A 55,904-nucleotide genomic window follows, 5' to 3' on the forward strand; every position below is an offset into this window, starting at 1 on the left:
ATAATTATTATATATGGCTCATCATACATGTCTCTTAACTTTAAAATGCTAACTGCTTCCTTTTATACCTTTCTGTCCATTATGGGAATAATGATAATTGAATCACTTAAAATCCCTGTATTACTGAATTTTTCTTATTAATATAAAATACGGTACGTGAAATTTATTCGTCTCTACAGCTAAATAAAAAAACTAATCTTATTTTTTACTTAGGGGTAGCACCATATCGCTATCAAACTAGCTGAATAAAATATCTCCTAAAATGAATTCTTTTATTGAAAAGCTTTGGTTCTATATCATAGATAAAAGGGCAACCAGTGCTAAAATAGCTGGAAGTCCTTGTTTCACAATAATTGATTTATTAGATGTGAAACCTCCGAAAATAGCTGCTACCACACAAATTACGAAAAATAATTGAACCATATAACCAATTGGGTTGAGCCCAATTATAAGTCCCCAAATGAGACCAGCGGCTAAAAATCCATTATATAAACCTTGGTTTGCAAACATAATGGTTACGTTTCGATCTCCTTCTAAATGCTTCGGTAATTTGAAAGCGTGTTTTGCTACTTTTGAATCAATAAAAAACATTTCGAGGATCATGATAAATAAATGTTCTAATGCTACGATCCCGACTAAAATAGCTGCGATTATTTCCATACCATTCTGCCCCCTCTACTCCCTAATATCAGTTTTATACTATTTCCATTGTGCAATTTTATCAACAGGGAGACGGTATGAAGCATATCCTTCGTCGGCTGCTTTACCGAAAGATAGAAGCATAACTGGTACATAGCGCTCTTTTTCCAATCCAAAGATTGCAGCGATATTTTCCTTGTCATAACCCCCTATTGGATTTGTATCATATCCATGTGCACGTGCTGTCAGCATTAACTGCATGGAGACAAGCCCTGCGTCAATCAAAATAGTTTCGCGATTTTCTTGGATCTGTATTAATTTGTCCTCCTCATTCGTGATTTCTGGTAATAGAGATAATTGTTCCATGAAGGAATCCTCTATTTCTAATTTGTAATTTAAATTTTATATATGGTACGTGAAATTTCACAATCTCATTGTTGAATAAGGGACACATTCATGGCGAGTAGCCCCTACCATCCACTCTGCATGGTTCCGTTATCCATTACGCCTTTAATAATTTACGTTTTTTATTATTCATTTTCTCTTTCGCTGCTTCAATGTTATTTACTTCCCTTTTATGGTCCTGATCTATCCGAATCATCCCATCTAACACTCCTGGAATTAATCCTGTCTCATCGATGTATTGTAAGTAATCAACTTGTGCTCGTTCTGTTTGTTCTACTAAGTATCCATAAATATCAAAGTCTGCTCTCGGTATCGACTTCTTACCATTCGGTTGGTGAGACATCCCCACATAAGATTGAATAACTGATGCTGGCACAAGGAATACTATCTGATCCCTACTGAACTCTATAAGGAAAAAACAAAAAGATGAAATAATAAGTATATCTAATTAAAATTTCATCTGTACTTTTCTATTCAAATAACGATTTCGTTATAATTTATGAACATATTCTAGGCCTAAAAATCCTACCGAACATTTTTAGGATAAATTTACCGGGTGAATTAGCAGAAATTTCGTGTTATTCTAAACGTGTTGAATAACCCAATACATTCAACAATGCTCTTGATTGCATACTTAGTATGCAATCACCTATACAGATACCTTAGCTAATACATCTCCCTAATCTTTATTGATTTTAAGCGCGTCTGATAATCAAGCCGCTTAATTCAAAAAAGTGAAACCCGCTAGGGTTTATTTCGTATTCAAATCTTTCAATCAACTACACTTGCCCTTTAGGAAAAAGAAACAATCTCGTCTAAAATTGACTTTGCATAATCTTAGCTTGATAGCGCTACCTTATAATCCTTTAACTAGCATAACTGAAATTAATAGGGGAATTAAATTTGTTTGATACCCTTCTTCCTTACAAAGTGGTTGTATTAATTTATAATTCAAACTTATATCATTTTTTTCATAATCACATAACAGGTCGCGTTTATTTTTTATTTCACGTGAAAAATAGTACATTTTTTGCTTCCCAATTTCTTCAAAATATGATGATTCTATCAATCCATCCTCAACATAAAATTGTAATACTTCCGCGCTTTCTATTAAATCATGAATATTTGCCGATTTTACGGCCATACCTAAAGATTTATACAAAATAGTATTACTATAAAATAATAGATTTACTCCTATTTCTCCAGCTGTACTTAATCCCATATCCACCTTTTCATTTTGTATAATCATTTTATTTCTCCTTCGCTCGGTTCTGGTGCAAAAACTTCAGGACGATTGCAATAAATCTACAAATCTTGGACATACTGATACTACTAATCTAAAGAAGGTGCGTGATTGGTATGGAAAAGGAAAATGTATTCAAATGGAAGCATTATCAGCCTGATCTTATTTTGTTAACGGTAAGATGGTACCTACGGTACAACCTCAGTTTTCGTGATTTAGTGGAAATGATGGAGGAACGGTGCTTATCCATTTCCCATACAACGATTATGCGTTGGGTTCATCAGTACGGTCCTGAATTGGACAAACGAATCCGACGTCACCTTAAACAAACAAGTGACTCCTGGAGAGTCGATGAAACATATATCAAAGTAAAAGGTCAATGGATGTACCTGTATCGTGCTGTTGATTCGAAAGGAAATACAATCGATTTTTACCTGAGCAAAACAAGAGACCAGAAGGCTGCAAAATGCTTTTTCAAGAAGGCCTTGCAGTCTTTTCATGTTTCAAAACCTCGTGTTATAACAGTCGATAAAAATCCAGCTTATCCTATAGCGATTGAACAGTTGAAAAAAGAAAAAAGCATACCTGGTGGTATGCGACTTAAACAACAAAAGTACTTGAATAACATAGTAGAACAAGATCATCGCTTTATAAAGGGGCGAATTCGTTCTATGCTAGGGTTCAAATGTTTTGACACAGCTACATCCATTCTTTCTGGAGTAGAAGCCATGCATATGATTAAAAAAGAACAGGTTGATTTACGGGACCAGTCTGTCCAAAATCAGAAAGAATTCATCCATCAATTGTTTGAACTTGCAGCATAAGATACGATTCCGTTAGGAATCTATGCGCTTTATTATCTTTTCTTCTATTTTTGCACCAGAACCGTGAAAGCTTCTACATCTTTAGCATTTAATCCTATAGATGAAGCCGTTTCAGCTTTTGAATAATTACTACCCAGGAAGACTAACAAGAAGCAAATACTTATAGCTACAAGCCTTCGAAAATGATTCTTCATTCTATTACTCCTACTTTCCAAACTAATTCCCCCTTTATTACTAGATATATTGATTATCATTCTATAGGCTAAACGCAGACCCCGATAACCCAACCACATTCTACCATTACACGATATATTTTTCTAATTTTATTTCTATTCTGTCATTTATCCCCTTTTCCGCTTTAGAATAACATTTCATGCATGGTAGAGCTTAGTTATAGGAGAATGCTGTTGCAAACAATATGCGAATTGCGCAAAAAAAGAAGCATAAACCTGCATTTTCCGCAAAGTTATGCTTCCTGTTATATATGCAATTGGTTCTATATGTAGGGTCCTGGTGCAAACCTCGAATAGTATCAAAATATACACAAAAATATAAGCTTAATTTCGAATATTAATCGGATATTTGTTATTAAAATACGCGTTTTCTCTCTAGATTTCGAATGATTTATTTTCATAATCATCAAATATTCAGTTTGGAATTGTTATAAAATTATTTTTGCACCAGAACCCTTTCCACCTCCCCACCATAAATTTACTTAATCAACATTTCTTTAACCATATATGTATTAAGATTTATATTTTTTGACTGTACAAGAAATCGTTACAATATATAAATCTATAGCATAGATTGTAACCCAAATACCTTTACCTTCAGCCGCTAACTTTTCATTTAATTGTGATAAATGCTCTGAAACTTTTCTTTTACCCCATTTTCTAGGAAACCATTGAAAAACCTTAGGGACATTATGTTTCTTGTTATACCATACATTCAATCTCCAAAAAATGAAAAAAAATGAAAAAAAATGAAACAATCATTACGATACAAAAAATATCAAAATATGAAATTCCTAAAATCATATAATATATTCCCCATTTTCACTAAAGCTCAGATAATTTATCTCTTAATTCTAATGCATCCTCTGTTCCAAAACCCTTAAATAATGAATGAACAATATGGTCATGGTTAAAAAATACATTATATTCATTAGCCAGTTATTGTTTTAATTAGATTCCTGTTTTAAAGGTCTAAATGCAAATGCACCTGAAATGATTTGTAAAACCACTGGAATGAATAAAATAAATAAACCTAAAAACAATGAAATTATACTTAATACAATCATGCAAATACCATAAGTTTTATTATTTATTTTATTAACACAACAAGCTAATACTAATAGGCCTATTTGAATAATTAAGGCGATGCTAGAAGTAATGATAATATATTCTTCAATACCTCCAGAACTAGTATTAGAACTTGTGTAGGAAATACAACCAATTACAATAAATAAAGAAAGTAAGAGTCCTAAGATTCCTCCGATTAAGCCGATTACAAATTCTACAGTGCGTTTCAAATTACAATACCACCCTTCAAAAATATTATTTAAATTTCCCTTTATATATTTACCATGATTTTGGAATAGCTAAATATTTTAATTAGATTCTTGTTTTAAAGATCGAAACGCAAATCCACCAGAAATAATTTGAAGAATTACTGGAATAAATAAAAGGAATAATGACATAACCAATGTTACTAATGGGAGCAATATCATACAAAGTCCGTAAGCTATATTGTTAACCTTATTTACTGAACATGCCAAAACTAACAGCCCTATTTGGATAATTAATAAAATAGAGTAATAAGTCAAAACTTTATAATCAATATAACCATCCATAGCAGTAATAGCTATCATCAATATAATAAGAGAAGCTATTACTCCCAAAATACCACCAATTAAACCCAGTATAAATTCAGGTGTTCTTTTCATTTCTAATATCTCCCTAACTATTAATATATTATATATTTAATGTCCATTTATCTATATTATCAAATATAATTTAGGAAAACTATACACAAATGTATTGGGTTTAATATTATATGTAGTTTTGTTCCACAATAAAAGCAACAACTATGCTTCAATCTCATTCGTAAAGTATCAGGAGTAATCCTCCATCGATCACTCACTTCTCTCGGTGTCATAATCTCATATAACATAAATAGCAATTTAAACCGCTTTATTAAATCGTTGATGTCTCTAAACAGCTTGATAACCGAATTAAAGAAGTCGTAGCGACATTTTGACTCATCCTTACAAATAAAAAAGTACGCCATCTTATCTCAATGGCGCACTTTTTTATACAAATCATTTAGAAGAATATTTTTATTCTATGCCATGTATGTAGAAATCCTAAGTGAATCAGGGTAAGGGTGGTTTTTCATTAAAAAATTTTTTTAGACTATAGAAAAAAGGGTTCTGGTGCAAAAACTTCAAAATAATTTACAAGTGTTTGTGCACCAGAACCCTTTTGCTCATGAATAGAATACAAATTTGTATTCTATTCATGAGTTCTGTATGTTCATATATATTTACTTTAATTTCAATATACGTTCTATTTCCTCCACACTTAACTTACTTGCTTTTGCAATAGTTTCAAGCGGTACACCAATTTCATGCATCCCTCGAATCATTTGCATCTTACCTTGCTCAATACCTTTTTCCATACCCTCTTGTTCTGCATGCGCTAGCTTAGCTTGTTCATCTAGAAGTAACTTCTCTCGAGCTTCATATGCTATTCGGAAAGAAGAATCATGGCTCATATTTTCCCATTTATTTATTGCCTTTTGTAAAATTGGATCTTGATTCATTGCAATCTCCTCCAATGTTTGAGTTAAATGTTCATCTTCATGTGCTGGTAATAATAACATCCAACGAACAAATGTATTTTCCCACGGGTTTACTTTTTCTTCACGCCATTGTTTTACCAATTTCGGTATCTCTACAAAATGGATTTCAATGTCGTCACTTAATAGTTGCTGCATTTTTGTATTCCATAATTGTCCGATGGTATGAAATGCATCATCCTGAGAAAACAAAATAAAGTCTAATAAGTTAATGGTAATTGTTTTCCTAAGTGAACGATATGGCATCCCTTCTTGCATTTGAGATGTATAAAGTTTACTCCAATAATATAAAGATCGCTTCACCATATCATGTGTATTTCGAAGCTGAATTTCGATATTTACTTGCGTCCCATTACCTAACGTTGCTAATAGATCTAAAATTGATAACTTATCATCTTCATAAGATTTATGGAGATGTGGATCATCTAGTTGTAGTGATGTAATAGGTGCATCTAAAGATTCCTCTAGAATTGCATTTAAGAAACCCGTTAATATTTCCTCATTCCCTTTCGTCCCAAATAACTGTTTAAAAGCAAAATCAATGCGTAAATTTACTAATTTAGTGGACATGGATTTCCTCTCCCTGTCTATATCATCTCTTATTCTTATTGTACATAAAAAAAGGGAGAACATGCAAACAGGCTCTTATGCTATCTCACATAAGAGCCTGCCTAAATCCATAAAAAATTGGTGGTTCTGGGCAAATTTTCGCGTTTGGTTCTAATAACCACTTGTGGTCTTCCTCCATGATACGATCATTCCATGGATTATTCTCAAGATGTCGAATCATCCAACAAAAATACATTGCATATCCAGGCGCCGTTGCTTGTGGGTGGTCTAGCTCACCCGGAATTGTAATAAAGCTATTATGTACAACGCGATAAGCATCCTCACCAACCAGTGCACATCCAAATCCTTGTGGCTTGTTAAAGCGATAATAATATACCTCTGGCTGATCATGATGATGTGGTGGATAACTGGACCATCGTCCTGGATAAGAAATAACTTCTCCTACTACCATATTAGAATATGCTGCATTGTTATAGTCAAAAATTGTACGAATAACACGCTGTGCTGTTCCCTCCCATACCCCTTCTCCGGCTACAACACTTTGACACTCATTTGGAGTATACAGCTTGGACGCGAATTCTTGGTGATTATCGGTTTTTTGAACAAGCACTTCACTATCTGACTGAGCAGTAATTGTAACTTTCACATTTTTAGCCACATGCAAACACCAAGGATTTTCTTCAAAAACAGACTCTCTTTGAATAACTTCTACATTTCCTTCCCATTCTAAACGTATTGTCCCTTCTAGTAAAAGGGTTCTGGTGCAAAAAATACTCGATAGAAACATAGAGTGTCACTTTCCTTTAAATTGCTAGCTTATGAAGCTAGTCCAAACAATTTATGAATAAATTCTTTTTGATTTTGGACAGACTTTTCCCTTTGGAGAGTCTGTCCTTTTTTGATCATGTGCATGGCCTCTATCCCCGCAATAATTCGTTTAGCAGTTCGCAAGGACTTTAACCCAAGCATCGGGCGAATGCTTTTTTTAATGAAGCGGTGATCCTGCTCTACTATATTGTTGAGATATTTCACTTGTCTTAGTTGGATGCCTTCAGGGATCTGCTTTTCTTCTTTTAACTCTTGGATAGCGATGGGATAAGCTGGGTTCTTGTCTACAGTTATTACACGAGGCTTAGAAACGTGCGAAAAAGCCAAGGCTTTCTTAAAAAAGCGCTTGGCTGCTTGTTTATCCCTTGATTCACTTAGATAAAAATCAATGGTATTCCCTTCTGAATCAACGGCACGATACAGATACAGCCATTGACCTTTGACTTTCACATAGGTTTCATCGACTCTCCAGGAATCATTGGTTGACTGAAGATTACGCCGTACTCGTTCATCCAATTCAGGTCCATATTGATGTACCCAACGCATGATGGTTGTATGAGCAATAGATAGTCCGCATTCTTCCATCATTTCCACCAAATCACGAAAACTGAGGCTGTACCGTAGGTACCATCTCACGGTAAATAAAATAATATCAGGCTGATAATGTTTCCATTTGAATTCTACTGTTTTTTTCATACCGATACACGTCCTTTTTAGTTTAGTAGTATCAGTATGTCCAAGTTTACTAGATTTCTTGCACCAGAACCTCTCAGCATTACTTGTATTTATGAGCTTAAAAGAAGATCCCCCCAGATTACTGAAGGAGATCTTCTTTTGTATTCAAATAAATACAGTTATTATATCTGACTTAGATTTAGTTAATATTAAAGAGTTCTATTTAAAGTAGCATGCATTATAATAATATCTTTCGGATTTCTTCTATACTTAAATCTGTGAATTTCGCAATGTCTTCTATTGGCATGCCATTCTTATGTATACCACGAATTAATTGGGCTTTACTTTTTTCTAGCCCCTTTTCCAGACCTGCTTCAAAACCTTCTTTGAGTTAGGAAAATAGTAAAAATTTTTTCGAAATAGTGAGGGAAATGGAGGATGATGTTGAATATTTTTTATTTTAGCGATTATTCAAACTATTAGAATAGTTCCCTAGAAACATATCACAATTTAACCTATAATAGTAACATTCAGCTTTAAAATTGAGGAGGGATAAAAGGAAATTTAGTCTTTGTGTTTCAAAATAATGGTTAAACAAAGGCTGTAACTTCAAGAAATGACAAGCAAAGAATTTAGAAATTGAGGGGGGAAAACGAATTGAAGAGAAAGAAACAACATCACATGCGATTATTTAGTATTGTAGCAGCCTTGATTATGGTATTTTCATTATTAACACCCGGACTTGCGAATGCTGAATTAATTGAGAGATCATCCCGTTATGTAAATGATTCTGAAACTGCTGCGAAAGAAAAGATGAGTAATCGTTTACTAGCTAAGTTTGAAAAAGATGACAGAGTAACCTTTTTAATTAAATTTAAAGAAAAAGCAGATACAACAAAAGCCATAAACCAAACAAAAGATATTGCGAAGAAAGAAAAACTATCTGCGAATAAAGAAAAGTTTATGCAACGCTCTGCAGTTGTTTCTGAATTAAAAGCTACTGCACACGAAGAACAACAAAGCGTTGTAAAATATCTTGAACAAGAAGTACATAGAGGGAATGTCGAATCTTTTAAGTCCTATTTTATCGTCAATGGTATGGCTGTTACAGCAACGAAAGAGGTAGCAAAAAAGATAGCAGCCTTTTCTGAAGTTGAAAAAGTATTACCAAACGAAACAAGACAATTATTTGTTTCAACAACTAAAGAGAATAGTCTTAATTCAAATCTAGCAACTGTAGATTGGAATGTTGAAAGAGTTGGAGCTCCAGCTTTATGGGAAAAGGGGATCAACGGTACAGGTGTAGTTGTAGCAAGTATTGATTCCGGCGTTCAATGGGATCATCCCGCATTAAAGGAAAAGTATCGAGGCTATAATGCAGCAACTGGAGAAGTTAATCACGACTTTAATTGGTTTGATGCCACTGCTGGACGATCTGTGCCATATGATGATTTAGCACATGGAACACATGTGACTGGAACAATGGTCGGTAGTGAGCCTGATGGATCAAATAAAATAGGAATAGCACCCGGTGCAAAATGGATTGCTGTTAAGGCATTCTCAGAGACTAGTGGAAGTGATGCGAATTTATTGGCGGCTGCAGAGTGGATTTTAGCACCAACAGATTCAAAGGGGAATACTCGAGTTGACATGGCGCCAGATGTGGTTAACAACTCATGGGGTGGCGGACCGGGGCTTGATGAATGGTATCGAGATGTAGTAAAAGAATGGAGAAATGCTGGGATATTTCCCACATTTTCAGCTGGAAACACGAGCATGACTAATAATGGCGGACCGGGATCAGTCGCCAATCCAGCAAACTATCCTGAAGCATTTGCGGTGGGAGCAACCGATAGTAATGATATAGTTGGAGATTTTTCATTACGCGGCCCTTCACCATATGGTGAAATAAAGCCAGATATTTCAGCGCCTGGAGCAAATATTCGTTCATCAATACCTCGCAGCGATTACGAAGGTGGATGGGATGGCACATCGATGGCGGCCCCCGCTGTATCAGCAATTGTAGCATTATTATATGAGGTTGATGCAAGTTTATCAGTTGATAAAATAGAAGAAATATTAATAAAAACAGCAACGCCTTTAACAGATAAGGAATATCCAGAATCACCGAATGATGGGTACGGGTATGGATTAGTCAATGCATACAATGCTGTATCATCTATTAGAGAAGGTCTGGGGATTTTGGAAGGAAAGGTGGTTCAAACAAATGAGGGTTCAGATTTGCCGATAAGAGGTAAAGTAAGTGTCCTTGAAAGCGGACAGTACGTTAACACAAACCCTGAAAACGGCGCTTATAAACTCGCACATGCTATCGGTAATTATACAGTTCAAGCTGAAGCCTATGGATATCAATCTAAACAGCAATCAGTAACATTCGAAAAAGATAAAGTACTACAAGCAGATTTCACATTGAAAGAAATCCCTAAAGGAACTGTAAGTGGTGTCATTACGGATGAAAAATCAGGGGAAACTGTCGAAGGTGTGACATTACTCCTTATTGAAGATGCCAATATTACACCTGTGTCGACGGATAAGGACGGTAGATATACTCTCACAGCTTACAAAGGTACTTATACATTGAGGGCAATGAGAAGTGGCTATCACAGTCAAGATGTTAAAATTACAATTAATGGAGATAGCCACGTAGATATCGATCTTAAGCCTTTTTTCACGTATCCGGGTGGCGAAATTGGTTATGACAATGGAATTGTTGATGCTGCCAGTATGTATTTTGGCGGTGGAGCTGGATGGGCAGTAAAAATGTCATTGCCAAAGGATAAGAAATCAGCCATTGTCACAGATGGTGTGTTTCGCTTCAAGAACAAAAAATACTCAGACACGGTTGGAACGGAATTTAGTGTGGAAGTATGGGATGCTTCTGGAAGCAATGGATTACCGGGTAAGAAACTTGCTGGACCGATAACTGCTGAAGCCGTATTAGATGATTGGACGGTAGTAGATTTAAGAGATTACAATATCAAGGTTGATGGAGATTTTTATATGGTATATATCCAAACACTGAATTATCCAATTGCACTTGGTTTAGCAACTGATAATGGTAACCCATATATGGAGAGAAGCTATCAATATCTTGACGGTGAATTTTATCCAGCATTTGTTGAAGACGGTAACTATATGATTCGTGCCCGTGTAAGTTATGAAGTAGACACTCCTGTTATTACTTCTCCAAAACATGATGAAGTATTCAAAGACAAAAATATCATGGTAGAAGGGACTGCCTCACCGACAACAACGATTAAGTTGATGAATAATAATAAAGAGGTAGGTACTGCAAAAGTTGGTGATGACGGAAAATTTACAATCCCAACGAAAATGAAAAAAGGTGAAAATAAATTAGTAGCAGTCTCAATGTTAAATGGTAAATTGACCGGAGAATCGGATCCAGTTACCGTTTCACTAATAAAAGAGAAGCGCGTCATTAAAGATTTAAAACCAGCAATTGACCAAAATGTGTTCCCAGGTGAGAAGGTAGAAATATCTTTCCAAAGTAATGTAATAGGCGGCGAAGCAAACTTTGAAGTGAAACTCCCTGCTCAAAAGAATGCGCAATCTTCTTCTAAAAATAAAATAGAAGAGGTAGAACCAGGAGTTTATAAAGGCGTTTGGACCGTTCCAAATGTAAAGATTAAAAATGCTATTATTGAAGTGGAACTAACAGATGCCGATGGAAATAGAATCAGACAGAAAGCGCAAGGTAAACTAACTATTAATCAACCTGAAGTTGGCGTACCGCCAACATTTTAACGAAAATATACGCTAAGCAAGATTCGACATGAGAAAACACTTTTGTATACTTAAAGTACCACGAACCTTATGGTTTCAGTGATACTCCGCATCCAACCTCACCACCCCTAAAGGGGGGTGCTATCGCACCGTAATGGGTTTTCCAGTTCGGAAAATCTGTAATTGTTTTTCGAAGTGAACGATATGGCATCCCTTCTTGCATTTGGGATGTATAAAGTTTACTCCAATAATATAAAAAATTGGTGGTTCTGAGCAAAAACGATTGCAAGTAACATCGTTTTTGCTCCAGAACCTTTCTTTTCATCTACTCCTTTTCTGGCCAAATTTTCGCGTTTGGTTCTAATAACCACTTGTGGTCTTCCTCCATGATACGATCATTCCATGGATGATTCTCAAGATGTCGAATCATCCAACAAAAATACATTGCATATCCAGGCGCAGTTGCTTGCGGGTGGTCTAGCTCACCTGGAATCGTAATAAAGCTATTATGTACGACGCGATAAGCATCCTCACCAACCATTGCACACCCAAATCCCTGTGGCTTGTTAAAGCGATAATAATATACCTCTGGTTGGTCATGATAATGCGGTGGGTAACTGGACCACCGCCCTGGATAAGAAATAACTTCTCCTACTACCATATTAGAATATGCTGCATTGTTATAGTCAAAAATCGTACGAATAACACGCTGTGCTGTTCCCTCCCATACTCCATCTCCAGCTACAACACTTTGACACTCATTTGGAGTATATAACTTGGATGCAAATTCTTGATCATTATCTGTTTTTTGAACAAGCACTTCACTATCTGAAAGAGCAGTAATTGTAACCTTCACATTTTTAGCCACATGTAAACACCAAGGGTTTTCTTCAAACACAGACTGTCTTTGAATAACTTGTTCCATTCCTTCCCACTCTAAACGTATTGCTCCTTCTAGTAACAGTACTGCCGTTTCATTCTTATTATCAAATAGCAGCTCTTCTTTTCCATTAGACATCTTATATATGCCTATATCCATTAACATATCACTGCATTGACCGTTCATTTCTGTTAATACATTAAACCCTTCTTTTAATTCGCCTAATTTTCCTAACATGACGTTCTCCCCCTTGTTAAATGGATACTCTATAATTCTCTACCTTTTTCAGCTAACTAAATTTCGAATTTCTTCTAATATTAATGAAGAAAGCTTTTCTGGTTATACTCTGTTTTCACTTCCGAATATTCGCATATGATTTTTAACGTTTTCGTATGCGGCCTCAATAACATCCTGATGGTACGTAAAGTAATCTGAATAAGGAGTATTCCGAGCGGCAGTGTTAACCACAGTAATTACATTCTGAAATGTGGCTGTTGCTACATTAATTTTTCGCACACCATGGTGAATACATTGTTTGAAATCCTCTGGGCTAATGCCAGAACCACCATGTAATACGAGTGGAATACGAACTACCTCATTAATTTCTTGTAGGCGGTCTAATCGTAAATCAGGGTCTCCATTGTACATACCATGCGCATTTCCAATCGCAACAGCTAACGCATCAACGTCTGTTTCTTCTGCAAATCTTTTTGCTTCTGTGGTGCTTGTCAGCAACATCTCAATATCTTCTGAGCCGTCCTCACTACCACCTACTCTGCCAATCTCAGCTTCTACCGTCGCTCCGTACTGTTTCGCAAGCGCTACAATTTCTATTGTCTTTTGGATATTCTCCTCTAACGGATAGTGAGAGCCATCAAACATAACCGAACTAAAACCAATTTCTAATGTCTCTTTAATCTTTTCAAACGTCATACCATGATCAAAGTGAACTGCTACTGGGACAGTCGCTTTTTTCGCCGCAGCAACCATCAAAGGACCAATCAGATGAATCGGCGAATGATTCAAACGAACTTCCGCAATTTGTAGAATAAGTGGAGAACGCAGCTCTTCTGCTGCTTTGATAGCTCCCATTACCATTTCCATATTAGCGACACTGAAAGCTCCGACCCCATAATTCTCTTGATTTGCCTTTATTAAAATATCCTTCATTTGCACTAATGGCATTACACATTCACCTGTTTCAATATTATTTATTAAATAGAAAACAAACGTTTCGTCTTTTTACTCCTTATGTAATCTCACCATGCGGAAATTAAAGACCTGCTTTCTCTTGTATAAATTTCCGGGCTTTTAATGCATATTCAAAAGGATTCGCTAAAGCTGGATCTTGCTCTGCTTCTACCACAAACCACCCCTTATAATCAGAGTTTGCAAGGGTAGTAAACACTTCATCAAATACTATTACGCCATCTCCGGGAACTGTAAATGCACCATTCTTCACTGCTTGTAAGAAGCTTAATTCGTTTTCCTTTACAGCATCTACTACTTCCTGACGAATATCTTTTAAATGTACATGTTTAATACGAGGTAAATATTTTTTCAAAATATAAAGTGGCTCTTCTCCTGAAAAAACAAGATGACCTGTATCAAAAAGCAGGGATACAAGCTTTGGATCCGTCATATCCATTAACTTTTCAATTTCTGCCGTTGTTTGAACACCCGTACCCATATGATGATGGTATACAATATGTAGCCCCTTTTCCTGAGCTAATTTACCGAGGTGATGTAGCCCATCCGCAAGCTTATCCCACTCTTCTTCTGTAAAAATAGGCTTGTTTTTAAATAGCGGTACATCCATTAAACCTTGAATACTATGTCCTTGTTCTGAAACAACGATGACTTTTGCACCCATATCATGCAAGAAATCTCTATGCTTAATAAATGCTTGTACAGTCTCTTCAAGCGGCTTCGTTGTCAAAAACATACTAAACCATGCGCTAGCAATCTCCAGGTTTCGTAATTCCAAAGATTTTTTCAATATAACTGTATTTCTTGGATATTTATTACCTACTTCACTTCCATTAAATCCAGCTAGTGCCATCTCACTAATACATTGTTCAAACGTATTTTCTGCTCCTAACTCCGGCATATCATCATTTGTCCATGCAATTGGTGCAATTCCAAGCTTAATCTTATTTTCTTTAAACATCCCCTTGTCTCTCCTCTTCGCAAAATGTTATAGAATTTTGCCAACTTCTCTTATCTGTTCGTTAAAAAGAGAGCTGTCTATAAATATGCATGTAGATAAAAAGCTCTCTTTGTGTCCTAATTTAATAAGATCTTGCCTTTTGCAAGTTACTTACTTTACTCTCATACGCGGCTTGTACACTTTGACTATTAGATACTTCTGCAACACCAACATGCCACCATGAATCGTATCCATTTGTCATTGTTTTTGGTAATACTTTAATATCAATCAATGTAGAAACTGTTTGTTTTTTCGCATCTATAAGCGCTTCCTGTAATTGTTCTATCGATGTAACACGATACGTTTTCACGCCATATCCAGCCGCGCTAGCTGCAAAATCTATTTTCATAATAGCCCCGTTTAATTTACGAGTTTCCTGGTTTCGGTAGCGAAACTCTGTTCCAAAGCTTCCCATTCCATTACCCATTTGTAAGTTATTAATGCAGCCAAATCCGGAGTTATCAAACAATAAAACATTAATTTTTTTGTTTTCTTGAAGACTTGTTACGAGCTCAGAATGAAGCATTTGGTAACTGCCATCCCCTACCATTGTATATACTTCTTTCGATGGTTCAGCTAGCTTTGCACCAAGTGCGCCTGCAACCTCATAGCCCATACAAGAGTATCCATACTCCATGTGATATGTATTTGGTTTTCTCGATTCCCACATTCTTTGTAAATCACCTGGAAGACTTCCTGCCGCACCAACGATGATTGCATCTTCATCAAGTAATGTATTCATTTGTCCAATGACTGCAGTCTGTGTTAATTGTGTACCAAGTGCGTCTACATACTCATTTAAACTCTCATTGAAATGACCTTCGACTTCTGGCGTGAAATCCTGACCTGAAAATCGAATATTATGTAGACGTGCTAATTCTGTTTTCCAAGCCTCTTTTGCATCATTAATTTCTGATGTATAACTAGATCGATAATCAATTGTTTGTAGTTCATCTATTAGAGAAAGAAGCGCTTCTTTTGCATCTGCTATAACCTTCAATGCATCAAGCTTGTTCGCATGAAATTCTGAAATGTTGATGTTTAAAAACTCAACTTCTTCATTTTGAAATAATTGTTTAGATGCCGTTGTAAAATCAGTAAATCTTGTCCCGATTCCAATAACAAGATCCGCTTCCTTTGCAATTGTATTGGCTGCTAAATTTCCAGTTACTCCGATGCCGCCAAGATTATATGGATGGCTGCTTTCAATCGCACTTTTCCCAGCTTGCGTTTCTCCAAATGGAATGCGGAATGCTTCAGCAAACTGTTTCAGTTCCTCTGCCGCTTCTGCATATCTTACACCACCACCGCAAATCATAACTGGCTTTTTCTTTCTCTTGATCATTTCAACCGCATCCGCTAAGCTGGCTTTTGTAGCTAGACGACGTTCAATACGATGAACACGCTTTTGGAAGAAGTAACTTGGAAAATCCCACGCTTCCCCTTGGACATCTTGTGGTAAACAAATTGTTACAGCTCCTGTATCTGCTGGATTCGTTAAAACACGCATGGCTTGAATCATAGCTGTCATCAATTGTTCAGGACGGTTCACCCGGTCCCAATACTTACTTACCGCACGAAAAGCATCATTCGTAGAAATAGATAAGTCATGTGTTTGTTCAATTTGTTGAAGAACAGGATCAGGTTGCCTCGTTGCAAATACATCACCTGGAAGTAGTAAAACGGGAATATTATTTGCAGAAGCAGTTGCAGCAGAGGTAATCATATTTGCTGATCCAGGACCAACAGAAGAAGTACATGCCATAATTTGTTTTCTATGTTTTTGTTTTGCAAAGGCCATCGCAGCATTTGCCATCCCTTGTTCATTTCTCCCTTGATATACTTCTAATTCCCCTGCGTCTTCTTCTAAAGCTTGACCCAGGCCTACTACATTTCCATGACCAAAAATCGTAAAGATTCCCTTAATAAACTTTTGTTGCTTTCCATCAAACTCTACGTATTGCTGATTCAAAAATTTCACCAAAGCTTGCGCCGTCGTCATTCTAACAGTTTGCATATTGTTTGCTCCTTTCTATCTCTATCAGTCATTCTGCATATGAAAAAGGAGTATCAGGAATTTGATAGACTCCTAATACTTCCTTCTTATGTTTTACTACTTCCGTTACTTTCGCTTACAAGCAACTAGAGAGATTCTGCTTCTCTCTTCATGATTACTTTTCCCAGCGAGATGTAAGCATTTTCTTTCTAGTATAAAACTCAACGCCGTCCGTACCGTTCGCATGAAGATCACCATAGAAAGAGTCTTTCCAGCCAGAGAACGGGAAGAATGCCATTGGTGCTGGTACCCCAACATTGACACCTAACATACCTGATTCAATTGTTTCACGGAATTGACGTACACTTGCTCCGCTATCTGTATAAATACAAGCTCCATTTGCAAAGCGAGACTCATTCGCAATTTCAATTGCTTCATCTAATGATTTCACACGAACAATGGATAAAACAGGAGCAAAAATCTCATCTTGCCAGATTTTCATTTCTTTTGTAACATGGTCAAAAATTGTTGGGCCAACGAAGTAACCAGCTCCTTTTACAGCTGTATCTTCGCGTCCATCACGAACTAATGTAGCGCCCTGTTCTACACCTGAATCGATGTAACCAATTGTGCGCTCTTTATGGTTATCACGAATAACTGGTCCTAAAAATACATCTTCATCAAGACCATTGCCGATTACGATTTTATTTCCTTCTTCTACTAGTCTTTCAACTAATTGATCTGCAATTTCTTCTTCTACTGTTACAACAGAAGCGGCCATACAACGCTCACCAGCTGAACCAAATGCAGCACTAATAATTTGCTTTGTTGCTAGTTCAAGATTTGCATCATTTAATACAATGGAATGGTTTTTCGCACCCGCTAGTGCCTGAACGCGTTTTAAGTTTTCTGTTCCTTTTTTGTAAACGTATTCTGCGACAGGTTGAGAACCTACAAATGAAATTGCCTTCACTAATTTATGTTCCAGAAGACCGTTTACTACATCGTGAGCGCCATTTACGATATTTAATACACCTTTTGGTAAACCAGCTTCTTCTGCTAAATCGGCTAATTTTGCCGCTAGAAGTGGTGTACGCTCTGAAGGTTTTAACACAAATGTATTACCGCAAGCAATCGCAAGTGGGAACATCCAGCATGGAACCATCATTGGGAAATTAAAAGGTGTAATCCCGCCTATAACACCAATTGGGTAACGATACATACCAGACTCAATACCTGTCGCAATATCAGGAAGCTGTTTTCCCATCATTAATGTAGGTGCACCCGCTGCAAATTCCACGCACTCAATACCACGAAGAACTTCACCGTAAGCTTCGCTATAGCTTTTTCCGTTTTCAATCGTAATAAGTTTCGCTAACTCTTCCCAGTTATCTACTAATAATTGTTGATATTTAAATAAAATACGAGCACGTTTTGGCACAGCGGTTTTAGACCAAGATTTAAACGCTTCATTTGCTGCTTGTACGGCTTGTTCAACATCTAATTTTGTTGAAAGTGGTACTTGAGCGATTACTTCTCCTGTTGCAGGATTATATACAGCTTCCATCTTCGTTGAAGAAGATTCTACCCATTCGCCGCCAATGTAGTTTTTTACAATTTGTGCTGTTTGTACTGTCATATTCATTCTCTCCCTTTTATGTAATGTAGAAGCGTCCATAAGATACGCACTTACTTGATTACTCATTTATGATGTTTCTATACAATTTCCTCAGCCGTTTCCATGAATGCAGAAATCTCTGCCCTTGTTGGCATTGCATCCGAACAGCTATGTTTAGAAATAACGATTGAAGCAGAAGCGCCACCTAATCGCATCGCTTGAGGAATCTCAAGCCCTTGCATTAGGCCATAAATAAACGCAGAAGCATACGAGTCACCAGCGCCAAACGTCTTTAATACCTTTGTTTTAAAGATACCGCCTCGGTGTGATTGACCGTCTCTCGTATAAGCGATTGAACCATCCCCTCCGTGCTTAATTACGACGATTTTCGCATGATGAGAAAACCATCTTTCAGCCGTAACTTGGTCATTAGTTTGTTCATAGTTTAATAGTTTTTCCATCATATCGAACTCTTCACGCGTTCCAATAATGACATCAGATTTTTCAGCCGCTAGATTGTAATACACAGCCGTTTCAGCTTCTGACTGCCATGTATACGGACGGTAATCAACATCAAAAAATACGACTACATCATGCTTACGCGCATATTCTAGCGCTAAAAATACCGCCTCGCGAGAAGGACTTTTCGCTAAAGCTGTTCCTGAAATTAAGAGAGCTTTTGATTGTTTAATATAGTCCTCAGAAACTTCTGTTGGATCAAGATTTAAATCTGCGACATTGTCGCGGTACATTAAAATACTGCAATCTTCAGGGCTTTTAATTTCTGTGAAAGCTAAACCTGTCACTGCACCAGTGCAATCAATACATATCTGATCCGTATTAATATTGTTATCCTTTAAGTATCCTGTAATAAAGCGGCCCATTTGATCATCGGACACTTTACCGATAAATCCTGTTTGTAAGCCAAGACGCGCCGCACCAATCGCAATATTCGCAGGAGATCCCCCCACATACTTAGTAAATGTTCTTGTTTCTTCCATAGGACGTTGTGTTTCATTGGCATTTAAATCAACGCATAAACGTCCAACTGCAATTAGATCTAATGGACAATCTTCTTTAAAAATAAGTGGATTCATTGTTACTACCTCCCGTGCTTTATGTAAAGGTAAATGATATGGTTCAGAAATTTTTATAACCATACGATTCACTGCTCTTTAAATTTCTAGAAGTAAGCGCTCTCTTTATTGATTTAATGCAGGCTGTTTATGTTCAATTTGAACAGGTTTTCCTGTTAGTAAAGATTCCTTCGCAGCTTTCGCAATTCGTTCTGCTTGTAAACCATCATTACCACTGCAAATAACAGCTTGTCCTTCTATAATTGACTTTGTAAATTGTGTTACTTCTTCAATGTAAGCCTGTGTATAGCGCTCTAAGAAGAAATAAAGTGGCTTATCTTTTACAACACCTTCTGTTTTTGACACTTGTACTGTTGTCGGACAGCAATTATCCGCAGCGACCGCTCCTTTTTCACCAAACACTTCAAGACGCTGGTCATATCCATAAACAGCTTGGCGGCTATTATCAATTACCCCTAAAGCTCCATTCGCAAATTTCAATGTGACAATTGCTGTATCAACATCATTTACTTCCTGAATGGATGGATCAATTAATGTTGTACCATATGCAAATACTTCAACAACTTCACTATTCATCACATACCTAGCCATATCAAAATCATGAATCATCATATCCATAAATAATCCACCTGAAGAACGAACATATTCTATACTTGGCGGTTGTGGATCTCTAGACGTAATTTTTAAAATATGTGGGTGTCCCACTTCTCCTTGTTGAATAAGATCATAGACTTTTCTGAAGTTAGGATCGAAACGGCGGTTAAAACCTACTTGAAGAGATACTCCTTGTTCTTTTACTACTTCTAATGCATCTAATGTTTCTTCTACCGAGAAACTAACAGGCTTTTCGCAGAAAATATGTTTTTTCGCAAGAGCCGCTTCTTTAATAATTTGCGCATGTGTATTTGTTGGTGAACATATAAAGACAGCATCAATTTCTGGATCTGCTAATAAATCCTGATAGTTAGTTGTCAGAGTGGAAATCCCTTTATCCTCAGCCCACTTTTCTAAATGACTAATCACTACATCTGAAACCGCTTTAATTTTTACTTGTGGCATAAGCTGCAAATTATCAACATGCAGTTTCCCAATTCGTCCAGCACCAATAATCCCAATCGTTAAAACATTCATATGATTTCTCCCTCTTTATTAAAATTTAAGAAACGAAATGAAAGTCTATAAGGTTTAGCGTAATAAATTTAGTTAAGCGCTTTCCCTATTTTTCTTCATTATACACACTTGATTCTAAATTGAAAACATTTTTATTTTTTTGAATACTTTTCTTTTCATCCGAATTTCAAATATCGTAAGTAAACGTACTACATCCATCTACAAAGTAATAATAAGAAACAAATAATCTAAACAGCTACAAATATATTCTTTTAAAATACTGATATAACAAAGAAAACTAATCCTTCTAAAGATTAAACTCCCATCTATAAGTTATTTCTTTCTATTCATGCTCACGATCATTTTAGTGTCCAATAAGCAAATAGATTGCACCCTATGAAAGAAAGTTGTAAATTGTCAAAAAATTTCATTGACGACCTCATAATGTAAGCGTATACTTTTTTTATCAAAAGTAATTAAGCGCTTAACCAAAAATAATTTATCGGTGGTGGGAGAATGAACGCAATTGGTTCAAACAAAACATTTATGGACAAGATTGGTATCCCTTCTAATTTAACTTGGGGATACATAGGGATTATTGTTTTTATGATTGGGGATGGTTTAGAACAAGGATGGTTATCCCCTTATCTCGTTGAGAATGGCTTAACACTAGAACACGCTGCTTTTCTGTTTACTATTTACGGAATTACTGTATCTGCTTCTTCTTGGTTTTCGGGGGTATTTGTACAAATGTGGGGACCAAGAAAAGTAATGACGTTTGGTTTAGTATCATTCATTTTAGGATCAATTGGGTTCATCGGTATAGGAATTCAACATATGAATTATCCCGTTATATTACTTTGCTACGCTCTACGAGGATTTGGTTATCCCTTATTTGCTTATTCTTTCCTAGTTTGGGTATCTTACAGTACTCCTCAGCAAATGCTTTCAAGAGCAGTTGGTTGGTTCTGGTTCGTATTCCAGCTTGGACTTAGTGTTATCGGGGCCTTCTATTCTAGCTATATGGTTCCTAAAATCGGGGAAATCGCTACTTTATGGAGCGCCTTAATTTTTGTTGTCGTCGGGGGATTATTCTCAATTGTTGTAAATAAGGACAAATTTAAAGCACAAACCGTAAGCTCTAACAAATCAAGTGAATTACTAAAAGGCATTACCATCGCATTTGAAAATCCAAAAGTTGGTATAGGTGGTATTGTTAAAATTATAAACTCGGCCGCTCAGTTTGGATTTGTTGTTTTCCTGCCTACTTATATGATGAAATATAATTTTACGATGACTGAATGGCTACAAATTTGGGGCACTCTATTCTTTGTAAATATGGTGTTTAATATTATTTTTGGTATTGTTGGTGACAAATTTGGTTGGGTAAATACGATTAAATGGTTCGGAGGAGTCGGTTGCGGAATTGTAACTCTTGCACTCTATTATGTACCACAAATGGTAGGACATAATTATTGGGCAATATTATTTGTTGCATGTTGCTATGGAGCAACACTTGCCGGTTATGTACCTCTTACAGCTTTAGTACCATCTTTAGCTCCTGAAAATAAAGGAGCCGCTATGTCTGTATTAAATTTAGGTTCAGGATTATCAGCATTCGTTGGGCCATTAGTAGTAACTGCATTCATCGGGCCATTAGGTGTAGGCGGCGTGATGTGGATCTTTGCTGGCTTGTACTTCTTTGGCGCATTTTTAACTCATTTCCTTACTATTCCAAAGGAAAATGAGATGAAACAAGATTTAAATGCGAAAAGCGGCGAGCAATTCTCAGTATAAGTTCTTAATAAAAAAGAAGGGCATCATAACTGCACATAGTTACGATGCCCTTCTTTTTGTTACATTCAAGTATGCTACTAAAAAAACTATCATGTAATATCCTTTACTGAGGATCGCTCTACTAATTGAGGAATAATTGTAATTTTTTGCTTAGCATGCGCCTTCATTTCCATCGTTTTTAAGAGTTGTTCAAACGTACAGGCTGCCATTTGTGTAATTGGCTGTTCAATCGTCGTTAACCCTGGATCTGCAATCTCAGCATAGATGGTATTATCAAATCCGATAATTGATAAATCTTCAGGAATCGAAAGTCCTTGTTTTCTTGCTTCGTTCATAAGGCATATCGCAATTAAATCTGTACAAGCAAAAACCGCTGTAGGTCTGTTAGGCAAATTAAGTAGTTCTTTACTTGCACGTTTGCTATCTTCCACTGTCGAATAGCAGCTAATAATAGCATCCTCTTCTAACGAAACCTCTGAATCTGTAAGAGCCTGTTTGAAACCAGTCAGTCTCCCTAAACTACTTTTTCTATCCTTCTCCATCATAATCGTTAAAGATGTATGGCCTTTCTGCGTTAAATACTGTCCAGCTAGATAGCCTCCCCTCATATCATCAGTTGTTACAACATGAGTTGTGATGGAAGGATGATCTACAGTGAATAAAACAAGCGGCAAATCTCGATTCACGATTTTTTTAACAAGTTTATAATCATTTAGCTCCGTTGCAATAATAATGCCATCTACTTGCTTTTTAAATAATAAATCAATGTATTCGTGTTCACGTTTTGTTTGATGGTCTGTACTACATAAAATAAGCGTATACCCTGATTCTCGTGCACTATTTTCAAAAGCTCTTGCCACTTCTGCAAAAAATAGGTTTGAGATATCTGGGACAAGTACCCCAATCGTATATGTTTTCTTACCTGTTAACGCTGCTGCTACACTACTTGGCTGGTAATCTAATTCATCCATTACCTGATTTACTTTGTTGATTGTTTTTTCACTAATACGTCCTGTTTGATTAATTACTTTGGATACAGTTGCTATTGATACACCTGCTTTTTCCGCAACATCATAAATTGTTGGTTTCACTTTGATTGTCCCTTCTTAATCATCTTTTTCTATATTTTATCATAAATATATTTTGCTTCTTGGTACACAACAGGAAATCTTTTAATATTTGTAAGTAATTGTATCCTCATACGTGGTACCCCTCATTAACATAACAACTTATTCCAAGTGGATATTTCAACTTATAAACATACCCCTATCTGAAAGGCTTTTTACGAGCAGCATTCTTCGGTAAAATAGAAGAAAAGGCCTTATTCCGGTTCTCTTTCTATTCAAATTTTATCAATTTAAAATCCTTTAGCCTATTCTTTCTCACCTTAGGCTCAAGCTATAATGTTAGTTTATTAAGCGTGGGGCCTTTTTCCCTTATCCTATATTTTTTATCTCCGAACCTGTCCATTTCCACGAATCACATATTATAGGTACATTTATAAATTATCTTTACAAGTAAAAAATAATAAGAAGATCCATACGAGTAAAAACTTTAGAGTCCTCTTTTTCTTCATTACTTTTTATTTAATTATCATTCTTTAAAATTAGAAAGATACAAAATTGTTATATTTATGAATGGATAAGAAAGGAAAGAAAATATCCACCATTTTAATTGATCTCTGCACATACAAGGCGTAACAGAAAATCATTAAAATTTATTATCTATACGGGTTGACTGCACTAAAATTCAAAAAACATAAGGTACAATACCTTACCGAAACTTAAATATGACGAAATTAAAAACTCCTATTATTTTCAGTTATTGTTATAATTACCTATAAAAGTATTAAAAGAATATAAGAGGATGAAACATTTAGTATTATAGCAAAACAAATCCTTTTATATTCAAAACCGTAGTTCTTCTTATACTGAACGACGCTATCTAATGATTCTGTTCCTAACTTCTAATTATTTATTAGCATAAAGAAAGGATTGAGGATGTAAAAATGTTTAGTGGATTATCTATTGATACTATTGGTAAATTTTCAGCAATTATTATTGCATTTATTGGCGCTTTAATTTATGGGGGTAATCAATTTATAAATATAGTAACAACTAAACCACTCGATAGGCAGCTTAAAGATACATTTAATCAAGCCCGATTAAAACTGTGGTTTTATGCTATTGGCATAATTTTTGGGGTTATAGTTTATTTACTCTACGCCATTATCTTTTACCAAAGTTTATATGACTATCATAATCATAGTTTCTTTTTGTGGAATGCTGGTATTTGGTTTATTCTTTTTGTATATTTTAGTGTCATCGTAATATGGAAAAAGAAATTAGAAAGCATAAAGAAAACAAAATTACATTTTAGACTTTTAATTTTCAATGTACTTACTAGTAGCATTTTTTTCTTTTCCGTTTCATGTGAATACCTTGAGAACAAGGAATATTTAAATTTCTTGTGGAATGGTATACCTTTAGCCTTTCTACTAAGTTGTTTGTATTTTCTAATGTTACACAAATTAACAATTGTAACAACCCCACAAATTCAATATGATATTCAACTAATTCAAGAGGATGACTTTAAGAAAATAAAGAACTTAGAATACGAATATTCAATGGATGAAAAGAGATTAGTTTTCGTTGCAAAAGAAAAATCAGGAAAACAGATTCGATACGTTTGTGATTTTTCTTCAAAGATCTATATGAAATGTACAGAACAAATATAACTCCTTATTACATATTAAGATTATTGGTTCTGGTGTAAAAAGATAATGAAGAGTAAAAAAATTACTTTTTATGTGGAAAGATTAAAAAATATTAATCAGCTGTATCTACTTTTGGATTCATAGTAGAAATCCATGTACTATTTTTTCTTTTATTTTACCTTTGCACCAGGACCAATTAAAGCAGGACGCTAGAAATAGCCTTCTTTTTATATTACATCTAATGTTATATAATGTAATATATTAGGATTTGGGGGGATTTTTATGAAAGAACAGATTCATAAAGCATGGAATGAAGGATTCGATTTACACGAAGCGATAATAGCAAGTAAGGGTTCTGTTTTTGAAGAAAAAATAACATTTACTAAAATGCTGAACGCTGTGGAAGTTGGTAACGGTATAAGTTGTGCCGGATTTATATCAGCACTGTGCTTGGAATATGGGGTACGTTTTCCAAGTGAAATAAGAACTATCTCAGAATGCAGGGACAATTGGAAGGCTGTAGCGCAATCTTATATTGCTGGTATCATGGGTGAGAATAAAGTAGAAAAACTGGACGCTAAATAAGGCGTCTTTTTTTACGTCCTAAAACGGTGCGTATTTACAAGTACCTAACCGAAAAAACAAATTCAATGAGAAAATAGATTCTGGTGCGAAGGTTGCAAAGAATCTATAAATCTTGGACATACTGTTAGTACTATCCTATAAGAGGTGTGTAATCTGTATGGAAAGGGAAAATTTATTTAAGTGGACACATTGTCAACCAGACATCAGTCTCTATATTGAGTGGTGTTGAAGCCATACATGTGCTCCAATAAGAACTAATGATTTGCAGGACCAGTCTGTCCAAAATTAGAATATTTTTATTAACCAGCTCTTTGGATTAACTGCTTAACAGATGATTCCGTTAGGAATCTCTGATTCTTTTTATTATCATTTTTTGCACCAGAACCATTTTTACAGATTAGCAACTATTTGTATAAAATAAGCAAATAGCTTAGTTCTTATCAAACAAGAACTAAGCTATGAGTACGTAGCTACCATTAGTTATTAAATTTTACTAATGTAGCACATCGATCTTTTAAGTAATAAACAGAAAGATTTACTTTCGAATTTTTCATTCTTATATGCATATAATTATAACTTTTTCTATTTCCCCTCATTGACTGGCAGCAAATCGTTTGAAAACAAATTAATCATGCCATCTTAAGAAATTACTATAATAATACACCTTTGATGTTCCTTATAATTATATAAATATCTCACTGCAGAGTTATAGCGTGCTCCCCTTGATTTATCCTCTATCTTTTCATCTGATTGTCCATCTAAAATCACCTCAATAGCTGAACATTGTCCTTGTGGATTTAATAAAACTGCTCCATCAATTGAAGTAACACCATAAACAATATTCTTAAACATGGAAATTTGACAATCTACTTCATGACCAGTCAGTCGTTGAGCTTCTTCTTCCGCTTTATCTGTTATCACCAACATCGTTCCATGTTCCTGTTTACTAGCTTGCTCAATAATAGACCAAAGCGTTTTAATATCACCTTCTTCATAAAAAATATTTTCAAACTCTTTTTGAAATTCATTATAGCTTATTAGCTGTTTAGGTATAGAGGGAATACTGTCTTTGACAGTCATAATATGATTACAATTAGGATATTCCAAATCCGGTTCTGGTGCAAAAATAAAATTAAAGAGAATAAATCATATATATTCCTAACGGAATCGTATCTTATGCTGCAAGTCCAAACAATTGATGAATGAATTTTTTCTGGTTTTGGACAGACTGGTCCCGTAAATCAATCTGTTCTTTTTTAATCATATGCATAGCTTCTACTCCAGAAAGAATGGATGTAGCTGTGTCAAAATATTTGAGCCCTAGCATAGAGCGGGTTCGCTTCTTTATAAAGCGATGATCTTGTTCTACTATGTTATTCAAGTACTTTTGTTGTCTAAGTTGCATACCATCAGGTATGCTTTTTTCTTTTTTCAACTGTTCAATTGCTATCGGATAAGCCGGGTTCTTATCGACTGTTATAACACGTGGCTTTGAAACATGAAAAGATCGCAAAGCTTTCTTGAAAAAGCGCTTTGCAGCCTTCTGGTCTCTTGTTTTGTTTAGGAAAAAATCAATTGTGTTTCCTTTCGAATCAACAGCACGATACAGATACATCCATTGACCTTTTACTTTGATATATGTTTCATCGACTCTCCAAGAGTCATTTGTTTGTTTGAGGTAACGGCGGATTCGTTTGTCCAATTCAGGACCATACTGATGAACCCAACGCATAATCGTTGTATGAGAAATGGATAAACCCCGTTCTTCTAGCATTTCCACCAAATCACGAAAACCGAGGTTGTACCGTAGGTACCATCTTACCGTTAACAAAATAATATCAGGCTGATAATGCTTCCATTTGAATACATTTTCCTTTTCCATACCAATCACGCACCCTTTTTAAAGTAATAGTAACAGTATGTCCAAGATTTATAGATTCATTGCAATTGTCCTTAAGTTTTTGCACCAGAACCTCAATAATGCATATAGTAGATTGTTTTTTACTATTACTAATATGTAACCCCCTATTAGAAAATAAAGATCGTCTTATTATAAAAAAAGAAATGCCCTCATAAATTTTGAAATGAAGGCAAAACTAATTTTTATATACCACAGCTTATATATTGCCAAATACTATCTTAAAAATAAACACTTTGAAAAAGATTAACCACTACCCAAGCCAATTATTCTAATCCCCAAAACTCAAAACAAGCCCAATCTGATGGAATACTATGTGATTGACTTTCTAACAATTTTTTTTGTGCGTCTATAAGTAAAGTAGAAATATCCTCTGATTTTTTTTCATTTATAAGCTCCTCTACCACCATCAATCCAGGTTCTACTCCTACGTCCCATCTACATAAAATTGAATTACAATTTTGAGATACTACACTTCTCCAAACGCTATCCTCTGATTGAGTATTATGTACGATGGGCTGTCCACTCTGACAAGTCAGCAAAAATATTGTTTGTACTTTAGATGCAACTCCTTCTAAAAATTCTGAACCTAGATAATTTTTATTAGGTCCTAGTATTCTAACTGCACCACTTGCAATTCTTTTTTCTCCACTCTCCTCTATTCCATGAGATATAAAAACAAATAATGTTGGTTTTGCTGCATTTAATTTTTCATATAGAATTTCATAATTATCTCCAAAATCCTCTATATAAGAACTAAATTTATTTTGATTACTGGTCAACCAACTCTGAGCTATTGGTATGGCTTTATCGTTTCCATTAACTTTAGAACCTATAGAAATAATGTTATTTTTCAAATCCCCATTTTTGGTAGTAACTCTATATTTAAATTCATTAGGAGATAGTACATGTGTTAATTTTTTTATTTTTCTAATCATCCACCCTATTTCATCCCTCACTAACGAAGTAGTGAAGTACGGTATAGACATATCCGGACACACAACTATATTAAGTGGCTCTTCTGATTTTCGAATATAGTTTATCAAGTTATTGAATAAAATCTTTGAGAATTCTGTACATTGTTGTTTAATTTCTTTTAGTTCTATTTCTTTTCTATCTTCACTAAAAGATAATTTTTCCCCCAATAATTTCAATTCGCTATTTAATCTATTATTATCTCCTACATAATAATCTAACTGATAGGAATCCTTTGTAACTAATACACTTACAACACCATTTGATGTCAAACAGTATTGATAAAAAACATCTTCTCTTAAATTTCTTTGTAATATAGATAGATTTATTTTTTCTAATAAAAACATACTTTTAAAAGATGGATGTTCCTTAATCAAATAATTTTTTAGTTCTTCAAATCTACGTGACTTATTTATATATTCTTCCGTTCCAATATCAGGAGTCAATCTCAACATTTCATCATACAATTGAAAATATTCTTTAGCTTTTTCACTGGCTTGCTTGGACATTTCTTTTTTCGATAGTTTCTTTTCAACGACTGCTCTTGGAGATAATAAAAAAACTATATCTATAATTTCTTTATGCAATTCCATTCTATCTTGTTCTGATAATCCTTTCGATTTTTCCATTAATAATATTATATCTAAAAAGAATTTATAAACCTCTTTTGTACCTTCACTAAATGCTGCTCTTTCTTGCATGTGAAAAATTCCTGATCGTTGTACTTCTATATCTGCTATAGCTGTATTTAATAAATCTCTTATAAAAATTAATTCTTCATCCCTACCATTTCCCTCTATAAAATAACCATTAAAAACTACCTGAGCAAACTGATAGCACACTCTCCATCTGTGATCTAAACGATATTGGAATAATTTTAAAATATCATTTGATTTATGCTTAATTAAGCTACATGCTTTTTTCTCTTCACCTATTTTTAATAAAGTAGTAATATAATTCACCATATTAGTTGCATCATTCACATCATTAAGTACATTATCAACCAATACGTTTTCTAGCAATAGATTAGCTTCTTCCCACTGTCCTAATGATAATAAACTTTCAATTTCTAATAATATTTTATTATCTTTTTCATTTACACTACTAGTAAATTTTCTTTTAAAGGAAACAAACAAGTTTCGAACTGGATGGCTTTCTTTTAAATCATTACTAACATAAAGAAAAATGATGTTTATTGCTCCTTCTAAAATATAATAATTTTTAATTTCTATTCCTTTTCTTATAGCTACAATAGCACATAAAAGTCCATCAATCTTTCTTCCTGTTTTATATTGTGATGCAGCCCAAGCTGATAAGCCTAATCCTAATAGAGTTTTTTTCAAAAATTCATCCTTCTCACGATTATATCTATTTAATATCATTAACGCATGCTCGTTGGCTTGTTGAAAATCTCCTATATAAGAGAAATACATTGAAATTTCATACCTAAGATATGCTTCTTTTATCGGATCATTAAATCTACTTTGTGAGATAAGCGCACCTTTTATTATTTCTAATTTTTTCTCTTTACTAAAATCCTTTATCTTTAAATGTCTTACAGCATATAAAATTGTCTCAAATTCTATTTCTCCGTCTTCGCCATTGCTAGATAAATCACTTTCTATAATACTCTCTTTAATTCCCTCGAATGATAAGCTATTCCATAATTCTATTTCTTGTTTCATTTTTTCATTCACACTATTGAACCATACATCATTATTTTGTGTACAATCAATAAAATCTTGTAAATACTGATATCCTTGGTCTTCTAAGAATAAATACTCTAAACCTTCAATAATTTCATTGATTCTAAGACCTCGAATATATGATAAATCTCTATCTTTACTTGGTTTAAGTTTAATTGCATTTATTATAGAATCTTCATTCTTTAATATCTCAAGCTTTCTAATAGCTACATCTCTTGAATAATAAAAATTTTCATTTATTTTTATTTCTTTTAAATTTGAATAATATTTATAGTTGCTTTTGTATAATTTTTTGCAAATTAATGCTGTTCGATAATATATTTCATTATCTAAATCATCATTTTGAAGCAAGCTATGTAAATATGCCTCGGCTATGTTGACTGTATCTGGTTTGTTAGCTAATATTTCTGAAATTCTAGCTAGCATATCAAAATACCTATCGTGCGAAATATTAAATATTCTTCTATAAATCCCTCCAGATTCTAAGTAATATTCATTAATATGTAATAAATCACTTAATTCTTGAAGAATGAATAAATTATCACCATCAATTTCCAAAAAACCTTCTAAAAGTTTCCTTCTATCCAAAAACTCTAAATTAAAAGATGACCTAACTAACGCTTCTAGTAAGCCAGGCACCCATTTATCTCGACTATATATATCGATTAGAATACTATATGCTTCTGAATATCTTTGTTTAGAAATTAGCATATTAGCACAAAAAATAATCTGTTCATCGTTTAAATCATCAAAAACTTCGAATAATTCTTTTAACGCTTCTTCAAAATAACCGTTGTGAAGATAAGAAATAATTTTCATCAATGATTTATTTGTTACCGACAAAGATGTATCTGCTTCTATATACCGTAAACTCTCGTTTAATTCTTTAGAAACAATAAATTTCAACATATCGTCACTATTGACTTCTGAGGATTGATCCATTAAGCTCGTAATACTTATTTGTTCATTATCAATAAATTCATTTATAATTTTTCCAGCTTTTTTAAAGGATGTTTCAAAAAGTACTATATTCCTTTTATAATAAGAATTCTCGTCATCAAAAATATTTTTTAATTCATAGATTTTTTCACTAATATTCAACTGTTCAGGTGTAAATAACTTGATATTGGCTACATCTGTTAGTTTCTCAACTAAAGGCTTTTCATTTATAAAATTACACAATCGTTCCGTACCTAAAATAATTAAATAATTATTACAAAAATGCGTATTCCCTATTAATGCTTTATATACATCTTTACTTTCTGGAACATAAATAGATATATTATCAATTATAGCCTGAGTAAATTTATTTTGATTAAAAATGATACTTAATAATTTTTTTAACTCTTCCTCTTTATATTTGTAATTTAGTATTTGAATTTTATTTGTACTATCTTCATTTATTATTTCATTGATTACATAATCCAATGATTTTTTTTCAACACGTATGCTGTTTGATAAAATAATATTAAAATTACCCTCAACAAATCTAAGTTCTTGTTCCATATCAATATACTCCTTTTGTAGAAAACTTCAAATTCAGTACTCTCTAAGCATTTAACTATTTATCTCTATAATAAAATAATAATTAAAACAATTATTAAAATCAAATTCTACTAATCAACCTTTTCACATACTATATCAATTAATGTAGTGACCTCTTCAAAATTATGATAATTAAAGATATTACACTAGCAACAGTAGTACTTCCCTTACGATTTGATTCATTAAGTAAAGTTATATAACTGTCTATGTTATCAAATTCTAATCTGGTTATTGAATTTGTATAGGATAATTCATTCTTTTCTAATTTTGTAAACAGTGAACTAAAATAAATCTATCCTAATATAAAACAAACTATTCAATTTTATTTTTCTTGTCTTTGTATAAATATCTTCTTAAAATATGCAAAATGTATATTCAAATCAACTGCTTTTATTAAAAAAATCACACGTTTATTAATCAAAAAGAGATATGAATTTCTTTTCTCTCTATCAGGCATTACTATTCTTATAATGGTATGATATCTTTAATATTTCATCGTCAAAATCGTCACTTTCCCATTTATTTTTAAAGAATAATAAAATTGAATCAGTGTGAAAAATAGCTTTAAGAGCATTATCTTTCGTAAGCTCAATGAATAGAGAATAACAAATTTCAATATTATATCCATTTAGGAGTTCACGAGATTCTCTAATGCTTTTGAACTCAGGTTTATAGTCAATACAAATTGCATTCAATTTCATCAGACTATTCGCTTATTACATATTTTGTACGCTATCCAATGCTATGAAAAAGACAATTCTATTTTAAAAGACATAATTACGACTTAAATAAAAGAATGAAATATCTTGATAAAAAAAACTTGGTGATTACCAAGCTTTTTCTCATTCATCATTATTTACATAAAACAAAAATCACATATAATAAATATAACATGATTAGAATTGACGTATGGGAATATTTTCATTAGACAAAAATAATCTAATCACTGGTTCAATCTGTTCTCGAATTGTTTTTTCATCAGATAATCTACTCTTATTTAATAAAATTATCTTGAAGTTCTGGTTTAAATTATTAGACTCTTTTTCAAGCCATGTTTCTACAATTTTTTCAACTCTACTAATTTTTTCACTACTAACAAACATAACTATTATTAACTTCGAACCTTTTCGATTCCCCTCTAACCCTTCTAACATTTTTATACCCTGTTTTATAGTTCTTTCTGTATAATGACCAAAAGCATTATTAGGAAATGTCTTAATTTCTATCCCTAAACATCCCCTATGCTCTCCTAAATCAATTTCAATATCAGGCTTTGGCCCAGGGACATCATTAACTACACTATATACCCCTCCATTACTAATCATATGTCCCTTATCCCTGTCGTAACTATTAATAATGTTCGGAGTAATATATGATAAATAGTATTCTAAAATTCTACTCTCGAATTCTAAAAATTCTCTTCGGTACTTTTTTAAAGACTCTTGACTATCATCATCTTGATTATTTAGTTCTGATACTTCTTGTAAAAATTTAAATCGATTTTTCAAATAGCTTATATCAGATGCAGAAAGTTTTAACATATTTATCATATGGTCAAAATCCAATTCTATATCTCCAGTTCTGAATATTTGTAATTCAACAGTGATCTCATCAATCAATTGTTGTATACTATTAAACTCTAAAAGATATTTTCCCTGGACAATTTCAAATTGTTGTTTACTCATTTTCTTAGGAGTATATTCATATAAAATCTGTAGTTCATCTTCATTTGTAGATTCACATTTTTCAACCAATTTATACTGGTTCAATAATATAAAAAACCTTTCTAATACTCTTTTATGTTTTTTTATAAATGAAGGGGAATATATTGTGTCAGTTGCTTGCTCCTCCGATTCCAGTACAAGAATATCTTCTTGTCTAAAGTCCTCACCAATTGTATCTTTAATTCTTTGGACAATGATATGTACAAACTCTATAATAAAATCTTTCTCTTCATTTTTGTAAACTTTATTATATTTATCACCTATGTTTTCCGTAATTTCTTTATAAAATATCTGTATAATCTTTTGTATTTCCTGATCATTTTTATATTCTATATAATCATTTTCTGTTATTTCAATATAACTTATTGATTCTTGTTCACATATATCAGTTCCATCCCTGTTGTAACTTCCCCAGTCTACCTTTGCTCTTAATAACATAATCATTTTTCTTGTAATCCCATTCGACCTCAAAATCATCGCATCACGAAAACTTTCATAATAAAGTTTTTGTTGGTCTACAAACTTATTTTTCAAAGAATCATTTACAGGGTTCTTAACTATAAAATCAAAAAGTTTAATCATGCTCTCTCTTGTCATTAATGGGATATGATATGAATTAGAGAACAAACTTGGAAGTATAGGATCATGTTCATATTTAGAAACCTCTAGTTTTCGAGCATATTTTTGACCTGTTACTAATAAAAAATTCGCTGTACCACTTAAAAATAAAGGCTTTAGCTCCCCTACAATTGTTTCAATGGCTTTATCATCCTCTATTTTATCTAACTCATCAATAACAAATATTACATTAACACCTATATCCCCTAAACTCTTTACGCTTTCTAATAATCTTAGCTCTGCAATTTCATCATCATATAGTGTCTTAATTTGTTGATCATTAACATGCTTTTTTTCCCGACTATATGTCATTTTCCCTACGACAAAAGCTAAAATGACAAAAAAAATAAGTTGCCAAATTGAATTATATACAAAATTCCCTTCTAAACCTTTTTTAGCATTCAGTGCTATTTTTTTTAACGATTCTTGATATGTATTAGGGGCTAAATAATACATAATAATAAATGTCACTGGAATCCAAGAAAATTCTAATACACTGCTTAAAATTCTTGTTTTGCTCTTTGTTTCATTATTTGTTACCTCATAAAATGTCTTTTTAAATAGTTCATTTAAGGTGTTTCTTAATTTCCGATTGGTCCAGCTATTGATTCGCACATTCGCATCCTTATGTTTGTTTAGTTTTATAATTAGTGACCTTATAAGTTTTCTAATAATATTTTGTTTAGTATCATTTTTAACAAAATTACAAGAAACTATAAGGTAAATATCATTATGCGCATATTTCGATGGATGACGAAAAAAAGTAACAATCTCTTTAAAAAGCTTTGTGGGGGTATCATAGAAATAGTGTACGCATAGTTCTTTTGCCGCCATTAAAGTATTGTAAAATTTACTTCTTTCTTCTTCCTCTATTATTTCTTCTCTGTTAAATTTTTTTTCCAGATAATTAATATATGTAGTTTTTCCTACACCACGATTTCCAGAAATAATATATGCTGATGGTGGAAAACCTCTTAATTCCTTTTCTAAATTAATTAATTCCTGTCCTAAACCAATTTCTAAATTCCTTTCTGGTGATGTATTTAAATTATTTATATTTACTGGAAATCTAAATCCATACAGTTCACCACTTTGTACAGCACCCTTCCCACAACATTTTATTTCTTCTAAATTCTCCATAGGAGCCCAATATATTTTTTTACAATTACTACATTTAATGCCCAGCATTTCTTTTTTAAAATCCACTGTTTTCCCTTCCTCCCTCTTCTCTTAATTGCAATCTAGACTCTCATAGATTAAATACCCTTTTTCTCATTTACACTGTGCATCCAATTGCCCTTCTGAATATCAATCTAAATAACAAATCAATTAGTTCTATTGTGTATAAACACTGCTCTTCATTTAATTTTTAGCATTTTTTCAGCTTAGCCTATTTAATCATAAATTATTTTCTATATTTTTGTAACTAATCCCTTCAGCCATTGAAATCATTGTTTACTTATGCATCTAAAACAATCTATTTTTAGTCTAACACAAAACATAATTTCATTTATTCGACATACAAATTATTTGTATAAAATTTAATCAATCTATTTTATCCTTTATTAATTCTTTAATACTAGACATTTGATATTGCATAAGCAAAATCTTATCCCCTGATTCCAGAACGTTTTTCTTATATCTTTATGAAATAATCATCCATCAATCGTAACTCATTTACTGATTAGATTTGTTTAATCTCGATATAAGGCCCTTTGATGTTTAATTTGTTAATATCATTTGAGATAATGCCTACAGTTATTTTTTCATTAAATTTTTAGACCTTTTCACCATTTACAAAGATACCCCGATTTTTATCTTCGTAACTGATACCATAACCAGTATTGCTAGATGTAGCTTTGAGTTGATTTCCATTCATTGAAAAAGATAATTTCCCTTTTCCTTTGTTAAGTTTGTTATTCACGTTGTTGATACCATTCATTTGTTCTTCAAGGACTTTTTGGTTATCAAGAGTAACTTGATGGTTTTTCCAGTCTAATTTATAGTTGTTTGTCAAGAACTCATTATATGTATCCTTATTATTTGTTCCCCACCATTTTGAACTTACCCATTCAATATTGTACTGATCTTAAATTCTACGATTTGTTATTTTTAAATCTGATGTAGATTCTGTTTTATCAGCAGTAATAACTGCTACTACATTTGGAGAAAAACCATAACCTGTTAACGCTGGTACTGTATCTTATGAAACAAAATTATTCGTTCCTTCATTAAAAACACAGATATAGTATCAAATTCCCGGTAAAATTCTAATATGATACTCGTTGCTAAATAATATCTTTGGAGAAGATGAGATGCGATAAAATAATGAATGTTCATATAAAGGGGAACGAGCAAATAACTCATTTACTAAATAGATTACCTTATATCGGTATTTGATGTATGTAAAATTACATATCAATCTTTATTGAAAACTATTATCGTTGTAACTATAATGGTTTTCAATAGAGATTGATATTTTCACTTCCTTTTCAAATTTCACAACATATTAAAGGAGGAATTAGCATTATGAAAAAAGTTATTTTAGCAGGGACACTAGTGATTGGAGTACTGTCAGGTATCAACTTACCAGGGGCAGAGGCACCAAAAGCAAGTGCAGCAACTACAAATTTAGAAATTCAAGAAGTTACAAAATATTACTCTATGAGTTCTTACGAAGTGTCTCAAAAGGAAACATTTAATCTCAATAAAGGAGAAGAACTTACAGTCTTTGTACAAAATTCTGGATTTCCAATTTCTTATACGGTCTTTGATGCAGATAATCAAATAATTGGCACCTACAATGCTAATTCACCATATGGTCGCGTATTCAAAGCACAAAAAGATGGTAATATTTCTGTACAATTTCAAGCAGGTGCAAATTCTTCGTACATGAAGAAGATGAATTTCACAGCTAAATTTGCAGTTTCAAAGCTTAACTAACAATCAAAATTTCATTATCCTCTTTCAAAAAATTAAAAAGGTATATCCCTTCAATGGGATATACCTTTAACTTTAGTGAATTTTATATTGACCAGATAACTGTTCTTGCGCCATACGAACTAAACGTTTTGTAATCTCTCCACCTACTGAACCATTTGCTCGTGCTGTTGAATCCGGTCCAAGTGTAACACCAAACTCCTGAGCAATTTCATACTTCATTTGTTCAATTGCACTTGCTGCAGCTCCTACCAAAATCTCGTTTGAATTATTATTTTCGCGAATTTGCATTTCTTACACACCTCCGTTGAATTTGGTAATATCATGCTCTATTTCCAGCAAAATATGTAAAAAGATCAAAAAAAAAAAGACACATTAAGGTGTCTTTTTTCAATATGTTTTTATCAATGTTTTCATTCACAAAATTTCTTGTATTTTCTTCAGTAAAAACCCCTTCAGGTATGTATTTCATAACATTGATATCTGACGTATACTCATGGACAGCCTGCCAATCTTTGAACTCAAATTTCCGTATTAAAAACCTCTCTTTTTTTACAAACATTCACATTTATTTCCCCTTAAAACAAAAAGAACTTGTAGGAATCTCTACAAGTTCTTTTTAGTTTCAGGTGAATATACGAGACAAACTATCTTACAGATTCATCATAGAAACTACAGGGGTAATGCTTTGACAAATATATTATATAACAAATATTAACAGCCATAAATTTCGATTTTGAAAATTATGTGAATTAAGAACGAAATTAGCTTTTTTCTTAACTATTATTAATTTCGTTTACTACTAACTTCTTTTTCCTTAAATAAACTGCTCGATCCGATTTTTTTGCAACTTCTTGTGAATGCGTAACTACAATTACACATTTATCCTCTTGATGAGCGAGCTCCTGAAACAACTCAATAATTTCATTTGTTGTTTCTCCATCAAGGTTTCCTGTTGGTTCATCAGCAATCAATAAATCGACATTGCAAGATAGTGCTCGAGCAATTGCTACACGTTGTTGTTGTCCACCACTTAGTTGCAAGACATTTCGTTTCGCTTCTACTTCTGTGAGTCCTACCTTCTCTAATAATTCTAATGCTCTTGCTTTTTTATTTTGTACCTTCACACCTGTAATTTCCATTGCCGTTAGTACATTCTGAAGAGCGGTCATATAGGTAATCAAATTATACGCTTGGAAAATTACGGATACATTTTGATTACGGTATCGATCCAAACCAATTTTTCGAATATCCTTGCCATTATATAGTACATAACCGTTTTTAGGTATGTCCAGCCCACAACCTAAGCTAAGAGTTGTGGTTTTGCCAGATCCAGAGGGCCCTAAAATCGTGTAAAAATGCCCTTTTTGAAAAGAAAAATTAACATTATCTAGTATCGTTACTTTTTTCCCGTTACTTTCATAATAATAATCTAAGTTTTTAAATTGTAAAATCGTCTCCATATCGAGCCTCCTTATTCATCTTTTAAAAGAATTTGTTTTGGATTTAAGCGTAGAATAGATAATGCTGGAAGAAGCGTTGCTAATATAGCAATAGCTAGTCCAATTCCCCCCATTTTTCTTACATCTTCTCCCGTTACACTTACATCAATTTTATCAATTGGATCTTCGTTTTGGTTTTGTGGCGTACCACCAGCTCCAACCATCATTACACTACCATTTTGTGAATTGTCTTTTTCTTCGCTTGCTGTAGCAATTTCACTCGAAAGTAAGTTATCCCCTACGAATTGAGAAACTTTAGCTCCTGTTGTTAGAGATAATCCTAACGCTAAAATAGCAATACATACTACTTCTACTACGAACTGCGCCATCAGTTTCCATTTTTTCTCTCCAATGGACAATAAAATCCCCATTTCCTTACGACGTGCTTTAATCGATAACATAATGATTAATCCTAAGATAATCGCACCTGCAATAGATACCATATAGATAATCATTTGAGAAGTAGAAGCGATATTTTCGATAGGCCCAATCATTTGTTTGTATAATGAATCATGTGCATCTAACTTAAAATAATTAAAATCAATATCAGATTTTTTTGCTTCTTTTTTAAATGCATCAATGTATTGTGGATCGTTCAATAAGTACACAACTTGAATACTACTACTCATACCTTCATCTGTTTCTAATTTTTTTAAAGTAGAGTAAGGCATATATAGTTTATTAGCTGGATTCATCATAGGAGGGGGATTTTGACCCATTGGTTGCTCATTCGTTTCGTAAATACCGATAATTTCAACTTCAAGAGTTTCCTTCTTATCCCCTGATTGAACTTTAACTTTATCTCCTACTTTCAAATTGTTTTGTTCCGCTAATCGTTTTTCCATTAAAGCTACATTCTGATCTTGCATCTGTTCTGTAATTGGTTTTCCATCAACGATTTTACTTTTTCCATTTTTGAAACTTTCTTGTAATAAAGTCTTGCGAACTCCTTCTATCATAAGAGAAGAATTCATATCTATTTCTGAACCTGAACCTGATCCTCCCACCATTGCAACGTTACCTTTTCCTTTTCCTTCTCCTTCTGAAGCCCCTACTAACTTAAACCCATCCGCAATTCCGAAATTATTGGTTATATAATTATAGTCTTTTACATGCTTGGACTTCGCTAATTTGTCTGCTTCTTTTGTGTTGAGTTTCGGCGGCTTAGGCATCTCGCCAGTTTCCCTAGCTTGTTGACCTAATTTGTCAAAATCAAGACCTAAAGTAACATCTGCACCTAGTTTTTTTCTTGCTGCATCAGCAGCTTTTTTTGATGCATTTTGGATTGTGAATCCTGCCAGCACTAAATTTGTAACAATCAGGAAGACTGCCATCAAAATTAATGATGTTCCTATTCTTTTTTTCATACTGAGAATTGCGCGTTTTATAAAATTCATTTTTCCTAACCTCCTTGATAGCTATTATTCTATATACGCTATCTAGAGTTTGTATGGAGTTACTCAGTAGTTTATCTAGAGATATATGGAGTTTATGTGTACTTATTCATTGACCTTAGCAAGAAAAACTGGAACACAAATTAGAATACGCAATTGATTTTGAATATTGGTAGAGAGCCAGTCCATTAATGTGGGGTGAGGACGAATGGAATGATCGTACATATAAAACTAGTAAAATAGAAAAAACCACCGAAAGGTGGCTGTTAAGCGGTACGTGTTTGTTCCATTAATTTCACGGTTTTTGTTAGTTTTTCACCATTTCGATAAACGGTTACTTTAATTGTATCCCCCAATTTTTTCTTTTCATATAAATATTTACGGAATTGAACGACATTTTCTATTTTTTGTTCATCCAATGCAATCACAACATCATACTGTTGTAAAAAAATAACCTGTTTTTTTATAGGATTCATTCCTATTGTTTTCTGTTTGATTTGTATCAGCGTGTCCCATTGTGAACATTCCTTTCACCTTTTATTTCACTTGAATATTTTAATTTTCATATTTGAATTAAGATGTATGGATGTGATATTTAGGACTCACCATTTCCCAAAAATAAAAAGGTATCTTTAGGCATGGTTTAGACATAAATTAACTGTTTTTTTCATAGAGGGAATTGTATAATTTAATTTTCATATAACTGCATATAAGTTTTTTAAAATAATTTTGAACAAATCTCTAAAAAAAGAGCCTATTCGGCTCTCATCAAATCAATTATTCAATGTACATAGCATGTTATACAGGTGTTTTGCAAAAAGTGGCTACAAGGAACAATAACCATCCATTAGCTTATTTACTCTTTTGTTATAAACGTAGAGCCGAACGTTCTCGTGAGAATGGAGGATAATAGGTTTGTGTGTAAATAAGAAGGAAGGGATAAAATTTGATAGATTGTGTAAATCGTCAACATCATGTATCAATCCTTTCTATTTGATACATGTAGAATACAAACCTAATCTGTATTCTATATGTAGTTAATCTAGAGTTATAGTAAAGTTTTTCAGTACTTCGTTATTGAATACACAAAAAAGAAAGAATTAATTTGATCCTCTCTATTTTTGTTGCCTAAACTTATATAGCTTTCTTTTATTTACACTTGTGTATTTATTTAAGTACGGTGCTGATTTCAATTTTTGTTTTTTCTCTTTTATGCGACTATTATTAGAATGAGGGGCCATCCACAGTTGTACATCTAATAAAGAAAGAATGATGTTTGCTTCCAGTGACATCTTGATTACCTCCCTCTGTCTTGTTATGTATATAACCTATCTCATGCATCTGGAGCTAATTTGAAATACATGTAGTTTTTCTGTGAAGTTTTTATAGAGTTACTATGTATTCTAATACGTCTCCACATCAACTCCAGATTAGAAGGTTATAATGACTACAAGAGGTGATATAACGATGAACTATCATATTCTGGTGGTAGAAGATGATCAAGAAATACAAGAATTAATCAAACAATTTTTAATGACACAACAATATAAAGTTATAGTTGCATCAGATGGATTAGAGGGCATGAAACAATTTAATAAGCAGTCCTTCGATTTAATTCTTCTAGATGTGATGATGCCAAACCTGAATGGATTTGAAGTTGCCAAAATGATTCGAAGTCAGTCAAATATACCAATTATTATGCTAACTGCGCTAGAAGAAGAACAAGATCAAATGAAAGGATTTGATCTTGGAATCGATGATTATATTACGAAACCTTTTTCTTTTCATGTTTTGATGAGACGAGTCGAAGCAGTACTGAGAAGAAGTAATAATCAAAGTACGGATAATCATTTTGTATTTAGAGAACTACATGTCGATGGCGATGCATATAAAGTATATGTAAATAAAGTTGAGGTTCCCCTAACGACAAAAGAATTCGAAATTTTGCAACTACTACTTCAAAATGAAAAAAAGGTACTCACAAGAGAAAATATCGTAGAAAAAATTTGGGGATATGAGTATGCCGGAGACACACGAATGATTGATACGCATATGAAAAACATACGAAAAAAATTAGATATACCCTACATTAAAACAGTAAAGGGCATTGGTTATAAAATCGATGAATAGGATTGTAAAGATCATGAAGATGAAGAGAATTACCTATAAACTCTTTATGACTACATCCCTCATTTTGTTAGCCTTTGCAACCTTAATTTATGTAACTTTATACTTCTTTCTCCCTAAATTTTATGAGAAATACAAAACAGATCAGCTTCAAACGGGAATCGAAGAAATAATTGATAAATCTAAAGATCTTACGCTTCAAAATGCAAAACCACTTTTTGATGAATACGCACAAAAAAATAACGCAGTGATCTACCTTCAAGATAATGATGGAACAATTATTTATTCTCCTTCTTTTACTTTTCTTCAAAGTACTATACAAGAAGGTACTATTCAAAGAGGCACTATACAAGAAAGTACTATACAAGGAGGTACTATACAAGGAAGTACTCAACCAAAAGGGTTTTTTAAAGCAATACCAATAAGGAATTTAGATAATCCTCGTAATTCATATGAGGTTACCAAGCCAATACAATTCCAAGATGTTAACTTAACGCTTGTGGTGTTCGCAACATTTCAACCGATCGATGAAGCTTCACAGGTCTTGGTACGTTTTCTTCCCTATATCAGTATCATTGTACTGGTTATTGGCTTAGGAAGTGCATATTTTTATTCAAGGTTTATTACAAAACCACTTATTTATATTAATGAGGGTGCACAAAAGATGGCAAACTTGGATTTCTCCGAAAAAATTGAGGTTCGTTCTATGGATGAATTAGGGGAATTGTCCAATAGCTTGAACGATATGTCCATAAATTTACAACAAGCAATTTTCGATTTACAAAAAGCGAATCAGCAATTGAAAAGTGATATTGAAAAAGAAAGAGAAATAGAAACAAAGCGAAGGGAATTCTTTGCTATTGTAGCACATGAATTAAAAACTCCTCTTACTGTTATGAAAGGTTACTTAGAAGGGATGATATATAATATTGGCCCTTATCAAAATCGTGACCAATATTTAAAGAAAAATCATCAAATAATTGGAAGTATGGAACAACTGGTTCGCGAAATTTTAAGCACGTCAAAACTAGAACAACACACCTTTAAACCACAAGTAGAAGAAGTAAATCTTTCGAAGTTAATAGGTACAATCACAAAAGACCTCGAATTTTTTGCTTCTCAAAAAGACATTCAAATAATAAAAGAAGTCGATTCTGACATTTTTGTTTATACGGATTGTGTTCTTTTAGAAAAAGCTTGTAAAAACATCATTCATAATGCGATTATGTATTCACCACTTAACGAAAAGGTCTATATAAAGTTAAGCCAAAAATCTAAGCAAAACTATATCGAAATGCAAGTCCTTAATACAGGTGTCGAAATTAAAGAAGAGAATATACAACATATATTCGAACCCTTTTATCGAATCGAAAAGTCAAGAAATCGAAATACTGGAGGGAGTGGCTTAGGATTATATATTGTAAAACAAATTTTCGAATCCCTTTCTATCACGTATTCTATGAATAATACCAAACAAGGCGTACAATTTTTGGTTACCATTCCATTATCCATTAAGTAAACAACAAAAGAGTCTCGATCTTATTTCATTCTATAGAAATAAGATCGAGATTTTTTATATAGGATACCGTCACATTGATAAAAAGAGTTACTTAAAATATAAGTTATATTCTAATATTTTATTGTTGCTAACTGACGGTATCATTATATTTCATTCTGCAGCTTATTTAGAAGAGTTATGTACATTTCGAAGAAGTTCTTCAATAAGTTTTGTTTTTTCATTCACCTTTGTGGCATATGTGAAATCACCATAACAATATGGATACCTAAAATTATTTTTATTTCCACCACAAGTGTACATCGCTGGATTTTGATCAACTTTCATCTTAGAAAACTTTTTAGCCGAATCTTCCGAGTGTTGTTTAACTTCTTGACTGGCAATAAAATCAATATACCCTGGTCCCATATTATAGCTTTGAATAATTGCATCCATGCTAACATCTTTTTCCGTTCCATATTTGTACATTTTAGCAAAGTGTTTTACCCCTTGTTCAATGCTCAAGCTTGTCTCTTGAATTTCATTTGGCTTTAATCCAAGTGATTCAGATGACTGCATAGGGTCGTTTCCCTCACCTCTACTCTCTTGGTACATAATTCCTAATAAAACTGCTGTTTTCCCTCCTAAATTATATTTTTCTAATTCTTTTTTCAAGGTAGGCTCATATTGCAATACACGTTTTTCGGTAGCGAGCGCTTTATTTTGTTGAATATTAGTTTTATGATTAATATATAGTATTCCAAGCATTGTTCCTAAACCTAAAATACTAATAAGGCATACTGTAATAATTCGTTTTTTACTCATATCCTTCATATATTTCTCCTCGTATAAGAAATTCAATTTTTCAATGGCGGTTGGTTATTTACAAAATATATAATAATCATCTATTTCTCTGCCCCTTTCAGACTCAAATTTATTTCTTTTAGGTTTAAAGTTTAATATAAAAATTTAAAGATAAGATAAAGATAAAATAAAGAAAAGATAAAGTGCATTTTTAGAGCACTTTAAAAAGATATTGGTACAAACGAATATGTGGGACAAGTTGTAGATATGAATGGATATAGTGATAATCGAGAGGTTATCATACAAGTTATTAATTATGGAGATATTATTCTAGAAGAAGTTGTACTATTTAATAACTTACTTTAAATTTACTTTGCTCATCTACTGCATTCTAACAATCATCATCATACATGGCTTAATACATTACTGAAATAAAAAAAGCCCTGCATTACGCAGGCTTTCTTTATGATTTCACCGTTAAATTATTCATAAAACTTTCTATAGAATTCGCCTGGAATATACGGAAATAAGGAGATTGAACGTCGTAATGTTTTTCAGTAATTATAAGGATTGAAGGAAAGAATTTAGAGCCTTTAGGTTGCCAGGATTCATTATGCCATTCTTGGCTATGAAAATATAATTCATATTTATCTATTTTATCTTGCATAATCTTATCACTGTAAACTGACTTTTGAACTTCAATAAAAAATGGTGATCTACGCCATATGGTAAATGCATCTGGTTCCATATATTCTTTCCCATACTTTGGTTCCACTTTGAATAGTTTAGGATTTTCATAATGAACGAGTTGTTTGTATACGTCCACAATACCAAGGAAATGGGGAATTTTTTGACTTGTCTTTCTGATAGAACTTGGCTGCGGAAAATAAACGTATGGGTGCTGCAATACGTTAGCATCAACATGGCCGTCTCTTCTTAATCGTTTCATAACCGTATTACAGCAAGTTACCGCATTCTTTAAGCCTTGAAAGTGCAAGTCAATAATATCGTCACGGGACATGCATCTAAATCGCTTCAAATCATTCAAAATTCCTTTATCTCTACTCTTCATCATCTAACACCCCAAATAACGGAATTTCTTCTTGCGATGAATTCTGGAGTATTTTCTCCTCTTTAGACATGCGATATGGTTCAACAATTTGCTTCGCCTTACTTAATTCCAAATAAGGAGCTTGCACTTTCTTTAATCCATTTCGTTTTAAAATCATTTGGCCTGATTGCTCTAAATGCTCTGAACCAGGAGTACCCATGATATTACTATTAATTGCACTATCACATTTAAAGCCAATTCTTACGGTCATATTGAGCTTTAACTTACCATCTAACACTTTCGCATCTGGCCGCTGCATACTAAGCATAAGAAACACCCCAAGTGATCGGCCGACTGCTGAAATCTTTTCAATCGTAACCATACACTCTTTTTCATCTTTAAGCATAGCCACTTCATCGATGGCAAGTAGAATATATGATTTTTGATGACTAGTATTTAAATTGTTGTACGCATCAATATGATCAACCTCATATTCTTCCATAAGTTTTCTTCGTTCTCTAATTTCCTTCCACACCTTTTGAAGCATTATTTTCATTTCGATTTCTTCCATACAAACTTCTTTTACATGCTTCACTCTACGCAAAAAATGAAATTCAGAGTTTTTTAAGTCACCAAGGTACAAATGCAACTTTTCAGGAGACATATATTGAATAAGTGTGGATAATACAACACGTACCATACTACTTTTCCCGCTTCCCGTTTCTCCTGCTATTAATAAGTGTGGTGTATTGGAATCAACCATATCGTACGTAATCGTTTTTCCGAATTGGTCCCGGCCAACCACAACAGGAAGACGGTACCCTTTTAATAAGGGCTGCCATTCTTTATAACAGTAATTGTATGGTTTTAGTCCAGCATCTGAACGGAATACATGTAGTACAAACTTTTTCATATCCCCTTCAATCGTAAGATTCCTTCCTAATATTTGCTGAAAACAAAACCACTTCTTTTCAATCTTCTGTGGATCTAATCCGTTTGGTATGGTAAAAACATACCTCACGCTTTCTGCTGAAGAAGAAACATTATGTACCTTTGGATAAATAGGCACTTTTCCCCCACGCGTTTGATGTTCCGTATATAAACCTGCTTTTCCGAACACCTCCATAAGCTGATTCCTTAACCTTTGCGTACGAAGCCACTCCTTTATAATCCCCATTACTCCCTTCCCTCCTTAAAACATGATTACGATACGAACAAATACATATCCAATCAAGCAAACTCCACTAATTCGCGTGCCGTGATAAATACCTTCGCTTACAAATTTAGCTGCTGATATATAGTCATGTCGCACCAAGTATTTTTCTAACATGACTGCTCCGATTAAAATCGTTCCCATAACTCCTAATGCAATGTAAGTATGTAATACCTGATCCGACATATGAAGGAATGCGAAAGGACTTAATGAATTGTATTTACGAATTTTCTTTTTTTTATCTTTGTATGACCGATCCATAAACTCGCGAAAAGGAATTGTTTCTTTCCTAGCACGCATTTAAATGCCCCCTTTATAAACAGAATGAACAAACTAGATGAAATATAGGGTTTATACGCTTATTACCTTGATAGCATTATCTTGACTGTTAACATGGTAGATACTTTGCTAGTACAAAAGCTAGTTGATTTGGTATCTACTTTGGTAATAAGTTTGCTAGATACCATAGTGGCTACCTTGATACATCATATTGCGTGGGGCTTGTACATTATTAACACTTTTGTTTAAAAAAATCATGCTTTGGTAAAGATGTGATTAATAGAGGATTTAAGAATAGGAGTGTTCACAATGTTTGGCTTGGGGAAACCATTATCAAAGTTTGGTAAATTTTTAAGAAGAAATAATATTACTCAAACCGAATTAAAGGAATGGAGTGGAGTTAATCAAAATACAATTAGTCGTATTTCTCGTTCAAATACATACAAGCCTTCATTAGGGAATGGCCAAAAACTAATGAAGGCCTTAAAAAGAAAAGGTTACAGCGTAGACTTTGAGGATTTCTGGATGTAATAATCAGCTCGATAAACCGAGCTGATTATTTTTTGAGGAATTCATCATTCTTTTTGATTTTTTCAATACAGGTTTCTCTTTCATAAGTAAGAAGTAAATGCAAAAACATTTAATTTAGATTTTGGGGCCGCGTTAGCTTGTATAAAATCCCCCCACTTAAATCCATATAAAAGATCACTTTGATATTTATGTACACGGAATTTACGGGTGACACATCCGCTAGAATGCACCCATTTTTTTCTTAAGGTATCACAAATTGAACCGCAACTGGCCAATAAAAATTAAAGGAACATGATCTGAGGATGTTTGCTATACAAATAAAAGTGCTAAAATTCCAAAGAACGTGTATAAAAAGTGACAAACAAAAGATATATTGTTAATAGCAATAATATTAATACACAAGTAAAATACACGAGAGAAATGCGCTTTCTATTCACTTTCCAATTACGTATACTGGAAATCAAAAAACTTACTATCACCATACAACAAATCCCTACCAAAAACACCAATACATACTCGTGAATAATAACACCACAAATTAAAAATATAACTGCTAATATTGCTAATAGTGAATGTACTACACGCAAAAATAACCTCTCCTTATCTCATTGGAAATCCATTAATATACTATTATTTTATTTAGCAAACAGATGGTTTCCAATTTGTACAACGGTTTGACGTGTTGTAATCCATTTATCAGTCGAGGTTTTTGGATTATAGAAATAAAGCCAATCAGAATTTTTTCCTTTTGAAGTGAGAGCCTCTTCTACTGCCATTTTTGCTTCCTGTGTAGCAGGCTGATTAATTCTACCGTCTGTAACAGGAGTAAATGCATAACCATTTTTAATGGGCTCATAAATTACGTCTTTAATTGTATTTGGAAAGCCATTAGCGTTAACCCGATTTAACACTACCTTTGCAACTGCAACCTTTCCTGCATGCGGTTCTCCTCCTGCTTCTGCATTTACTAAACGAGCCATTAAGTCCACTTCTTGTAATGAAATACCAGTATCAATCTTTAAGTGCTGACCGACAAAAATTTGACTTCCGTCTACGTTATTGTTTTGTTTAATAGACTGTATTGAAACCTTATATTGTTGTGATATAGAACTTAATGTATCTCCGCTTTTCACTTGGTAAATTGCTTGATATGTATTAGTTGAAACTGTTGAATTATTTTTTTGAACATATTCGTTTGCAGCTGACGATCCTGGAATTGTTAAGCGTTCTCCAATATTAATTCGATCATTTGCTTTGTTATTAGCTTGTTTAAGTGATTGTACGGACACCTCATATTGTTTACTTATTGCTTCTAGGGTATCATTCTTTTGAACCGTATAAACCGTTGAAGCCGCAGCCCCTACTGGATTTGATACTATTGTAATCATTGCAGCAGATAATGGTAACCAGGTTCTCACCTTACATAACTTCATTCAAAAACTCCTCCTAAAAATTATTAAGTACTCTTAATATGTTTAAGCTAAAAACAATTCAAGCTATATATAGCGTAACAAAACATAAAATATAAGTCATTGAATTTGTATTTCTATATAATAATTGAATTGCTGAGGATATTGAAAATGAATTATTATCATTAGGTTTCAAAAGAACCGGACAATCTGCTCTAATTCTCAAATTAAATATGGTGAATATATAGAATTACTTCAATTTCCAAAGAAAAATTAAACCCTACCTTGAAGCCATAAGAGCCTCAAGGTAGGGTTTTTAATACATTTCATGGTTCTGTCGCAAAGTTTCCCCCATTCTTCTCTATTTACCTATACTTATATTTTTCATAATTTATTATGTTGTAGATATTGATTTAAAGTGTTTTGTTCAAAATAAACAATTGGGATTTTTAAGAATGAAGAAACTAATGTATTACCTCATTTTCTTAATTCACATAATTTTCAAATATTAAAACTCGATATGTTAAGATTTGGTATATACTGAAATCAACCCGTAGTTAGAGTGTTTGCTCCGATTCAAATTATGAGATAGTTTGTTTCACCTTTTTTACATTATCTAAAAAAGAACTTGTAGTGATTTCTACAAGTTCTTTTTGTCTTCTAAAAGAACATAAACAGTTCGAAATACATTTGACAGGTGCACTTTTCATTAACAGGCCCTTTGTAATTTCTGTTCAATAAAGTATAAAACGAAAATGATTTTTACAAAACTAAGAAAATAGCAAATTCATAAAAACCAGTTGTATCATGTGTACGTGTTGATACAACTGGTTTTTAATATGGGGAATTAGTTAGTTGTTTAACAAAATGTAAGAGAGGGAGAATTTAATATGCTGTTTTATAAAGAAAAGTTTTGCAAAGTTTGTTTTGCTTTTTCGTCCGCTATTTTTTCTAATTCTTTTGAAATGAACGATACAAAACTTTTGCTATTCATTATGTTATAGGAAACTTATAAAAAACAAAAAACGGATTAGGAATAAAAGTCAGCCTATGGCCTATGACCTATTTTTACACGTATCTAGGCTGTACCCCATATACATTTGTATTTAATTTCAAACGAGAAATATAGTATGTACCGCGTTGATCCATTTAATCTAAGTCTTCCAATGAAAAATAACCCAAATCACGAATACATAAGTCTCCTGGTTGTAAGGTATCTAGGCACTCCGTACCAAATGTTTTGTCATTATTTTTTCCTGGTCCAACTTGAAAGTTAAGAAATTCCCCACTGTGTAGATCATATTATAATTGGATTTTGATTCCAGCTTTTTGAACACATCCTCCAGAGCCTGGATATACATTTTCTAAAGCATTTAGCACTTGAAATACGGTGGGCATTTAGGATACGAATTCGTTGGAAATAAGGGAAGAAATGGTTAGAAATTTACGTTTGTTCACATACTTTTTGTTGTAACAGTAAAGAAAAAATATGTTGTAAAAACAAAACTGCTTTTGTATTCAAGCGTTTATTTAAGCCCTCAGCGCTGAGTAGAGTGCCTGTCGCTGCATGAAGCCTACTACATAATCGAACCAAGGGGGCACTTGCCACCCGTTGACTCATTCAAATACAAATAGTAGCTAAGTCTGAGCCAGAAAACTTGCGTTTTCGTTTTACAAACCCAAGTTCTTTTGCTAGTTCTTTTAAAAATACAGGTGTAACATATCGCTGTAATTCTTCCGCAAATGGTTGTAGTTCATCTTGAATCGAGAGATTCATAAGAAAACGTTATTCTTTCTAATCTAGCTTGTTTAGAAAGAATAACGTTTTTTAGTACTTAAGAGTATTAAAATCTCTTAAGTTTATGGGCATGTATGGTGCCCCCCTATTATAGAAGCTATTTTGAACGTAAGGGATTTGTAAGGAATAGGTAAGGAAAAAGAGATTTTCATTGTGTATGATCAAAATATAAATAAGCATGAAAGGCGGAACAGATATATGATTTCTACTGCTGACGACTTAAACAAATTATTCGCTTACTTATTCAGTGGCAAATGACTGAAGGAACAGCAACTAAAACAAATGCTTACTACAGTTCCTACAGGAAGAAAAGGAATCGATGGATAGAGTCTTGCAATCTATGAAATTAAGCTTCCAAACGGTGTCTCAATATGGGGACACGGAGGCGCCATTCCAGGGTTTCTTACTGTTGCTGGAGGCACACTTGGAGGTAAGCATACGTTAGCCGTCAATTTGAACAGCTTGGGTAAAGCTGACAGTCCTGATTTTTATAAAAATATTTTACTTGCTGAATTTAGCAAGTAGGCAAAGAGGAAAAACGGATAGATTTTGTCATATTTTTTATAGTTAAACAAATAAGTGATGAAATCGATCACTTATCTAAGGAGGCAATTCTCTCATGAAAAATAAACTATCTAGGGTATTAGCCGCTACATTTGCGCTAACGATGACCCTACCAACAGGCGCGATAGCGTCTTCTAGCAGTAAGACTCCGGTTGTAGCTAACCAAGAAGTTGCTAGCGAAGAACTGGAGAAGATTGCGGCAGATAAGGCTGCTCTACTTACGGAGTCCCATGGGACGACTAGCGTGCAGTATGCGCTGATTGATAATGGCAAACTTATTTTGTCGGGTCAGACAGACAAGAACGATATGAAAAGGAAACAGTCGCTGACTAAAGATACTCTATACGGGATTGGTTCAGTCAGTAAAATGTATGCAGCAACGGCTGTAATGAAATTGGTCGACGAAGGAAAAGTCGATTTGGATGCTCCTGTCGTCCACTATGTTCCTGATTTCAAGATGAAAGACGAGCGGTACAAACGCATTACGCCGCGTATGCTGCTAAACCACTCCTCCGGCTTGCAAGGTTCCACGTTAAGTAATGCATTTTTATTTAACGATAATGATACCTATGCCCATGATGTCTTGTTGCGGCAATTGTCCAACCAGAGCTTGAAGGCGGATCCTGGCGCTCTCTCGGTTTACTGCAACGACGGCTTTACGCTGGCTGAGATTTTGGTGGAAAAAGTCAGCGGTATGAGCTTTACCGAATTTCTACATCAACGGTTTACAGAACCCTTAAAGCTGAATCATACGAAAACGCCGCAGGACAAATGGGAAGGCGAAAAGCGGGCTGAACTTTATTTTCCGGCGTACCAAGGGCAACTTCCCATTGAATCGGTGAATGTGATTGGTTCGGGAGGGATCTCTTCCACGGCAGAAGATATGGTACGATTCTCACAATTATTTATGGGACAGGGAAAAGGGATTCTCTCTGATAAGGCAGTCAAGGCGATGGAGCAAGAGGAATATAAAAAAGGAATGTGGCCTGGGGATGGAGATAATATTTTCAACTATGGTCTTGGCTGGGATAGTGTCAAACTATACCCATTCAGTAAATATGGGATAAAAGGCTTGGCTAAGGGCGGCGACACGTCACTGCAACATGCTATACTGGTCGTGCTTCCGGAACAGAAGATGGCAGTGGCTGTGTTGTCATCCGGCGGGCAAAGCTCTACAAATCAACTACTGGCAACTGAATTACTGCTCGTCGCGCTTAAAGAGAAGGGCACAATTAAGGACATCAAGCCAAACAAATCCTTTGGCAAGCCGGTCAAGGCCAAGATGCCTCAAGACGTGGCGAAGAAAGCGGGATTTTACGGCAAGAGCGACAGTCATTTCAAAATAGAAATTACGAAGAATGGAGAACTGTTCTTACCATCTAATCGAGAAGAAAAATATGTATATACTGCGAATGGAAGCTTTATTAATGAGAAGGGTACTTCCAAGCTCAGCTTCGTCACTGAGAAGAATGGAAGAACTTATTTGAAGGAGAGCACATATAAATCGACGCCAGGCTTAGGGCAAAATGTGATGACTCACTATTTAGCCGAGAAACTAGAAGACAACGTGCTATCGAAGAAAACCGCTGCCGCATGGGCGAAGCGGGAAGGCGTCAAGTTCTATCTCGTGAACGAGAAATTTAGTTCTATTGAATATCTCGTTCAACCGAAACTTATTACCACACAAATTACTCGCAAGGAAGGCCTGGCGGGCTATTGGGACGGCAGAAAAATTACAGGTCCGAACACCGCGGCGCATCAACTCCAGATTCCCGTGATGAATGGCCGTGATACGACTGAAACTCATTTCTATACAGAAGGCGGCAGTGAATATATGGAAATGGCCGGATTGTTATATGTAAGTGGATCCAGCGTAAAACCGCTTGATGCAGGCCAAACATCCAAAGTTACGCTGCAAGCAAATGGGTATGCGAAATGGTTTACGATCCCACAAGCGACAGCGGGGAAAACGATGACCGTGGAGTTGCCATTGAAGAGTTCGTTCGCGGTGTATGATGAGAAGGGAGTATGTGTCAATTTTACCGTTGTGAGCGGCAATAACAAAGTAAAACTGCCAAAGAACGGAACGGTTGTATTTGCTGGCGCGCCGAACTCGGAATTTGCAATTACGTTGAACTAGCTACAATTCTAAATGGACTGCAACAAAACCAGTACGACACAGAAGAGGTGTTTTGCTGGTTTTGTTTGTATTTACGTATTATCTTTACGAAGAGGCTTTCCACAAATAATATCACGCTCAAACTCTGCAAGAACAGCTAGCATACCAGTTCTGGGCAATCATCTTTTGCCCCACGCATCTTCTCGATGTAAATACGTTCGTAGCCGGCATTATGATGTACAAGCCCTATACGATGCAGGAATTATCCGAGGTGTTTCGGCTACTAAGTTTAACCAACATGACACACTCACACATCAACAGGCTGCACTTATGTTAGAACGAACACTAGAATATCTAGGTGTAGAAAAAGAGCCAAATACAGGGCCCTACCACATACCCATCAACTTAAGAAGAATAAACGCCACCAAAACAAAAAAAGCCCCAAATTTTTCTTGAAAATAAGTTAGGGCTTTCGAACAAGAAAAGTATATTTTTAACTATGAAAACTACGATAAATTTTTCCTTTTTTCCTACTTACTAAATTCAGCAAGTAAAATATTTTTAAAAGGATTAGGACTGTCAGTTCTACCCAAACTATTCCAATTGACGACCAACGTATGCTTGCCTCCAAGTGTACCTCCAACAAGAGTAGTAAACCCTAGAATGCCACCTGTGTGTCCCCATATCGAGACACCGCTTGGAAGCTTAGTTTCATAGATTCCAAGACCATATCCATCGATTCCTTCTTTTCCTGTAGGAACTGTAGTAAGCATTTGTTTTAGTTGCTGTTCCTTCAGTAATTTGCCACCGAGCAAGTAAGAGAAGAATTTGTTTAAGTCGTCAGCAGTAGAAATCATATCTCCAGCAGAGCTACCTGCACTTGGGTTATAATAAGTAACGTCTTTTAGCTCACTTGCTCCGTCTGGTTGGACATATCCACGGGCATGGTTAGTGCCTGGAATAACACTTGAGTTGCCTGGTAGGAATGTATTCGACAATTCAAGTGGTTCAATAATCCGATTTTCAATCTCTTCCGCATAGCTGTTTCTGGTTACTTTTTCAATAAGAATGCCCAGTAATACGTATCCTGTGTTTGAATAAGACCAGCCATCTCCTGGGGCAAAGTCTGGAGGCAGAGAAACCCCCATCTTCACTAACTCTTCAGCCGTATACGATTTTTTTGTATCCGTAAAATCAGCGTCTTTTGACCTTGAGTATTCAGCGATACCACTTGTATGGTTCAATATCTGCCGGATAGTAATCTGGTTACCATCATATCCATTTCCTTGAATGACACCAGGCAACCAGTCTTCGATGTAGTCGTCTAGATTCAGGCGATTCTCTCCAGCTAATTGAAGTACAACTGTTGCGGTGAACGTCTTCGTCACACTACCAATGCGAAAGCGAAAATCTGTTTTCATTGGTTTCTTGGTTCTCAGATCCGCTATTCCAGCGGCATACCCCCACGTTTTTCCACCCTCAGAAGTTTTAGCAAGTATCCCCGGGTATCCAAGTTGCAATGTATCCCGCATTGCTTGCTTGACGGAAGTACGATCTCGTTGAGTATTTGTTTGTAACGAACTAGATACATTTTGAGTGGGCTCTGCTTTTACAATTGAGGTTGGTGTTGTATATAACAGGGAACTTCCAGCTATTAAAAGGGCCAGACTTGCACATGTAATTTGACTACGTATTTTCATAAGGCATTCCTCTCCTCTATTCATATTATATAAGTGTTTGCTTACTGTTCCTTACTTCCTGACAAGACTTAGGGAAAGACCCTCACGCATATAGATTAAAGCCCCAGTACAAAGGTATCTATCAATACCAACAATTTGAGCCATTTAAATCTCCATCCCTTCTATAACAAAATTATTCAAAGGTATGAAAGCATATTATGTACCCTTAGTTATTGTTAGGATTAACACAACATGAGACATAACCCCAACCCATATTTTACTTTATTTATCCATAATATGTATTGAGAAAGAATGTAAATTCGAATCCTTTCCGTAACCCAACTATTGATCGTTTTTTTCACCTATTATAATTAGTTATTTAGAATTTCATAATAAAAAACTGTAAAAAAAATAGCGAGTCCCTTAACGTACAGGAAGCGGTTGAAAAATATGTCTAAACGTACAATTTTCTTTTTTTGATATGGTGACCCCATCGCCATCAAGCTAAGGTTTTGAAGTACCCACTAAATGAAATTTTTCTTTCTCTACAGTTAGTTATTTTGAGAAGTCAGCTCATTTTTTTGTTTTTGGGGTGTTTACTTTTCTTAAGTTGATGGATGTGTATGGTGACCCCATCGCTATCAAGCTAACAAAACAAAATCCCCCCTAAAATGAAAAAATAAGCTATTCTTTCTGT

At 34.0% G+C, this 55,904-nt stretch carries 41 protein-coding genes and 9 pseudogenes; 11 read left to right on the top strand and 39 right to left on the bottom strand.

Annotated features, from left to right (window positions below):
• Positions 1-291 precede the first annotated feature (291 nt).
• The 4 genes and pseudogenes from BAU23_RS00380 to BAU23_RS00395 form a co-directional block, all read right to left on the bottom strand.
• Positions 292-660: a DUF1304 domain-containing protein gene (locus BAU23_RS00380; protein WP_071733279.1), complete on the bottom strand. Its 369-nt coding sequence runs from the start codon at positions 658-660 to the stop codon at positions 292-294.
• Between the two features lie 39 nt (positions 661-699).
• Positions 700-945, bottom strand: a pseudogene (locus tag BAU23_RS00385) (nitroreductase family protein); the annotation flags it as partial.
• A gap of 196 nt (positions 946-1,141) precedes the next feature.
• Positions 1,142-1,477, bottom strand: a pseudogene (locus tag BAU23_RS00390) (Holliday junction resolvase RecU); the annotation flags it as partial.
• Positions 1,478-1,900: 423 nt separating this feature from the next.
• Positions 1,901-2,293 (bottom strand): hypothetical protein, encoded by a 393-nt coding sequence (locus BAU23_RS00395; protein WP_002150736.1) that lies wholly within the window; start codon positions 2,291-2,293, stop codon positions 1,901-1,903.
• Positions 2,294-2,403: 110 nt separating this feature from the next.
• Between BAU23_RS00395 and BAU23_RS00400 the strand changes: the two genes are divergently transcribed.
• Entirely contained in the window at positions 2,404-3,111 is a 708-nt protein-coding gene (locus BAU23_RS00400) for an IS6 family transposase (protein ID WP_071733283.1), read from the top strand.
• 745 nt (positions 3,112-3,856) lie between these two features.
• Here the strand turns inward: BAU23_RS00400 and BAU23_RS00405 are convergent.
• The 9 genes and pseudogenes from BAU23_RS00405 to BAU23_RS30430 all read right to left on the bottom strand — a co-directional run.
• Positions 3,857-4,063 (bottom strand): hypothetical protein, encoded by a 207-nt coding sequence (locus tag BAU23_RS00405; protein WP_071733285.1) that lies wholly within the window; start codon positions 4,061-4,063, stop codon positions 3,857-3,859.
• A 106-nt stretch (positions 4,064-4,169) separates the two neighbouring features.
• Positions 4,170-4,283, bottom strand: a pseudogene (locus tag BAU23_RS30865) (DUF4176 domain-containing protein); the annotation flags it as partial.
• Positions 4,284-4,291: 8 nt separating this feature from the next.
• On the bottom strand, positions 4,292-4,642 hold the full coding sequence (locus tag BAU23_RS00410) for a DUF4064 domain-containing protein (RefSeq protein ID WP_071733287.1): 351 nt from the start codon (positions 4,640-4,642) through the stop codon (positions 4,292-4,294).
• Between the two features lie 78 nt (positions 4,643-4,720).
• The gene (locus tag BAU23_RS00415) at positions 4,721-5,056 is read right to left on the bottom strand and encodes a DUF4064 domain-containing protein (protein ID WP_070144203.1); all 336 of its coding nucleotides are present in this window, start codon (positions 5,054-5,056) and stop codon (positions 4,721-4,723) included.
• Between the two features lie 59 nt (positions 5,057-5,115).
• Positions 5,116-5,283: a helix-turn-helix domain-containing protein gene (locus BAU23_RS30985; protein WP_406911182.1), complete on the bottom strand. Its 168-nt coding sequence runs from the start codon at positions 5,281-5,283 to the stop codon at positions 5,116-5,118.
• 372 nt (positions 5,284-5,655) lie between these two features.
• Positions 5,656-6,540 carry an Rpn family recombination-promoting nuclease/putative transposase gene (locus BAU23_RS00420; RefSeq protein ID WP_071733289.1) on the bottom strand — a complete coding sequence of 295 codons (885 nt, stop codon included), beginning with the start codon at positions 6,538-6,540 and terminating at the stop codon, positions 5,656-5,658.
• An 85-nt stretch (positions 6,541-6,625) separates the two neighbouring features.
• Positions 6,626-7,303 (bottom strand): annotated as a pseudogene (locus BAU23_RS00425) (5-deoxy-glucuronate isomerase); the annotation flags it as partial.
• A gap of 53 nt (positions 7,304-7,356) precedes the next feature.
• A complete protein-coding gene (locus BAU23_RS00430) occupies positions 7,357-8,064 on the bottom strand; it encodes an IS6 family transposase (RefSeq protein WP_071733293.1) in 708 nt (235 codons plus the stop codon).
• Between the two features lie 217 nt (positions 8,065-8,281).
• Positions 8,282-8,419: pseudogene (locus BAU23_RS30430) on the bottom strand (Rpn family recombination-promoting nuclease/putative transposase); the annotation flags it as partial.
• 281 nt (positions 8,420-8,700) lie between these two features.
• Here BAU23_RS30430 and BAU23_RS31080 point away from each other — a divergent pair.
• Positions 8,701-11,829 carry a S8 family peptidase gene (locus BAU23_RS31080; RefSeq protein WP_071733295.1) on the top strand — a complete coding sequence of 1,043 codons (3,129 nt, stop codon included), beginning with the start codon at positions 8,701-8,703 and terminating at the stop codon, positions 11,827-11,829.
• A 304-nt stretch (positions 11,830-12,133) separates the two neighbouring features.
• On the opposite strand, the gene BAU23_RS00450 is transcribed toward BAU23_RS31080, so the two are convergent.
• The 7 genes from BAU23_RS00450 to iolG form a co-directional block, all read right to left on the bottom strand.
• Positions 12,134-12,925, bottom strand: a complete 792-nt coding sequence (locus BAU23_RS00450; RefSeq protein ID WP_071733299.1) for a 5-deoxy-glucuronate isomerase — start codon at positions 12,923-12,925, stop codon at positions 12,134-12,136.
• Between the two features lie 102 nt (positions 12,926-13,027).
• Entirely contained in the window at positions 13,028-13,873 is an 846-nt protein-coding gene (locus tag BAU23_RS00455) for a class II fructose-bisphosphate aldolase (RefSeq protein ID WP_071733301.1), read from the bottom strand.
• A gap of 88 nt (positions 13,874-13,961) precedes the next feature.
• Positions 13,962-14,858, bottom strand: a complete 897-nt coding sequence (gene iolE / locus BAU23_RS00460) for a myo-inosose-2 dehydratase (protein WP_071733304.1) — start codon at positions 14,856-14,858, stop codon at positions 13,962-13,964.
• A gap of 121 nt (positions 14,859-14,979) precedes the next feature.
• Complete coding sequence (gene iolD, locus BAU23_RS00465; RefSeq protein ID WP_071733306.1) at positions 14,980-16,914, bottom strand: 3D-(3,5/4)-trihydroxycyclohexane-1,2-dione acylhydrolase (decyclizing); 1,935 nt, start codon at positions 16,912-16,914, stop codon at positions 14,980-14,982.
• Between the two features lie 154 nt (positions 16,915-17,068).
• Positions 17,069-18,532 (bottom strand): CoA-acylating methylmalonate-semialdehyde dehydrogenase, encoded by a 1,464-nt coding sequence (locus BAU23_RS00470; protein WP_071733307.1) that lies wholly within the window; start codon positions 18,530-18,532, stop codon positions 17,069-17,071.
• Positions 18,533-18,609: 77 nt separating this feature from the next.
• Complete coding sequence (iolC, locus tag BAU23_RS00475; RefSeq protein ID WP_033718373.1) at positions 18,610-19,608, bottom strand: 5-dehydro-2-deoxygluconokinase; 999 nt, start codon at positions 19,606-19,608, stop codon at positions 18,610-18,612.
• Between the two features lie 105 nt (positions 19,609-19,713).
• Positions 19,714-20,739 (bottom strand): inositol 2-dehydrogenase, encoded by a 1,026-nt coding sequence (gene iolG / locus BAU23_RS00480; RefSeq protein WP_001101870.1) that lies wholly within the window; start codon positions 20,737-20,739, stop codon positions 19,714-19,716.
• Positions 20,740-21,234: 495 nt separating this feature from the next.
• Between iolG and BAU23_RS00490 the strand changes: the two genes are divergently transcribed.
• Positions 21,235-22,515 carry an MFS transporter gene (locus tag BAU23_RS00490; protein WP_071733309.1) on the top strand — a complete coding sequence of 427 codons (1,281 nt, stop codon included), beginning with the start codon at positions 21,235-21,237 and terminating at the stop codon, positions 22,513-22,515.
• A gap of 89 nt (positions 22,516-22,604) precedes the next feature.
• On the opposite strand, the gene BAU23_RS00495 is transcribed toward BAU23_RS00490, so the two are convergent.
• Positions 22,605-23,606, bottom strand: coding sequence for a LacI family DNA-binding transcriptional regulator (locus BAU23_RS00495; protein ID WP_071733311.1), 1,002 nt, complete (start codon positions 23,604-23,606; stop codon positions 22,605-22,607).
• A 917-nt stretch (positions 23,607-24,523) separates the two neighbouring features.
• Here BAU23_RS00495 and BAU23_RS00500 point away from each other — a divergent pair.
• Positions 24,524-25,252, top strand: coding sequence for a hypothetical protein (locus BAU23_RS00500; RefSeq protein ID WP_071733313.1), 729 nt, complete (start codon positions 24,524-24,526; stop codon positions 25,250-25,252).
• Between the two features lie 261 nt (positions 25,253-25,513).
• Entirely contained in the window at positions 25,514-25,816 is a 303-nt protein-coding gene (locus tag BAU23_RS00505) for a hypothetical protein (RefSeq protein WP_071733315.1), read from the top strand.
• Positions 25,817-26,455: 639 nt separating this feature from the next.
• On the opposite strand, the gene BAU23_RS00510 is transcribed toward BAU23_RS00505, so the two are convergent.
• From BAU23_RS00510 to BAU23_RS00535, 5 genes and pseudogenes are all read right to left on the bottom strand, one after another.
• On the bottom strand, positions 26,456-26,896 hold the full coding sequence (locus BAU23_RS00510) for a diadenylate cyclase (protein WP_071733317.1): 441 nt from the start codon (positions 26,894-26,896) through the stop codon (positions 26,456-26,458).
• Positions 26,897-26,990: 94 nt separating this feature from the next.
• Positions 26,991-27,698 carry an IS6 family transposase gene (locus tag BAU23_RS00515; RefSeq protein ID WP_071733319.1) on the bottom strand — a complete coding sequence of 236 codons (708 nt, stop codon included), beginning with the start codon at positions 27,696-27,698 and terminating at the stop codon, positions 26,991-26,993.
• 302 nt (positions 27,699-28,000) lie between these two features.
• Positions 28,001-31,921 (bottom strand): hypothetical protein, encoded by a 3,921-nt coding sequence (locus BAU23_RS00520; protein WP_071733321.1) that lies wholly within the window; start codon positions 31,919-31,921, stop codon positions 28,001-28,003.
• A 935-nt stretch (positions 31,922-32,856) separates the two neighbouring features.
• Positions 32,857-35,508 (bottom strand): P-loop NTPase fold protein, encoded by a 2,652-nt coding sequence (locus BAU23_RS00530; RefSeq protein WP_071733324.1) that lies wholly within the window; start codon positions 35,506-35,508, stop codon positions 32,857-32,859.
• Positions 35,509-35,986: 478 nt separating this feature from the next.
• Positions 35,987-36,538, bottom strand: a pseudogene (locus tag BAU23_RS00535) (leukocidin family pore-forming toxin); the annotation flags it as partial.
• A 293-nt stretch (positions 36,539-36,831) separates the two neighbouring features.
• Between BAU23_RS00535 and BAU23_RS00540 the strand changes: the two are divergent.
• The gene (locus BAU23_RS00540; RefSeq protein ID WP_071733326.1) at positions 36,832-37,245 is read left to right on the top strand and encodes a hypothetical protein; all 414 of its coding nucleotides are present in this window, start codon (positions 36,832-36,834) and stop codon (positions 37,243-37,245) included.
• A 72-nt stretch (positions 37,246-37,317) separates the two neighbouring features.
• On the opposite strand, the gene BAU23_RS00545 is transcribed toward BAU23_RS00540, so the two are convergent.
• The 6 genes and pseudogenes from BAU23_RS00545 to BAU23_RS30080 form a co-directional block, all read right to left on the bottom strand.
• Complete coding sequence (locus BAU23_RS00545) at positions 37,318-37,533, bottom strand: alpha/beta-type small acid-soluble spore protein (RefSeq protein WP_001167057.1); 216 nt, start codon at positions 37,531-37,533, stop codon at positions 37,318-37,320.
• A 114-nt stretch (positions 37,534-37,647) separates the two neighbouring features.
• Positions 37,648-37,804: pseudogene (locus BAU23_RS00550) on the bottom strand (GNAT family N-acetyltransferase); the annotation flags it as partial.
• A gap of 214 nt (positions 37,805-38,018) precedes the next feature.
• Positions 38,019-38,705 (bottom strand): ABC transporter ATP-binding protein, encoded by a 687-nt coding sequence (locus tag BAU23_RS00555; RefSeq protein ID WP_071733328.1) that lies wholly within the window; start codon positions 38,703-38,705, stop codon positions 38,019-38,021.
• 11 nt (positions 38,706-38,716) lie between these two features.
• On the bottom strand, positions 38,717-40,141 hold the full coding sequence (locus BAU23_RS00560; RefSeq protein ID WP_071733331.1) for an ABC transporter permease: 1,425 nt from the start codon (positions 40,139-40,141) through the stop codon (positions 38,717-38,719).
• 263 nt (positions 40,142-40,404) lie between these two features.
• Positions 40,405-40,644 carry a PDZ domain-containing protein gene (locus BAU23_RS00565; protein ID WP_420913055.1) on the bottom strand — a complete coding sequence of 80 codons (240 nt, stop codon included), beginning with the start codon at positions 40,642-40,644 and terminating at the stop codon, positions 40,405-40,407.
• 609 nt (positions 40,645-41,253) lie between these two features.
• Positions 41,254-41,430, bottom strand: coding sequence for a hypothetical protein (locus BAU23_RS30080; RefSeq protein WP_165615080.1), 177 nt, complete (start codon positions 41,428-41,430; stop codon positions 41,254-41,256).
• 151 nt (positions 41,431-41,581) lie between these two features.
• On the opposite strand from BAU23_RS30080, the gene BAU23_RS00570 reads away from it, so the two are divergent.
• A complete protein-coding gene (locus BAU23_RS00570; protein WP_002169576.1) occupies positions 41,582-42,268 on the top strand; it encodes a response regulator transcription factor in 687 nt (228 codons plus the stop codon).
• Positions 42,269-42,281: 13 nt separating this feature from the next.
• Positions 42,282-43,784, top strand: a complete 1,503-nt coding sequence (locus BAU23_RS00575; RefSeq protein WP_071733348.1) for a sensor histidine kinase — start codon at positions 42,282-42,284, stop codon at positions 43,782-43,784.
• 162 nt (positions 43,785-43,946) lie between these two features.
• Here the strand turns inward: BAU23_RS00575 and BAU23_RS00580 are convergent, their stop codons facing one another.
• From BAU23_RS00580 to BAU23_RS00595, 4 genes are all read right to left on the bottom strand, one after another.
• On the bottom strand, positions 43,947-44,594 hold the full coding sequence (locus BAU23_RS00580; protein ID WP_071733332.1) for a lysozyme family protein: 648 nt from the start codon (positions 44,592-44,594) through the stop codon (positions 43,947-43,949).
• Between the two features lie 433 nt (positions 44,595-45,027).
• Positions 45,028-45,603: a replication-relaxation family protein gene (locus BAU23_RS00585; protein ID WP_071733350.1), complete on the bottom strand. Its 576-nt coding sequence runs from the start codon at positions 45,601-45,603 to the stop codon at positions 45,028-45,030.
• A 22-nt stretch (positions 45,604-45,625) separates the two neighbouring features.
• Positions 45,626-46,792, bottom strand: coding sequence for an FtsK/SpoIIIE domain-containing protein (locus tag BAU23_RS00590; protein WP_071733334.1), 1,167 nt, complete (start codon positions 46,790-46,792; stop codon positions 45,626-45,628).
• 15 nt (positions 46,793-46,807) lie between these two features.
• Entirely contained in the window at positions 46,808-47,128 is a 321-nt protein-coding gene (locus BAU23_RS00595) for a hypothetical protein (RefSeq protein ID WP_071733336.1), read from the bottom strand.
• 288 nt (positions 47,129-47,416) lie between these two features.
• Here BAU23_RS00595 and BAU23_RS00600 point away from each other — a divergent pair, with 288 nt between their 5' ends.
• Positions 47,417-47,638: a helix-turn-helix domain-containing protein gene (locus tag BAU23_RS00600; RefSeq protein WP_071733338.1), complete on the top strand. Its 222-nt coding sequence runs from the start codon at positions 47,417-47,419 to the stop codon at positions 47,636-47,638.
• A gap of 635 nt (positions 47,639-48,273) precedes the next feature.
• On the opposite strand, the gene BAU23_RS00610 is transcribed toward BAU23_RS00600, so the two are convergent.
• Both BAU23_RS00610 and BAU23_RS00615 read right to left on the bottom strand, forming a co-directional pair.
• Positions 48,274-49,071 (bottom strand): cell wall hydrolase, encoded by a 798-nt coding sequence (locus BAU23_RS00610; protein WP_071733342.1) that lies wholly within the window; start codon positions 49,069-49,071, stop codon positions 48,274-48,276.
• 1,056 nt (positions 49,072-50,127) lie between these two features.
• Positions 50,128-50,824: pseudogene (locus tag BAU23_RS00615) on the bottom strand (IS4 family transposase); the annotation flags it as partial.
• Between the two features lie 219 nt (positions 50,825-51,043).
• Here BAU23_RS00615 and BAU23_RS30390 point away from each other — a divergent pair.
• Both BAU23_RS30390 and BAU23_RS00625 read left to right on the top strand, forming a co-directional pair.
• Positions 51,044-51,370: pseudogene (locus BAU23_RS30390) on the top strand (serine hydrolase domain-containing protein); the annotation flags it as partial.
• Positions 51,371-51,464: 94 nt separating this feature from the next.
• Positions 51,465-53,549, top strand: a complete 2,085-nt coding sequence (locus BAU23_RS00625) for a serine hydrolase domain-containing protein (RefSeq protein ID WP_071733344.1) — start codon at positions 51,465-51,467, stop codon at positions 53,547-53,549.
• 509 nt (positions 53,550-54,058) lie between these two features.
• Here BAU23_RS00625 and BAU23_RS00630 read toward each other — a convergent pair.
• Positions 54,059-55,228, bottom strand: coding sequence for a serine hydrolase domain-containing protein (locus tag BAU23_RS00630; protein WP_071733346.1), 1,170 nt, complete (start codon positions 55,226-55,228; stop codon positions 54,059-54,061).
• Positions 55,229-55,904: the final 676 nt, after the last annotated feature.

Origin of the sequence: Bacillus nitratireducens (assembly GCF_001884135.1) — a bacterium.
GTDB classification, from domain to species: Bacteria; Bacillota; Bacilli; order Bacillales; family Bacillaceae_G; genus Bacillus_A; species Bacillus_A nitratireducens.

Coding starts and splice junctions, on each gene's coding strand:
- BAU23_RS00575 (WP_071733348.1), top strand. CDS start 42,282: ATGAAGATGAAGAGAATTACCTATAAACTCTTTATGACTACATCCCTC.
- iolG (WP_001101870.1), bottom strand. CDS start 20,739: ATGAATGTTTTAACGATTGGGATTATTGGTGCTGGACGAATTGGGAAA.
- BAU23_RS00415 (WP_070144203.1), bottom strand. CDS start 5,056: ATGAAAAGAACACCTGAATTTATACTGGGTTTAATTGGTGGTATTTTG.
- BAU23_RS00560 (WP_071733331.1), bottom strand. CDS start 40,141: ATGAATTTTATAAAACGCGCAATTCTCAGTATGAAAAAAAGAATAGGA.
- BAU23_RS00595 (WP_071733336.1), bottom strand. CDS start 47,128: ATGCGTGCTAGGAAAGAAACAATTCCTTTTCGCGAGTTTATGGATCGG.
- BAU23_RS00455 (WP_071733301.1), bottom strand. CDS start 13,873: ATGCCATTAGTGCAAATGAAGGATATTTTAATAAAGGCAAATCAAGAG.
- BAU23_RS00490 (WP_071733309.1), top strand. CDS start 21,235: ATGAACGCAATTGGTTCAAACAAAACATTTATGGACAAGATTGGTATC.
- BAU23_RS00515 (WP_071733319.1), bottom strand. CDS start 27,698: ATGGAAAAGGAAAATGTATTCAAATGGAAGCATTATCAGCCTGATATT.
- BAU23_RS00430 (WP_071733293.1), bottom strand. CDS start 8,064: ATGAAAAAAACAGTAGAATTCAAATGGAAACATTATCAGCCTGATATT.
- iolC (WP_033718373.1), bottom strand. CDS start 19,608: ATGAATCCACTTATTTTTAAAGAAGATTGTCCATTAGATCTAATTGCA.
- BAU23_RS00395 (WP_002150736.1), bottom strand. CDS start 2,293: ATGATTATACAAAATGAAAAGGTGGATATGGGATTAAGTACAGCTGGA.
- BAU23_RS00470 (WP_071733307.1), bottom strand. CDS start 18,532: ATGACAGTACAAACAGCACAAATTGTAAAAAACTACATTGGCGGCGAA.
- BAU23_RS00555 (WP_071733328.1), bottom strand. CDS start 38,705: ATGGAGACGATTTTACAATTTAAAAACTTAGATTATTATTATGAAAGT.
- BAU23_RS00545 (WP_001167057.1), bottom strand. CDS start 37,533: ATGCAAATTCGCGAAAATAATAATTCAAACGAGATTTTGGTAGGAGCT.
- BAU23_RS00420 (WP_071733289.1), bottom strand. CDS start 6,540: ATGTCCACTAAATTAGTAAATTTACGCATTGATTTTGCTTTTAAACAG.
- BAU23_RS00570 (WP_002169576.1), top strand. CDS start 41,582: ATGACTACAAGAGGTGATATAACGATGAACTATCATATTCTGGTGGTA.
- BAU23_RS30985 (WP_406911182.1), bottom strand. CDS start 5,283: ATGTTATATGAGATTATGACACCGAGAGAAGTGAGTGATCGATGGAGG.
- BAU23_RS00500 (WP_071733313.1), top strand. CDS start 24,524: ATGTTTAGTGGATTATCTATTGATACTATTGGTAAATTTTCAGCAATT.
- BAU23_RS00505 (WP_071733315.1), top strand. CDS start 25,514: ATGAAAGAACAGATTCATAAAGCATGGAATGAAGGATTCGATTTACAC.
- BAU23_RS00450 (WP_071733299.1), bottom strand. CDS start 12,925: ATGTTAGGAAAATTAGGCGAATTAAAAGAAGGGTTTAATGTATTAACA.
- BAU23_RS00630 (WP_071733346.1), bottom strand. CDS start 55,228: ATGAAAATACGTAGTCAAATTACATGTGCAAGTCTGGCCCTTTTAATA.
- BAU23_RS30080 (WP_165615080.1), bottom strand. CDS start 41,430: ATGTCACTGGAAGCAAACATCATTCTTTCTTTATTAGATGTACAACTG.
- BAU23_RS00600 (WP_071733338.1), top strand. CDS start 47,417: ATGTTTGGCTTGGGGAAACCATTATCAAAGTTTGGTAAATTTTTAAGA.
- iolD (WP_071733306.1), bottom strand. CDS start 16,914: ATGCAAACTGTTAGAATGACGACGGCGCAAGCTTTGGTGAAATTTTTG.
- BAU23_RS00540 (WP_071733326.1), top strand. CDS start 36,832: ATGAAAAAAGTTATTTTAGCAGGGACACTAGTGATTGGAGTACTGTCA.
- BAU23_RS00590 (WP_071733334.1), bottom strand. CDS start 46,792: ATGGGGATTATAAAGGAGTGGCTTCGTACGCAAAGGTTAAGGAATCAG.
- BAU23_RS00580 (WP_071733332.1), bottom strand. CDS start 44,594: ATGAAGGATATGAGTAAAAAACGAATTATTACAGTATGCCTTATTAGT.
- BAU23_RS00520 (WP_071733321.1), bottom strand. CDS start 31,921: ATGGAACAAGAACTTAGATTTGTTGAGGGTAATTTTAATATTATTTTA.
- BAU23_RS00610 (WP_071733342.1), bottom strand. CDS start 49,071: ATGAAGTTATGTAAGGTGAGAACCTGGTTACCATTATCTGCTGCAATG.
- BAU23_RS00510 (WP_071733317.1), bottom strand. CDS start 26,896: ATGACTGTCAAAGACAGTATTCCCTCTATACCTAAACAGCTAATAAGC.
- iolE (WP_071733304.1), bottom strand. CDS start 14,858: ATGTTTAAAGAAAATAAGATTAAGCTTGGAATTGCACCAATTGCATGG.
- BAU23_RS00625 (WP_071733344.1), top strand. CDS start 51,465: ATGAAAAATAAACTATCTAGGGTATTAGCCGCTACATTTGCGCTAACG.
- BAU23_RS00380 (WP_071733279.1), bottom strand. CDS start 660: ATGGAAATAATCGCAGCTATTTTAGTCGGGATCGTAGCATTAGAACAT.
- BAU23_RS00400 (WP_071733283.1), top strand. CDS start 2,404: ATGGAAAAGGAAAATGTATTCAAATGGAAGCATTATCAGCCTGATCTT.